The organism is Anatilimnocola aggregata, assembly GCF_007747655.1.
Taxonomy (GTDB): Bacteria; Planctomycetota; Planctomycetia; order Pirellulales; family Pirellulaceae; genus Anatilimnocola; species Anatilimnocola aggregata.
Window position 1 is genome coordinate 8,303,119 of sequence record NZ_CP036274.1, and the last position, 57,671, is coordinate 8,360,789.

50 protein-coding genes and 1 pseudogene (2 of these 51 only partly in view) are annotated in these 57,671 nt (G+C 56.9%); 35 read left to right on the forward strand and 16 right to left on the reverse strand.

Annotation, left to right across the window (positions count from 1 at the left end; translation table 11 throughout):
- The 6 genes from hrpA to hemW form a co-directional block, all read left to right on the forward strand.
- A protein-coding gene (hrpA, locus tag ETAA8_RS31585; protein ID WP_145098560.1) for an ATP-dependent RNA helicase HrpA crosses the window boundary here: on the forward strand, positions 1–171 show its 3' end. Its footprint begins 3,801 nt before the window's first position; 171 of the gene's 3,972 nt are visible here — the last part of the coding sequence; its start codon lies beyond the left edge, outside the window; its stop codon occupies positions 169–171.
- A 106-nt stretch (positions 172–277) separates the two neighbouring features.
- On the forward strand, positions 278–859 hold the full coding sequence (locus tag ETAA8_RS31590) for an OmpH family outer membrane protein (protein ID WP_145098563.1): 582 nt from the start codon (positions 278–280) through the stop codon (positions 857–859).
- A gap of 35 nt (positions 860–894) precedes the next feature.
- Positions 895–1,533, forward strand: a complete 639-nt coding sequence (locus ETAA8_RS31595) for an OmpH family outer membrane protein (RefSeq protein ID WP_145098566.1) — start codon at positions 895–897, stop codon at positions 1,531–1,533.
- Between the two features lie 51 nt (positions 1,534–1,584).
- Complete coding sequence (locus ETAA8_RS31600) at positions 1,585–2,817, forward strand: FG-GAP repeat domain-containing protein (protein ID WP_145098569.1); 1,233 nt, start codon at positions 1,585–1,587, stop codon at positions 2,815–2,817.
- 144 nt (positions 2,818–2,961) lie between these two features.
- Positions 2,962–3,801, forward strand: a complete 840-nt coding sequence (locus ETAA8_RS31605) for an MBL fold metallo-hydrolase (protein WP_145098572.1) — start codon at positions 2,962–2,964, stop codon at positions 3,799–3,801.
- Positions 3,798–4,940, forward strand: coding sequence for a radical SAM family heme chaperone HemW (gene hemW, locus ETAA8_RS31610; RefSeq protein ID WP_145098574.1), 1,143 nt, complete (start codon positions 3,798–3,800; stop codon positions 4,938–4,940). The genes ETAA8_RS31605 and hemW overlap by 4 nt, the downstream gene beginning before the upstream one ends.
- 486 nt (positions 4,941–5,426) lie before the next feature.
- Here hemW and ETAA8_RS31615 read toward each other — a convergent pair whose 3' ends face one another.
- From ETAA8_RS31615 to ETAA8_RS31655, 9 genes are all read right to left on the reverse strand, one after another.
- Positions 5,427–6,188 (reverse strand): alpha/beta hydrolase family protein, encoded by a 762-nt coding sequence (locus tag ETAA8_RS31615; protein ID WP_145098577.1) that lies wholly within the window; start codon positions 6,186–6,188, stop codon positions 5,427–5,429.
- Positions 6,189–6,302: 114 nt separating this feature from the next.
- Positions 6,303–6,569: a hemin uptake protein HemP gene (gene hemP / locus ETAA8_RS31620; protein WP_202921390.1), complete on the reverse strand. Its 267-nt coding sequence runs from the start codon at positions 6,567–6,569 to the stop codon at positions 6,303–6,305.
- Positions 6,566–7,900, reverse strand: coding sequence for an outer membrane protein assembly factor BamB family protein (locus ETAA8_RS31625; protein ID WP_145098580.1), 1,335 nt, complete (start codon positions 7,898–7,900; stop codon positions 6,566–6,568). The genes hemP and ETAA8_RS31625 overlap by 4 nt, the downstream gene beginning before the upstream one ends.
- Positions 7,901–8,029: 129 nt before the next feature.
- A complete protein-coding gene (locus ETAA8_RS31630; RefSeq protein WP_145098583.1) occupies positions 8,030–9,682 on the reverse strand; it encodes a DUF3386 family protein in 1,653 nt (550 codons plus the stop codon).
- Positions 9,683–9,927: 245 nt separating this feature from the next.
- Positions 9,928–10,353 carry a hypothetical protein gene (locus ETAA8_RS31635; protein WP_238397625.1) on the reverse strand — a complete coding sequence of 142 codons (426 nt, stop codon included), beginning with the start codon at positions 10,351–10,353 and terminating at the stop codon, positions 9,928–9,930.
- Positions 10,354–10,389: 36 nt separating this feature from the next.
- Complete coding sequence (locus ETAA8_RS31640) at positions 10,390–11,688, reverse strand: hypothetical protein (protein ID WP_238397626.1); 1,299 nt, start codon at positions 11,686–11,688, stop codon at positions 10,390–10,392.
- A 101-nt stretch (positions 11,689–11,789) separates the two neighbouring features.
- Positions 11,790–13,721 carry a serine/threonine-protein kinase gene (locus tag ETAA8_RS31645; protein ID WP_145098589.1) on the reverse strand — a complete coding sequence of 644 codons (1,932 nt, stop codon included), beginning with the start codon at positions 13,719–13,721 and terminating at the stop codon, positions 11,790–11,792.
- Positions 13,722–13,862: 141 nt separating this feature from the next.
- Entirely contained in the window at positions 13,863–15,575 is a 1,713-nt protein-coding gene (locus tag ETAA8_RS31650; RefSeq protein WP_238397627.1) for an alpha-keto acid decarboxylase family protein, read from the reverse strand.
- 111 nt (positions 15,576–15,686) lie between these two features.
- Positions 15,687–17,324: a CTP synthase gene (locus tag ETAA8_RS31655; protein ID WP_145098592.1), complete on the reverse strand. Its 1,638-nt coding sequence runs from the start codon at positions 17,322–17,324 to the stop codon at positions 15,687–15,689.
- Between the two features lie 257 nt (positions 17,325–17,581).
- Between ETAA8_RS31655 and ETAA8_RS31660 the strand changes: the two genes are divergently transcribed.
- The 7 genes from ETAA8_RS31660 (at position 17,582) to ETAA8_RS31690 (ending at position 29,501) form a co-directional block, all read left to right on the forward strand.
- On the forward strand, positions 17,582–18,193 hold the full coding sequence (locus ETAA8_RS31660; protein WP_145098595.1) for a hypothetical protein: 612 nt from the start codon (positions 17,582–17,584) through the stop codon (positions 18,191–18,193).
- Between the two features lie 108 nt (positions 18,194–18,301).
- Positions 18,302–19,363 (forward strand): OB-fold protein, encoded by a 1,062-nt coding sequence (locus ETAA8_RS31665; protein WP_145098598.1) that lies wholly within the window; start codon positions 18,302–18,304, stop codon positions 19,361–19,363.
- 189 nt (positions 19,364–19,552) lie between these two features.
- Positions 19,553–21,862 (forward strand): G8 domain-containing protein, encoded by a 2,310-nt coding sequence (locus ETAA8_RS31670; RefSeq protein ID WP_145098601.1) that lies wholly within the window; start codon positions 19,553–19,555, stop codon positions 21,860–21,862.
- A gap of 194 nt (positions 21,863–22,056) precedes the next feature.
- Positions 22,057–22,509, forward strand: coding sequence for an IS200/IS605 family transposase (tnpA, locus tag ETAA8_RS31675; protein ID WP_145098604.1), 453 nt, complete (start codon positions 22,057–22,059; stop codon positions 22,507–22,509).
- A 358-nt stretch (positions 22,510–22,867) separates the two neighbouring features.
- On the forward strand, positions 22,868–23,602 hold the full coding sequence (locus ETAA8_RS31680) for a peptidylprolyl isomerase (protein ID WP_145098607.1): 735 nt from the start codon (positions 22,868–22,870) through the stop codon (positions 23,600–23,602).
- A 420-nt stretch (positions 23,603–24,022) separates the two neighbouring features.
- Positions 24,023–26,305: an APC family permease gene (locus tag ETAA8_RS31685; protein WP_145098610.1), complete on the forward strand. Its 2,283-nt coding sequence runs from the start codon at positions 24,023–24,025 to the stop codon at positions 26,303–26,305.
- A 127-nt stretch (positions 26,306–26,432) separates the two neighbouring features.
- Positions 26,433–29,501, forward strand: coding sequence for a C-type lectin domain-containing protein (locus tag ETAA8_RS31690; protein WP_145098613.1), 3,069 nt, complete (start codon positions 26,433–26,435; stop codon positions 29,499–29,501).
- A gap of 49 nt (positions 29,502–29,550) precedes the next feature.
- Here ETAA8_RS31690 and ETAA8_RS31695 read toward each other — a convergent pair whose 3' ends face one another.
- Complete coding sequence (locus tag ETAA8_RS31695) at positions 29,551–29,961, reverse strand: hypothetical protein (RefSeq protein ID WP_145098616.1); 411 nt, start codon at positions 29,959–29,961, stop codon at positions 29,551–29,553.
- A gap of 147 nt (positions 29,962–30,108) precedes the next feature.
- On the opposite strand from ETAA8_RS31695, the gene ETAA8_RS31700 reads away from it, so the two are divergent.
- From ETAA8_RS31700 to ETAA8_RS31725, 6 genes are all read left to right on the forward strand, one after another.
- Positions 30,109–30,708 carry a peroxiredoxin gene (locus ETAA8_RS31700; RefSeq protein ID WP_145098619.1) on the forward strand — a complete coding sequence of 200 codons (600 nt, stop codon included), beginning with the start codon at positions 30,109–30,111 and terminating at the stop codon, positions 30,706–30,708.
- Between the two features lie 263 nt (positions 30,709–30,971).
- Positions 30,972–31,286 carry a hypothetical protein gene (locus ETAA8_RS31705; protein WP_145098622.1) on the forward strand — a complete coding sequence of 105 codons (315 nt, stop codon included), beginning with the start codon at positions 30,972–30,974 and terminating at the stop codon, positions 31,284–31,286.
- Between the two features lie 88 nt (positions 31,287–31,374).
- Complete coding sequence (locus ETAA8_RS31710; protein ID WP_145098625.1) at positions 31,375–31,617, forward strand: hypothetical protein; 243 nt, start codon at positions 31,375–31,377, stop codon at positions 31,615–31,617.
- A gap of 18 nt (positions 31,618–31,635) precedes the next feature.
- A complete protein-coding gene (locus ETAA8_RS31715) occupies positions 31,636–32,301 on the forward strand; it encodes a hypothetical protein (protein WP_145098628.1) in 666 nt (221 codons plus the stop codon).
- A gap of 248 nt (positions 32,302–32,549) precedes the next feature.
- Complete coding sequence (locus tag ETAA8_RS31720; protein WP_145098631.1) at positions 32,550–33,752, forward strand: recombinase family protein; 1,203 nt, start codon at positions 32,550–32,552, stop codon at positions 33,750–33,752.
- Between the two features lie 284 nt (positions 33,753–34,036).
- On the forward strand, positions 34,037–34,936 hold the full coding sequence (locus ETAA8_RS31725) for an STM4504/CBY_0614 family protein (RefSeq protein ID WP_145098634.1): 900 nt from the start codon (positions 34,037–34,039) through the stop codon (positions 34,934–34,936).
- Here the strand turns inward: ETAA8_RS31725 and ETAA8_RS31730 are convergent, their stop codons facing one another.
- From ETAA8_RS31730 to ETAA8_RS36020, 4 genes and pseudogenes are all read right to left on the reverse strand, one after another.
- Positions 34,937–35,893: a nucleotide-binding protein gene (locus ETAA8_RS31730; protein ID WP_202921391.1), complete on the reverse strand. Its 957-nt coding sequence runs from the start codon at positions 35,891–35,893 to the stop codon at positions 34,937–34,939.
- A gap of 75 nt (positions 35,894–35,968) precedes the next feature.
- Entirely contained in the window at positions 35,969–36,211 is a 243-nt protein-coding gene (locus ETAA8_RS31735; RefSeq protein WP_145098640.1) for a hypothetical protein, read from the reverse strand.
- 551 nt (positions 36,212–36,762) lie between these two features.
- A complete protein-coding gene (locus tag ETAA8_RS31740; protein WP_261343586.1) occupies positions 36,763–37,254 on the reverse strand; it encodes a transposase in 492 nt (163 codons plus the stop codon).
- A 56-nt stretch (positions 37,255–37,310) separates the two neighbouring features.
- Positions 37,311–37,592 (reverse strand): annotated as a pseudogene (locus ETAA8_RS36020) (transposase); the annotation flags it as partial.
- A gap of 1,316 nt (positions 37,593–38,908) precedes the next feature.
- Between ETAA8_RS36020 and ETAA8_RS31750 the strand changes: the two are divergent.
- From ETAA8_RS31750 to ETAA8_RS31800, 11 genes are all read left to right on the forward strand, one after another.
- On the forward strand, positions 38,909–39,121 hold the full coding sequence (locus tag ETAA8_RS31750; protein WP_145098643.1) for a hypothetical protein: 213 nt from the start codon (positions 38,909–38,911) through the stop codon (positions 39,119–39,121).
- 314 nt (positions 39,122–39,435) lie between these two features.
- Positions 39,436–39,933 (forward strand): GNAT family N-acetyltransferase, encoded by a 498-nt coding sequence (locus ETAA8_RS31755; protein ID WP_202921392.1) that lies wholly within the window; start codon positions 39,436–39,438, stop codon positions 39,931–39,933.
- On the forward strand, positions 39,926–40,171 hold the full coding sequence (locus ETAA8_RS31760) for a hypothetical protein (RefSeq protein WP_145098649.1): 246 nt from the start codon (positions 39,926–39,928) through the stop codon (positions 40,169–40,171). Before ETAA8_RS31755 ends, ETAA8_RS31760 begins: the two co-directional genes overlap by 8 nt.
- Before the next feature lie 466 nt (positions 40,172–40,637).
- Positions 40,638–41,840: a recombinase family protein gene (locus ETAA8_RS31765; protein ID WP_145098631.1), complete on the forward strand. Its 1,203-nt coding sequence runs from the start codon at positions 40,638–40,640 to the stop codon at positions 41,838–41,840.
- A gap of 250 nt (positions 41,841–42,090) precedes the next feature.
- Positions 42,091–44,901, forward strand: coding sequence for an alanine--tRNA ligase (gene alaS / locus ETAA8_RS31770; RefSeq protein WP_145098652.1), 2,811 nt, complete (start codon positions 42,091–42,093; stop codon positions 44,899–44,901).
- Positions 44,902–45,811: 910 nt separating this feature from the next.
- Entirely contained in the window at positions 45,812–46,309 is a 498-nt protein-coding gene (locus tag ETAA8_RS31775) for a UvrB/UvrC motif-containing protein (protein WP_145098656.1), read from the forward strand.
- Between the two features lie 106 nt (positions 46,310–46,415).
- On the forward strand, positions 46,416–47,495 hold the full coding sequence (locus ETAA8_RS31780; protein ID WP_145098659.1) for a protein arginine kinase: 1,080 nt from the start codon (positions 46,416–46,418) through the stop codon (positions 47,493–47,495).
- A 99-nt stretch (positions 47,496–47,594) separates the two neighbouring features.
- The gene (ispF, locus tag ETAA8_RS31785) at positions 47,595–48,071 is read left to right on the forward strand and encodes a 2-C-methyl-D-erythritol 2,4-cyclodiphosphate synthase (RefSeq protein WP_145098662.1); all 477 of its coding nucleotides are present in this window, start codon (positions 47,595–47,597) and stop codon (positions 48,069–48,071) included.
- 178 nt (positions 48,072–48,249) lie between these two features.
- Positions 48,250–49,815 carry a cysteine--tRNA ligase gene (gene cysS / locus ETAA8_RS31790; RefSeq protein ID WP_145098665.1) on the forward strand — a complete coding sequence of 522 codons (1,566 nt, stop codon included), beginning with the start codon at positions 48,250–48,252 and terminating at the stop codon, positions 49,813–49,815.
- The gene (gene ruvC, locus ETAA8_RS31795; RefSeq protein ID WP_145098668.1) at positions 49,812–50,354 is read left to right on the forward strand and encodes a crossover junction endodeoxyribonuclease RuvC; all 543 of its coding nucleotides are present in this window, start codon (positions 49,812–49,814) and stop codon (positions 50,352–50,354) included. The genes cysS and ruvC overlap by 4 nt, the downstream gene beginning before the upstream one ends.
- 81 nt (positions 50,355–50,435) lie before the next feature.
- Positions 50,436–51,431: a GTPase gene (locus ETAA8_RS31800; RefSeq protein WP_145098671.1), complete on the forward strand. Its 996-nt coding sequence runs from the start codon at positions 50,436–50,438 to the stop codon at positions 51,429–51,431.
- Between the two features lie 4 nt (positions 51,432–51,435).
- Here ETAA8_RS31800 and ETAA8_RS31805 read toward each other — a convergent pair whose 3' ends face one another.
- A complete protein-coding gene (locus tag ETAA8_RS31805) occupies positions 51,436–52,086 on the reverse strand; it encodes a bifunctional 4-hydroxy-2-oxoglutarate aldolase/2-dehydro-3-deoxy-phosphogluconate aldolase (protein ID WP_145098674.1) in 651 nt (216 codons plus the stop codon).
- A 63-nt stretch (positions 52,087–52,149) separates the two neighbouring features.
- Positions 52,150–52,845: a DUF433 domain-containing protein gene (locus tag ETAA8_RS31810; RefSeq protein WP_202921393.1), complete on the reverse strand. Its 696-nt coding sequence runs from the start codon at positions 52,843–52,845 to the stop codon at positions 52,150–52,152.
- A 547-nt stretch (positions 52,846–53,392) separates the two neighbouring features.
- Here ETAA8_RS31810 and ETAA8_RS31815 point away from each other — a divergent pair.
- The 5 genes from ETAA8_RS31815 to ETAA8_RS31835 form a co-directional block, all read left to right on the forward strand.
- Positions 53,393–53,656, forward strand: coding sequence for a hypothetical protein (locus tag ETAA8_RS31815; RefSeq protein WP_145098680.1), 264 nt, complete (start codon positions 53,393–53,395; stop codon positions 53,654–53,656).
- 295 nt (positions 53,657–53,951) lie between these two features.
- Entirely contained in the window at positions 53,952–55,238 is a 1,287-nt protein-coding gene (clpX, locus tag ETAA8_RS31820; protein ID WP_145098683.1) for an ATP-dependent Clp protease ATP-binding subunit ClpX, read from the forward strand.
- An 86-nt stretch (positions 55,239–55,324) separates the two neighbouring features.
- Positions 55,325–56,137, forward strand: a complete 813-nt coding sequence (locus tag ETAA8_RS31825; RefSeq protein WP_145098686.1) for an SIR2 family NAD-dependent protein deacylase — start codon at positions 55,325–55,327, stop codon at positions 56,135–56,137.
- 293 nt (positions 56,138–56,430) lie between these two features.
- A complete protein-coding gene (locus tag ETAA8_RS31830; protein ID WP_145098688.1) occupies positions 56,431–57,402 on the forward strand; it encodes a DUF1559 family PulG-like putative transporter in 972 nt (323 codons plus the stop codon).
- A 69-nt stretch (positions 57,403–57,471) separates the two neighbouring features.
- On the forward strand, positions 57,472–57,671 hold the 5' portion of the coding sequence (locus tag ETAA8_RS31835) for a hypothetical protein (protein WP_145098690.1). It continues 196 nt past the right edge of the window; 200 of the gene's 396 nt are visible here — the first part of the coding sequence; the start codon lies at positions 57,472–57,474; its stop codon lies beyond the right edge, outside the window.

Genomic DNA, 57,671 nt, shown 5'->3' on the forward strand with positions numbered 1-57,671 from the left:
GAGCGCCGCGAAGTCCATCGCAAGCATCACGTCCTTGATGCCGAACTCGATACCTTCCGTTGGCAGTTGGAAGAGTTCCGCATCTCACTCTTCGCGCAGGAGCTTGGGACCAGCCAGGCCATTAGTGCCCCGCGCCTCGACAAGCAGTGGGAGAAGGTCCGGCTGATGTAGTGCCAGCATTGGGCAGAGCGAGGCTACTCACTTACTTTGCTGGTAATCCAGTGCTAAAACAACACGCAGTACGCCGCTCCGAACCTCACCCGCCGGAAACCCATCCATGACTTACACATCCACTCGCCTGCTCCTCGGCGTGCTTGCCGTGGCCTGTGCGGTGCCGTCGCCCCTGACCGCGCAAGACAAGCCCGCAGAACTGCCGATCGCAGTCCTCAACCTCGACAAGGTCTTTGCTGGCTACACAAAACACTCCGATCGCCTGCAACCACTCCGCGACAGTGCCAAAGAACTGGACGAAACGGTTCAGATTCGGCAAGTCGAGTTGGAGACAGCTGCCAACCAAATGCGCAAGTCCCCTCCCGGTTCGCCCGACCAGCAGCGGGCGCAAGGACAACTCATCAAACTGCAAAACGACCTGCGGCAGTTCGTCGAACAAGAACGCCAAAAACTGCAAAAGCGCGAAGTCGTCATTCTGATCACCACCCAGCGCGACATTGACGAACAGCTGAAAAAGATTTGCCAGGCCCGCGGGCTGAAACTCGTTCTGCGGCAGAACAGTCCGCCCGACGAAAACCAACCCTTGCAAGAACTGGTGAAGAACCTGGGTCGCGATGTGATCTATCAGGACGGGCTCGATATTACTGACGACGTACTCAAGGCGTTGAATGAAACGGAATCGAAGTAGTCGAAATCTCTCCCCTGCAATTCACGGAGGTTGAAATGGCCGGTAACTCTGCCTTTTCCCGTTACGGCTGGGCACTCACTCTGCTGGCAATCTTCGCGCTTTGGCTGCGCGTCGAAGGGATGCAATGGCCTGCCACGGCCAATGCAGCGCCGGAGGCAAGTAAGACGAACGGTGGAGCCGCGGTGGCAACTGTCGGAGTCGTTGACGTGTGGCAAGCCTTCGAAGGGCACAAAAAGTATATTGACTATGAAGTTGCAGGACGGAAGCGAGCGGAGGAATTTGCCCGCAATCGGGAAGGGATCTTTGCCGAATATGAAAGACTTCATAGATCGTACAAAGAGCTGAGCGAGGACAGTGACGAGGCAGTCCGCCTCAAAAGACAACTTGAACGAATGTACGTTGACATGACTGATTCAGACGAAAAACTCAAGCGAGAAGAATCACGGAACTGGAACAGACTCAAGGCCGATTGCTACGAAGACCTCCTGAGAGCGGTGGATCTCGTCAAGAAGGAGAAGCAACTCACATTAGTCCTAAGTGCCTTCGAATATAACTTCGATCCCAACAAGTCAAGTGATGTCTTCTATCGACAATACCGCGCTGTCGTTCGTTACGACGAGTCTCTCGATATCACCAAAGACGTCATTGCCTATCTCAACAAAGAAACGCTCTGACCGGATCTTGATTCCATCGCACTTTCCCACACCCTCCCGTGATTTACTGCTATGAAAACCTGTCACGTCTTTGCGGTCCTTGTCACCTGTGTGCTTGGCAGTCTCCAAGCTGCCGAGATTCCCTTCAAGGCTGAAGAACTGCCCACCAAACTCGGCGTGGGCTATGCCGTGCGGCTGATTGATATGAACAACGATCAGAAGCTCGATATCTGCATCGTCGATCAGACGCGCATTCTCTGGCTCGAGAATCCGACGTGGAAAGAACACACGCTCATCGACAAGCAAACTCGGCCCGATAATGTTTGCTTTGCCCCAGCTGATATCGATGGAGATGGGAAGATCGACTTCGCCGTCGGTGCGGATTGGAAGCCGTTCAACACCGAGAGTGGCGGCACCGTGCAGTGGATTCGCCGGAACCCCAACGAACACAAAAAAGACGTCAAAGCTCCGCTGCTGTGGGAAGTTCACCCCATCAGCGAAGTCCCCACGGTCCATCGCATCAACTTTGCCGATCTCGATGGGGACAAGAAGCCGGAACTGATCGTCTCGCCCCTCATGGGTCGTGGCACGACCAAGCCCAATTGGCAAGAGGCGACGTGCCAATTGCTCTCGTACAAGATTCCCGCCGATCCCGTGAAAGGCCCGTGGGAGCCGACCGTCATCGACGACAAGTTACACGTGACTCACAATTTTCAGGTGACCGACTTCGATCACGATGGCCAGCCCGACATTTTATACGTCGGCTTCGAAGGGGTTTCACTCCTCACCAAAGATGCCAGCGGCAAGTGGCAGAACAAGCGGATTGGCGAGGGGAACCAAAAGACGTCGCCCAATCGCGGTGCCAGCGAGATCAAGCACGGAATGTTGGGAAAATCGGGCGATTACATCGCCACCATCGAACCTTGGCACGGCCATCAGGTCGTTGTCTATACCAAGCCGACGACTGAACGCCCCTCGGCGGGCGAAGGCCTGTGGAATCGCCAGGTCGTCGACGAAGAACTGAAGTGGGGCCATGCCGTTTGGTGTGCCAACCTGGACGACGACGAAGCTGAGGAGCTCGTCATCGGCATACGTGATGACCTCGGCCCGACTCGCAAAGGAGGCGTGCGCATCTATGATCCGCAAGATGCTGCCGGCCAGAAGTGGGAACGGCAATTTGTCGATCAAGGTGGTGTAGCAGTCGAAGATCTCGCCGTGGGCGATTTGAACGGGGACGGCAAGGCGGAGATCGTGGCCGTCGGCCGTGCGACGCACAACGTCAAGATTTATTGGAACGGTAAGTAGGTTTAAGAGCGTTGCCGGGGTCGGGAGTCTTTGGCTAAGTACGACTTTCCACCTAGCTGAGTCGCTTCTCGCCAAAGACTCCCGACCCCCGTCGCGTCAGATCGCAGTCTCTTGCCAACCACTGAAAGGTTGATAGTCCGCTTCATGCTCGATAACGCTCCGGTACGTAGTAAGAAGTTTCAGGATTTAACGATCGAGGGCTACTCGCGCGCGGCGGTGCAGACGTACTGGCGAATTCCCGAGCTGAAGATCGGCTTCGACCTGGGCGCGCACCCTTGGGACTTCATGGGGACGCAGACCTGGCTCCTCTCGCACTTGCATCTCGATCACATGGCGGCAGTTCCTGTCTATGTCGCCCGGCGCCGGATGATGAAGATGGAACCCCCTACCATCTATCTGCCCGAGCATGCGGTCGAACTTGTCGATCATCTGCTGCGGGTTGTTTCGCGCCTCGATCGAGGGCGCTTGCCGTGCGAGCTGATTGCTGTGAAGCCCGGCGATGAGTTTGAACTGTCGCGCGAGCATGTCGTAACTGTCTCGGCGACAAAACACACGGTTCCTTCGGTCGGTTACGTGGTGTGGGAGCGGCGCAAAAAGCTGAAGAGCGAGTATCAAGGGCTGACGGGAGATCAGATTCGCGACCTGCGTATGAGCGGCAAAGACGTGACCGAGGAGAAGCGGATTCCGCTGGTCGCCTATACGGGCGATACTTCACCGCCGGGACTTGATGCCTGTCCTGCCATGTACGAAGCGAAGATTCTGATTGCCGAGATGACGTTTGTCGCCCCGAGCCATCGGAAAGAGAAGATTCACAAGCACGGGCATATGCACCTGGACGATTGGATCGAGCGCCGCGACCGCTTTCGCAACGAATTGATCATTGCCGGACATCTCAGCACGCGTTATCACGACAAGCAAGTAAAGCACTACGTGCAAAAAGCCTTCCCCGACATGCTCGGCGGCCGGCTCCACCTGTGGTTATGAGTTCGCAAATCGCAGAGCCGCGGGCCGCGTATGTGCATGTCCCGTTTTGCCGGCATCGTTGCGGCTATTGCAATTTCACGCTCATTGCCGGCCGCGATGATTTGATCGAACGGTACTTAGCTGCACTCGAACTGGAACTGCAGCTGCTCGGTTCGCCGCGAACGGTTGATACGCTCTTTTTTGGCGGTGGCACCCCGACCCATCTGCCTCCCGCGCAGTTGACGCGATTGTTGCAACTGGCCCGCAGCTGGTTCGTGCTCGCAAGTGGTGGTGAGTTCAGCGCCGAAGCGAATCCGCTTGATCTGACTCCCGAGCGGATGGGGGTGCTGCACGAAGCCGGCATCACGCGGATCAGCATCGGCGCTCAATCCTTTAGCCCGCGCAAGTTGAAGCTCCTCGAGCGGGATCATCAGCCGGCAGATATCGCCAGCGCGTTTCACGCAGCTGCTCAAGTCGCTTCGTCGGTATCGCTCGATTTGATCTTCGGCGTACCAGAGGAAACACCGGCCGAGTGGGAAGCCGATCTGCAGCAAGCGATCGCTCTGCAACCGCAGCATATTTCGACCTATGGCCTGACGATCGAAAAGGGAACGTCGTTCTTCCCGCGTGTGCAGCGGGGCGAACTGCAGCCGGCCAGCGACGATGCGTCGGCGGGTATGTATGAGCGAGCCATCGACCTGCTGACAGCTGCCGGTTACGAACACTATGAAGTCTCGAACTTTGCGTTGCCGAGCCACCGCTGCCGACACAACGAAACCTATTGGCTCGGTCGCGGCTACTTTGCCGCTGGTCCGGGTGCTGCCCGTTATGTGCAGGGCGTGCGCGAAATGAACCACCGCAGTACGACCACCTGGCTCCAGCGTTTGGAGCATCACGAGTCGCCGGTCGCGGAGCGAGAAGAGATCGCTGCGGAAGAGCGCGCGCGCGAACGACTCGTGTTTGGTTTGCGGCGACTGCAAGGAATCTCGCTGGACGATTTTCAAGCGGAGACCGGCTTTGCCGCTGAGTCGCTGGGGGGAGCAGCGCTGCAGCAGTTCATCGTCCAAGGTTTGCTGCAGGTGGAAGGGAACACGCTTCGCCTCACGCGCCGCGGCTTGTTGATTAGCGATAGCCTCTGGCCGTACTTTTTGCGCGACTAGCTTCTGACGTCGGATCTCTTCGGCTGCGATCGGAAAGATGGTGGGGAGAAATACGGTGAACGACGTTATCGGTTGCCCATGCGCCGTTTTCGCTGGGATCGCTGAGGCCAAACCAGCAAGAAAATCTCACAATCATGTTATTGACAAACATTCACTAAGTCGACATAAATAAATCAGCTGTTTGGCAACCTGGTGATCGGATCGCGCCTGCGCGGAGGGAAGATTTCGCGCTGCGGCGAAGAACCGTTTTTGTGGCTTGAGGAAATTCACGACGCGTGGCGAACTGGGCCGCGGGGACTCCTCAGATGGATTCAGCAGCGGAGTTTATCAACAAACAGGATGATTTTGGATTCGGCAATTTCGACGCAATTCGTTGCCGCGAAATGGCTTAACTGCGATGAACGCAAAAGGGGGGTGTTGATAAACCTTGCTCCCGCGAACGCCACGCGAAGCGGGCTTGAGCGGGCACCGCCAAGAGGAGCGATTTTAGCGGGGCGTCTTCGCTTGTTTTTTGACAAACTCGATCAGTTCGGTGCACTCGAAGAACGACGGGGTGGCTTGATGACCTTCGCCGGCGATGACTTTCACCGTGATGGGCCCCCCTGCTGCTTCGTAACGCTGCTTGAGAAGGCCCGTGTTGTCTGGGTAAGTGACCGCAGCATCGGCATCGCCATGCACGATGAACATGGGAACCTTCTGAGCGGCCAACTCTTTGAGGTTGTCGACGGGGTTGAGTTCCGCCAGCTTCGACCGAAAGTCAGCTTCGGTCATTTGATAGTCGGCCAGGGTGAGCTCTTTGTTCTTCAGCGGCCACTGGGTCAGGTTGCAGACGGGATAGATTCCCACAAACGCCTGCACGTGCTCGGGGTTTCGCATTGCCCAGGCGAGCATCATCAGACCGCCACGACTTTGGCCGAGCAGAATTGGCTTCTTCGACCAGCCGCGTTTGACCATCTCGTCGTAGAACTGCGAGAACCTGGCCGAACTTGCGGGGCCGCCCCGCACTTCGCCCAGATCGTAGCCGGCGATGCTGATTCCCTCGCGCAGAAAACCCTCGTAGTACGCTTTGCGCCCCACCAACGACAGTCCCTTAATCGTCGGTGCGTACCAAACCCAGGGCTTGCCTGCCGCGGGCTGCGGCGCGGCGTAGACGAATGCCTTGTGTCCCGCGACTTCGAATGTCTCTGGTGTTCTGGGGAGTGGTTCTTCCGCCAGAGCAAGTGTGGAAAGTCCCCAAAGGATCAGCATTGCGGCGGTAGATAACTTGACTCTCTCGACACCAAAACCGCCGCCCAATTGATGACGGCCTGAGGACCATGAATGAACCACTTGGATTTACCTCGCGCCCAGAGTGACTGTTCTTTACTTGTAAAGAATCAGCTTACCTTGCTTGGTGCAGCGGAGGCGATAGGTTTGGCCGCGGTGCATGATGAGGGCTTCGGCATCTTCGCCGAGCAGGTCGACCGACTGCCAGATGCGGCGGTGCTCTTCGGACGGTGATGGCGCGGAGGTGGCCTGCGGTTGAGTGAGCTCTGCGGCAGGGGCTTCTTCGTCGGTCGACATGAGTGTGTCTCGTACTACGGTCTCTCGCACCAGGCGACGCATCGTGAGCGGTGGAGCGGGGATCATGGGTTGGTTCGCAAGCAGTAGAGTTTGTCGCCGGTTCGAATGAGCAGGCTGCCACTGACAGCTGCCACGCCATACTGCGTGGGGCCGGAGAACATGGCGGCAGCTTCGCGTTTTTCTTCGGTGTCTTCAGCAGCCCCCTTGGCAGGGTCAACCTTGAGCTGGGCAGGATCCCAGAGTTGATTCTCGGCGAGGAGTTCGAACTTTGGCCCGGTTCGCAGGACGCTAGTGACGCCATCTTTGCCGAAGAAATAGAGGCGATCGCCCACGCCCAGCGGAGTGGCCCAGCACGACTGTTTCAAGCGTTCGGTGTAGCGAGCTTCACCGGTGGTGGCATCGAGGCAGAAGACCACACCCTGCGTGTTCACCCAGTAGGCATGCCCCGCATAAACGACGGGCGAGTTGAACGTTGGCGTAGCCTGTTCGGTGCGCCAGAGGACTTTGGGCTGCGGCTTGCCGTCGACCAGTTCGATGGTCATGGCGAAGTTGCTCTTCTTGGGATCGGTGCCGGGAGTGGCCTTGGCTTCACGACTGGCCGAAGCACCTACCAGGAACGAACCGGGAGCATACGGGCGCGGCGTCGATTTGTTGTTGCCGCCGACTTCGTCGTAACTCCACAGCAGTTTGCCCGTCGCGGCCTCGTAACCATCGACGGTTCCTGACGAACTGCAGACAACATGCTGAGCGCCCGCGACTTCGACCAGCGAGGGGGAACTCCAACTGGTGCGGCTGGTGCGATCGGTCTTCCACTTTGTTTTGCCATCGGTCTTGCTGAGCGCGATCAGATACGACGGGCCTTCGTCATCGACCAGGATGACGATCGAGTCGTCGGTCATGACGGGCGAAGCGGCCAACCCGAACTTGTTTTGAAACTTACCGAACTCGGACGAGAGGCTCTTGCGCCACTTCTCGGTGCCGGTGTGAGTGACGGCGACCACATCGCCACTTTCGAAAAACGCAAAGACATGCTTGTCGTCGGTGACCGGCGTGGGTGCCGCGCGGCTGACATACAAACTGTTCTTCACTTTGTCGGACGAGTCGAAGGAGTGTTTCCATTGCACCTTCCCATCGCTCAGATTGAGAGCCAGGAGATGGCAGATGTCTTTATCGGGCCCCTCAACAGCAGTGACGAAGACGCGCTCGCCATAGATGACGGGACTCGATTGACCGAAACCAGCGAGGTCGGTTTGCCAGGCGATGTTCGCAGCGGGCGACCAGGTGACCGGCAGCGAGTCGGGCTTAACTTCCGAAGCACCCTGACCCAGGAAGGCTGGCCAGGCGGGCTGACTTTCAGCAGTGCAGAGCGACAGAAGTACGCACAGTGTGGGGAGCATGGTGAGCCAGGAGTCAGAGGTCGGGAATTGGGGTTCAGAAGCAGTGGAGCAGGCTCCTCACCCCAACCCTTTCCCTGGCGCGGAGTACCAGGGAGAGGGCGGAGGAGAACTACATCTACGAACTTCAGCCTATTTAGTACCGGCGGCGAGCGGGCGGATGGTCTCGGTTTCGAGAACCTTGCCGCTGCGAGCGGTTCCGGCAACAGCAACCAGCGCGCCGTCGTCGGCAATGACCAAACGATGAAAGAACCGCGGATGTTTCAGTTCACCCGCTTTGACCCAGGATTTTCCATCGTCGGCCAGGCGATGCACGGTGCCGTTGCCAGTGGTGGCGAACAGGCCGTTCTCATCGCCGGACGCCGAAGGTCCAAACGTTTCCATTCCCTTGCCAGGGAGTGCAGGACCGTCCGACCAGGTCTTGGTTTCAGGATCGTAGACCGAGACTGCGCCGGTCATTTCATTGCCATCGGTCATGCCGCCGAGGATGTACAACTTGCCGCGATAGCCAGCCACCGCGAGCGCACGCCGCATGAACGGCGGCTTGGCGATTTCGGTCCACTCGGGTTCCGATTTCGACAAGTCGCAGACGAGGGCCGTGTTATGCCAATCGCCGTCTCCTTCGCCATTGAGCTCCCAACCGCCAGCAACGTAGAGGAGGTTGCCGATAACGGCTGCATCGTGGCTCGAACGACCGCGGGGCATTGGGGCCAGGTCGGTCCACTTGCCACTCTTGGGGTCGAAGCGGGCGAAGTCTTTGCTGGAGTAGAGAAGCCACTTATCGCCGTTGGCATTCTTCGATTCCCAGCCGCCGACGCGATAGATCTGATTGCGATAGCCAACGAGCGCCAGGCCGGTGCGCTTGGGTCCACCGGCGACTTCTTCCCACTCGGTGGGCTTGGACAGGTACACGCGCAGGAACTTGCTCGATTGTTGATCGGCCGAATAATCGTGCGGAGCCCCCATGTGGCCGCCATAGAGATACAGGTGGCCATCGGCGACGGCAGCACCTGCGCTGGTCACGCCGACCTTGAGAGGTGGCAGTTTGTCGCTGGTGGCAGTGGTGGTCGACACCGGAACTTCTCCTAGCAGCCGATGGTTGCTGAAGGTGATTTCTTCGACGGTGCGGCTGCCGTCATTTTTGTTGATGGCGGCGAGGATGCGGACCGGAAGGTCGACGCCTTGAATCCGCTGCCACTCTTGTTGTACTTGACGGGCGGTGACGATCGCGTTGGTCTTGGTGTTCCAAGTGGTCACGCTGAAGCTGCGGGGCAAGTGTTTGCCCTCGGCAGTGCGAGCGACGTCGCCCACGCTGATGACCATGTGGTTATCGCCATGAAAGCGATGCACTTCGGTCAGCACATCACCGTGCACGCGCCACAGGCTTTTTTCGCTGGCGTCTTGCGACTTGAGCAAACGACCGAAAGGGTGCTGGGTATCTTCATCGGCGAACTCGACGTTGGTGGCTCCTTGGTCGTCGGCCAGACGATGGCCGATGATCGAGTTGAGCGACCGCTGAGCCCAATCGAGACCGGCAGGGCTCTTCAATTGGAGATCGATCTTGCCGTCAGCCGAAACCGCCAGCGTGCCGGTCGAAGCGTGACCGGCCGACGAGACGGTGACGTCAGCGGTGAAGCCGGGAAACTTCTGCCAGGTTGCACGGCCGTGATGCGCGCGGTCCATCAATGCTTGGGCGGATTCAGCAGCGTCTGCAATCGGCAACACTGACCAGGCCAAGACCAGGCCGAGTAACGCGTGTAAGGGGAGTCGATAAGGGGCAAGCATGAACCACGTCTCCAAGAGTTAGCGAGCGAACTTTCGAATCAGCAGAAGACTGAATTAGCCAAGAACCCGGTTCGCGGTAGCGGAAAGGTGTTAAAACACCAAAAGGCGAGCGAGGTAAGCGGTTACGTGCGGGGCGACGCTGGCTGCCGAAGGCTTGAGTAGCTGGCGTAAACTAGTTGAGAGTGAGTCTCAGTAGCGTCTGAGTTTAAGCATTCCCGCCGCTATGTCAAGCTGTTGCCGGAGATTTATGCGTTTTCGTCATTGCGCGGCAGGTGCCCACCAGCTCGTTGAATTTCCGCGAGGGCGGTCCGCTCAAGTTGCTGCTGGATTTCGGGGAGCGGGTATTCGAGCAAAGAAAGTCCGTCGAGTTGTTGTCCCAGTTCACACAAGCGCAGCCAGCCGCGCGTGACAAGGTCCTCGCGCTGGCGGACGAAATTGGGATCAAGCAGGCGCTTGTCGAAGTCACCCTCAACGACGATTGGGGCGAACGCTTCGTGCACGATGAACTGGGCCAGTACCGGAGTGCAGCGAATGTGGCGCTCGGGCGTGGTATGCAAGGTCTCGGGGTCGAGTTGGCCGATGACGTAACGCAGATAGAGCTCGCTCTGCCAGATGTCGCCGACATCTTCACCACAGACATCGCACAGGTAGCCTTGTTCGCAGCGCGCCATCTTTATCAGGAATCCTTTCGACCGACTTGCGAGAATTTAATACGAGAGCGCTGCTTCATCGGCAGCTTTGACCTGGCGAAGGACCTTGTGCCACCGCGCACTAAGGCGTCCTGCGAAGAACGCGAGACATGCATAGGTGGCAGCCATGCAAACACACCAGGGGGGAGCTTTGCCGCTGGAGTACTGATAGTCGAGTTGCAAGGCGCCGATCAGCGGACTATCGCCGCTGGTGATGATCGTCAGACCTAAGACGGCCGCATAGATGGCCGCGAGTGCCAGAGACTGAATCGTAACAATCCACACGCTGCTCCAATCGGGAATTTGCATGAGAAGCGCGACGCAACCGATTTGAATCACACCCAGCATCAGCAGCAGGAACGCCCAGCGCGCCACCGATTGGCCGCCGTCGCTCTGCAGGTAGTCGCTGATCTCCCACACCGCGGGCCCCATGCTGAACAGTGCCGCAGCAATGAACACCGCACCCAGTTGCCAGGCCGTAGAGCGCTGGGCAGGCGTCGGTCGCACGCCGATCATCACGGCGATCGGTGGCGGCGCGGGTGCCGGTTCATGTGCCGATTCGTGTGCCTGAGGATGTGGTGCCGCAATTGGTGGTTCTACCACTTCGGCAATTGTTTCAGCAGTGAATGTTTCAGCGATGAACAGCGGCTCTGGCGGTGACGGCTCCGTAACCGGGAGCAGAGGTGGCTTGACTTCTTTGGGCGGAGCAAGAACTGTTCCGGTCAAGGTCGTTCGCGCCCGATTGGAAGTGCTTGGCTTGGCCGGTTCCGACTTGATTCGTTCGGACTTCGTCGGCTCGACAGGCTTCTGCTTCTTGACCGGCGGAGGCGGGACATCAACGGTCTCGATGAGTGCTGCGTCGACAGCCGCTGGTGCAATCTCCGGCTTCACTTCCGGCATAGGGGGTGCTGCGAAGACCGGCGCTGCCACCAGATCGATAACGGCCTCTGGCGCGGCTTCCGTCGGAGCTGGGGCGGCAATCTCTTCACTGGCGAAGACGACCGGTTCTTCAGTCGACTTGGCTGGAGCAGGCGCCTGCTTGGGACGTGACTTCGGAGGCGGTTTCATGCCGCCGGCGGGCAGACTGGTCGCAACTTTGCCAATCGTCGAATGCCCAGCCACTTGGGGCGACTGCCGCGCCGCTGGACCACCACTGACCCGTGTAACCAACTTGTTGATTGCCGGCGCTGCGGCATTTCCCGCGGCAGGTGGCACGTCCACATTGATGCCACAGTTCGGACAGCGCAGAACGGTTCCCGCCCGATGGTCCGGAACCATCATCAAGTGGCCAGCAGAACAGGCGACCCGCAGCGGCATGGGCGGGCAATCTCCAACGCAAAATGCAGCAGTTACTTCGCGAACCTTGAGTCTGGTTGGCTGGTCCCAGTTGGTCAAGTCAGCAACCAACGGAGCTGGGCTCATTTGTTGGAACTGGGGGGCGAGTTGTCCGAGGGCTTGCGCAGTTCCAAGACAAAAAAATCGGAAAACCAAGCGCTACCATCTTCGGTAATCAGCCGGAACTCGTGCTCGTCGCGACCTTCGCGGGCGAACGCAAAACCCACAATTTTATCGTCGACAAATGCGTACCAGCCATGCGTATGCCGCTCCAAGCTGAGCTCATGTTTGTTGTTGCGGGTCTTGTTCAGCTTCACCAGCGGGCTCAGGGGGTGCCAGCCTTGCTGGTCGCCGGTTTTCGTGCCGAGTTGTGAACCTTCGCGACTAACCCGCAGAACCACCCGACGATTCTCCTTCGACGCAGGTCGTCCCGAATCATCTTTGGGAGGAAAATCGAAATGCACTTCGATGGCCGAAGCATCATGCAATTCCACGACCATTTCCAAGCGATAATTCTGCAGCCCGCCGGGAGTCGCTTTAGCCAGATCTGAAAAATTGCGGACGACGGTCCCGTCACCCTCCAGCACTTCTTCGCCATCTTTGTTGCGCGCAGGAACCCAGAGACTCCCGAAGGGGCGCTTCCATTCTTGATAGCTGGAACCCTCAAACGATAACTCGCTGAACATGCCACCGGGAACCAGGTCTGGAGCACCAGGCAAGTTGAAATATCGTATTGCAGCAGCTCCGCTGGCTGCGAGCATAACAACGACAGCGATGGCCGCGTACCACCAGCGCCGGCTGAAGCGCGGGTGTGCGGCGGGAATCTCGAGCGTGGGGGAGTCGTGATCGACGGGCCGCACCGATTGCCGCGTGGTCCGGTTGGGATCGGGCTTGGAGGTGATGGGCACCGTCGAGATCTGCGTGCTCGCGAGGATGCGGCGCGAGCCCGTCAAACTTTGCTGGCCAATCAGTTCGTCGATCTCGTCGATCAGCGTGCCATAGTCCTGCGGCCGCTTTTTGGGATCGTATGCCATCAATCGATCGACGAGTTCGGCCGAAGTGGGCGAAATGTCGGGCCGCGTGGTGCGGAGCGATTCGGACTTGCCTTGCAACTTGAGCGAGAGGAGCCGCGTGAGTTCGATTCCCGAGAGCGGGGGCAGGCCAGAAAGCAAATGAAAGGCAGTGGCTCCGAGCGAATAAATATCCGCGCGAAAATCGACGGCTTCGCCGCTCAGTTGCTCGGGCGCCATGTAATGCGGGCTGCCGAGCGTGACATTCGTCGAGGTGAGTCGCGTCCGTTCATCGGCGGCTGTCGTTAACCAGGCCAAGCCGAAGTCTCCCAGCTTGGCCATGGGCACACCCGCGGGGAGCGGATAGCCGGCCGGCGGTTTGAGCAGCAAAATATTGGCGGGCTTCACATCGCGATGAACCACGCCCGCCTGCTGGGCATGCGACAACCCGGAAGCCGCTTGTCTCAAGATGTGCCACGCCGTCGATTCATCGAAGCAGCCGTTGCGCCGGATAAAGTGATCGGCATCTTCTCCTTCGACAACTTCCATCACGAAGTAGAGCCGACCTTCGTGCTTGCCAAAGTCGAACGCCGTGACGATGTGCGGATGAGCAAGCCGCGCGAGGACTTGGGCTTCGACTTCAAAGCGCTTCACCGCCACATCGCCGGACAATTGATGCAAGGGAACGAGTTTGATGGCCACATCGCGATCGAGGCTTAGTTGCCGAGCACGAAACACAACTCCCATCCCACCTTGGCCGATCACGCCGCGCACTTCGTAGCCCGGGACGATCTCGAACGGGCGGCACATCGTCTCGATAATATCCAGTTGCGTGGGCGTGATGAGAGCTTTTTGCAGCGCCAATTGAATCGGCGGAATGCCTTGTGAAGCCGATTGATCGCGGAGCATCGCGATGGTCGGCGCATTCAAAACAGAGAGTTCCTCGGCAACAGTGAGAAACTCACGCCGCTTCGGAATCGCGCTGCTCGAAGTGCCACTACTCATGCATTCATTCACGGGCTAACGAATTGTTTTTCGTTAGCGGCAGGCAACATGCGCAGGGCTACTAACTGCCACTCACCACGCATTTCCCAGAACTTAGCACACTGGCCCGCGAAAATGTAGACTCGAGCAGCGACCTGCTGCCTACTTCCCTTTCACTCGCTCGCTAAGCTTCACTGCCAACCGCACGAGCGCGTCACTTCCTTCGTTGCGGGGAATGTGGGCATGAATGAGGGTCATGGCGCTCCGATCTTCCCAGGCCTTGATGAGCGCTGCTTCGAACTCGCCTTCGGTGCGCACTTCGTACCCCGTGCCACCGCCCAGCAAGTTGGGGAGTTGGCTGTACTTCCAGGGATGAACGTTGTTGTATTCCCATTCCCCCTCGTGCAAAAACCGTTCGGTGCCATAGCCTTCATTATCGAGCACGATAATCAGCGGGCTAAGATGCCGGCGAACGATGGTCGAGAGTTCCATTCCCGTCATTTGAAAGGCACCGTCGCCAACGATGACGACGACTCGACTCTCGGGCCGCGCGGTCAGCGCGCCGAGTGCTGCGGGAACCGAGAACCCCATCGAGGTGTAATAGGCTGGGCTGATGAACTCGGTCTTGGCGTGAATGGTCAGTTCGGTCGCCGCGAAGAGCGAGTTCCCAATGTCGGCAATGACGATCGACTTGTCGTCGAGTTGTTCATCCAGGCGGCTAATCAATCGGCGCGTGGTCAGCGGCGCTTGAGGATCGAGCACAAAGGGTTTGCGCTCGGCGCGAATGTCGGCGGGAATTGCCCGCACGGGAGGCTCTGGTTTGCGCGCGGCGAGGCGATCGAGGAATTCCTTTAAACCGACGCCATGATAGTGATGATGGCGAATCCGCAGTGTTTCGCTCGTCGCATAAATGCACTTGGCCGGATCGAGATTGGCCGTGAAGATTCCCAGGTTCAAGTCGGTCATAAACGCGCCAAGCAGCAGCACGCAGTCGCTCTCTTCGACGAGCTTGGTAACTTCGGCTCGCCCCATCGCCCCTTCATACAAGCCGATGTAGAGCGGGTGCTTTTCGGGAATCACACTCTTGCCCAGCAGCGTGGCCGCCATGGGGACTTTCATTTGCTCGGCCAAGGCAACCACTTCGTCCTGCAAATTGAAGCGATGGATCTCGACCCCGGCGATCAAGACCGGCCGTTGCGCTTTGGTGAGCAGATTCGCCGCTTCTTCCGCAGCCTCGTCCGCAGCCTGCGGATCTTGATCGGAGCGGGCCCGATGATAGGCGTGCGAAATGTGCGGCACGACATCGACCATGTCGCGGGGAATCTCGATGTAGCCCGGGCGTTTGTAACGGGCCATGGCATCGAGCACGCGGTCGATTTCGCGAAACGCGACCACCGGGTCGGTTAATTCTGCGCAGGCGACACATAGTTTTTCGAATACTTCAATCTGGGTTCGGAAGTCGCGCACCTTGTGATGCAGCAGTGGATTATTCACCCGTTCTGCGAGGCCGGGGGAACCGCTGATGACAAGCACCGGCGACTTTTCGGCATAGGCCCCGGCAATGGAATTGCAAACGCTCAAGCCGCCCACACAGTAGGTAACGCAGACTGCTCCCATGCCATGCACGCGGGCATAAGCGTCGGCCGCAAATCCGGCACAGTCCTCGCGAGTGCAGCCCACAATATTAATGGGGCTTTTTTCGAGCATGCCGTAGAAGGTCAGGATGTAATCGCCGGGAATGCCGAAGACATCGTCGATTTTATACTGCCGCATGCGGGCAATTAGGTACTCGCCAATCGACATCCCGCGCGGGGGCGGGTCGTGTTGGCTGGAACCGTGTTGTCCTCCTGGCGGCGTCGCGTGCAGTTGCGTCATGGTGCGTATTCTCCTCGCCTGGCTTTCGAGTGATCCATCGCCAGTGCATTATACGCGCGCAGTGAACCCGGGGCGCGGGTCAGATAGGTCGTGACCGTGGCAGGTGCGAAGTTACGACGCACTCACTTCGGCCATTCGTTCGGCCCGTTGCGAACGGCGCTGGATGGCGGCGTTCACAAAACCCGCGAAGAGCGGATGAGCCTGAATCGGCTTCGATTTGAACTCGGGATGGAACTGCACGGCCAGGAACCATGGGTGGTCGGGAATCTCGACGATTTCGACCAGTTTGCCGTCGGGACTGGTGCCGGTGACATTCAGGCCGTGCGCCGCGAACTGCTGCCGGTAGGCGTTGTTGAATTCGTACCGGTGACGATGGCGTTCCTGCACCTGCTCGCTGCCGTAGCACTCGCGGGCATGACTGCCGTCGGTAAGTGCGGCCGGATGAGTGCCCAACCGCATTGTGCCACCCATGTCGACGATATTCTTCTGGTCGTCGAGCAGGCAGATGACCGGATGATGCGTGTCTTTGCTGAACTCGGTCGAGTGAGCGCCGTCGAGCTTGGCCACGTGCCGGGCGAACTCAATCACCGCGCATTGCATGCCGAGGCAGATGCCAAAGAACGGAATGCCCCGCTCGCGAGCAAACTTGATCGCTTCGATCTTCCCTTCAATGCCACGCTCGCCGAAGCCACCGGGAACGAGAATGCCGTCGTAACCTTGCAGCAGGGCAGCTGCTCCTTCGCGCTCGATGTCTTCGCTTTGAATGCGACCGACGCGAATCTGCGCGTGATGGCTCATCCCGGCGTGATCGATCGATTCGTAGATCGACTTGTAAGCGTCCTTGTGCTCGGCATATTTGCCCACCACAGCAATACTGATTTCGTGCTTGGGATTCCGCAGCACGTGCAACAAGTTGCGCCAGTCGTCGAGCACCAGGTTGCCCGCGGGCAGATGCAGCCGCTTAACAATGAACTTATCGAGACCGTTTTCGACCAGGCTCAGCGGCACTTCGTAGATCGAAAAATCCTTGTCCTTCTCTTCGATGACCGCTTCGATCGGCACATTGCAGAACAGGGCGATCTTTTCGCGGTCTTCCCGCTCAATCGTCCGCTCAGTGCGGCAAATGAGAATATCGGGCTGAATACCAATCTGCCGCAGCAGACCCACCGAATATTGCGTCGGCTTGGTTTTCAGTTCGCCAGCTGCCTTCAAGTAGGGGACCAGCGTCAGGTGAATGTAGAGGCAGTTCTCTTTGCCCACTTCGAGGGCGAACTGGCGAATCGCCTCCATGAAGGGCTGGCTTTCGATATCGCCGACCGTGCCACCGATTTCGGTAATCACGACGTCGACATCGGGCGTAGCCAGCTTCGAAATGCAGCTCTTGATTTCGTTGGTAATGTGCGGAATCACCTGGACGGTCTTGCCCAGAAACTCGCCGCGTCGTTCCTTGTTGATCACCGAGAGGTAAATCTGGCCGGTCGTATAATTCGAATCGCGCGTGAGCGGGCCGTTGGTGAACCGCTCGTAGTGCCCCAGGTCGAGATCGGTCTCGCTGCCGTCATCTAGCACGTAAACTTCGCCGTGCTGATAGGGGCTCATGGTTCCGGGATCGACGTTGATATAGGGATCGAGCTTTTGCATCCGCACGCGCAGGCCGCGACGTTCGAGCAGCATGCCGATCGATGCACTGGTCAGCCCTTTTCCCAAAGAACTCACCACGCCGCCGGTCACAAAAATATGCTTGGTCATTTGCAGCGAATTCCCTGCCGAAAGATACCGCCCACGAACCGTTTCTGAAGTCACCCACGCCTGGCCGCCTGCCAAGCTTGCATCTTACCAAATTCCCCCCGCCGACTTACAGGTGGCAGCTGGCCGCTCAGCGCGAGAACTCCCGCACCGAAACTTTCTTGACGCTGCGAGGATGCCTCTCCACAATCGGAACTCTCCTCCGCGATAAATTTCGACTTACGTTGCTCGCAAGTACGATCAACAACAAGGATCAACCAGTGTCTCTGACCTGTAACGTGCATCGACGGTCCGTCAAATGCCACTTGAGGGCGACTCTGACGCTGGTCGCTCTCCTGGTCGCGGTCGGCTGCGGCAAAACTCCTGCGCCCGTTGCATCAAAGCCGAATGTGACTCCGCCAGCGCCGACTACGATGCCCGCTCCTCCACCACCGGCCGTGACGAACGCACCCGCAACACCTTCGCCGACATTCATGCCCCCTAACGTGCCGGCGGCGCCCCAGCCAATCGCCAGCACGCCGGTTAATAAGCCGCCGTATACCATCGAGCCCATCGTCGTGGGCGAAGCGGTCTCCGCGGACGAAGCGTTTCAAAAGTTTGTCGCCCACTATGGCCAGAACCGCGTGATTCGGCTCGTGTTGCAATTCGCCGATGGCGACGCGCCGCCACAAACGGGCGATTGGCTGAAGGCCAGCTTAAGGCAACTCACGCCGCCGGGCATTCCGCAATCGGTACACGTCAGCCGGCAAGGTGCAAGAGCGACGGCCATTGTTGGGCCGGCTCGTCCACTTGCTTCGCTGCATGGCTCGTTCAAGTGGAATGCGAATGCGGTGCTCGATTATCCCAGCCGAACCGTAACGGTTCCGATGTAGGTCGCCGATATTCCGCCGCCTGCAGGAAGCGCCGAAGAATCGCAGCAAATCGCGGCCCTCGTCGAAACGTTGCAAACGTCGACCGACTATGCTGCTCGGCAAAAGACGATGGACCAGCTGAGCCAGTTTCGCAGTCCAGCGGGTGCCGCGGCCTACTTCGAACTGGGGCGCAACGCCCTGGACGAAGGCAAAACTACCGGCGGACTGATGGACTACGATTCCCGATTCAAACGTCACGGCCCGGCTGCGGAGCAAACGTTTCTCACCTGGCTCGCCACCGCGCCCGAAGACAACAAAGCGGGCGATCTGAAGGCAGCCATGATCGGCATGCAATTGAAAGAAATCGGCGGCGAAGCGGCTCTCGTCGAACTCGCTAAGCTGACATCGTCGGCCCATCCCAACGTGGCGAAAACGGCCCAAGAAATCAGCGACGAGATTCAACGGAAGATCGATCAAGAGAAAAAGAACGAAGCTCAGGCCCGCGCCGATGACGAAACGACGCCCACGCCCATTTCGCCCGACGTCAAGCTGGCCGTGATGGCCCGCACACTCGACGATGAATTTCGCCATGATCCGGAAGGGACGCGCAAAAAGTACAACGGCCAACTAATCGAGGTCGTGGGCGACCTCTCCTCAATTCGCTACACATTTCAAGGCAAGACCAGCTACACCTTGATGACCAATGCGGGTCCGATGAGCATGAGTTTTCTTTGCTATGGTACGCAGGCCCTTCACTCCAAGCAGTTCGTTCCTGGTCAGCGCGTCGTGATCAAGGGCCGCGCCGATCTCGAAGGAATGTTGTCTCTTAAAGAAGCGCAGATCATCGACGCCAAAGGCCCCGAGCCAATTGAAGTCACCAGCGAAGCACTCGTGCAAGAATTCGCCGACCCCGAGAAGATCGCAGCTGCTTCCAAAAAGTACGCTGGCCGCTGGTTGCTCGTCACCGGCAAGATCAAAGAACTGCAAGGGAACAACAATCACGCGTCGCTCGTTACCGGCGTCGACAGGGAAGTGCAGCTTTCCCTAATCGAAATTCCCGAGGCCCAACAAAAAGCACTTCAAGTGGGTCAGACCATCGTCTTCCTCGGCCGCTTCGACAAGTACGATCCCTATCAAGTCGAAGTCGAACTCGACAATTGCGTGCTCGTCGCCAGACCGGCAGGACCGTAAACACTCGACCTTTGCCATTCGTGGGAATGACAAATGGTTTGGTAATTCTGCTCGGGGAGAATTTTCTGGGCAGTGAAGAGTCGCTTCCACTACAATCGCGGCGACCTTCCTGTCTGCCCGCTCGGCTGGCAATCATCGGCCCGCCTAGTGTCCCCACCTTTCCCCGGATGACTCAGTAGGGAGCAATCCATGTTGCGGTCTGTCTCGCTTGTCAACGCCTGTTTCTTGTGTCTCGCGACACTGCTTACCGCTCACGCGGCGGAAATCCCGGTCATTCAATCGGCCGGTTCCGGCAATTGGTCGGCACCCGCTTCCTGGAAGGGAGGCAAGGTTCCCGGCGGAAACGTGAAGGTGCAAATCCTCCCCGGGCATATCGTCACCTATGACGTCGACGCAGCTGACGACCTGGTGATTCGCTCGGTTCACATTGCGGGCACGCTGCGGTTCGATCCGGCGAAAAAGACGCGGCTTAATGTCGGGCTAATTAAGGTCCAAGATAGCGACGATACCGACGAAGAAGGCTTCGATTGCGAAGGGCACGTCGCCGAACCCGAACCGGGCAAGGCTCGCCCCGCGCTCCTCGTCGGCACTCCCGACGAGCCGATTGCCACCAACGGCCGCGCATTGATTCGCCTGACGATGGTCGATGGGCTGAATAAAGAATCGTGCCCGGCGATTGTCTGCTGCGGCGGTCAGATGGATTTTCATGGTCTGCCGATGAACCGCACCTGGGTCAAACTGGGTGCCACTGCCGCCAAAGGCGACCTGCAAATCACACTCGCCGAGCCCGTCACGGGTTGGCGTGTGGGCGATCAACTCATTCTGACGCCAACGCAGAACGACTACGGCGACGATCCGGTCACCGAGAAGCGAGTCATCACCGCGATCGACGGCAACGTCATTAAGTTCGCTGAGGCACTCGAGCACAAGCACTTGGGCGAAGGGGACAATCGCGGCGAAGTCGGCAACCTCAGTCGCAATGTGGTGGTCGAGTCAGCTGATCCCGCCGGCGAACGTGGCCACACCATGTATCACCGCTACTCGAAGGGAAGCATCAGCTATGCAGAGTTTCGCCACCTGGGCAAAAAGAACGTCTTGGGCCGCTATGCGTTGCACTTCCACCTGATTGGCAACACGATGCGCGGCAGTTCCGTGATTGGTGCTTCGATCTGGGACAGCCACAACCGCTGGCTGACGATTCACGGCACCAACTACCTGGTCGTGCGCGATAACGTCGGTTTCGGCAGCGTTGGGCATGGCTTCTTTTTGGAGGATGGGACCGAAATCTTCAACGTCCTCGACCGCAACCTGGCCGTGGGCGCTGTCGCGGGCAAGCGACTGCCGAAGCAGGTTCTGCAGTTCGACCAAAACGAAGGGGCCGGTTTCTGGTGGGCCAACAGTCTCAATTCGTTCACCCGTAACGTCGCAGCTGGCAACGATCTCTACGGCTATCGTTACGAAGCCACGGCTTCGCGCTCGTCAAAGCTGGATTTGCCTGTAATGCAACCCGATGGGAGCGAGAAGGTCGTCGACATTCGCACCTTGCCGTTCGTTCGATTCGAAGACAACGAAGTCCACAGCAACAGCGGTTTGTACGGTATCAACCTGGGCGAAGGGGTCAACTTTGTCGGGCCCGATGCTCGTCACCCGTTCATTGTGCGCAACACCAAAATCTGGGACGTCCACTATGGCTTCCGCCCGCAAGTGCCGTCGCTGCTGGTCGAGAACATGACGATTCAGTCGCACTACGGCGTCTATCACCCCAACTTCGATCGCCACGTCTATCGCGACCTCACGATTCGCTCGACCAACACCGAGCCGTTCAATCGGGGCCACGATGATGCCAGCCGTCAGCACGGCATTGTGACTGTCGATGGCCTGACGTTCGACAACATGCGTTCGGGGGGCATGCCGCTGATTCAAATCTCTGACCACAACGTGACCGGCAATGCCGTTTCGCACTTTCGCCGAGTCAGCACGACGAACTGGAAAGACAATTCGCGTACGCGGGCACTGGTCAATCTCGGTGGCGGTCCGCGCCCTGTGCCGAGCACCGAAAAGGGGGTGCCGATCTATTTGCACGATCATTACGGCCCCGGTCGCCACGCGATGGTCGTCAGCACTCGTTCGCCCGAGTACAAGGCCGCGCCCGATTCGTTCCGCAAAGAGCCGCCACTCACGGGTGACGAGTCCGCGGTGAAGGAAGTCTCGAACATGGAGTTTCCCAAGGTCCTCGACCCGGTCGATGATCTGCCGCCGGCCACCGTCATTACGCATGTTGCCAGGAAGGACGGCAAGTTGCTCGTCCGCGGCACCTGCAGCGACAACGGCGAAGTGAAGCAGGTTGTGGTTAACGGCCAACAGGCCAAGGCCACGTCGGCCAATTTCGGCGAATGGGAAGTTTCACTCGCTGCTGCGAAGGACACGAAGCTCGCCGCCCACGCCATCGACGCTGCTGGCAATCAAGAAAAACTGACGCACGAAGTGGCCGTGCCGTAGTTTGGCAGTCCTTCGTATATATCAACTCGCACAACGGGCGCTATTGCAGGCTAGCGCTCGTATGTTAGCGTTTGCGTACTTTGTTCTTCGCACCGAAGGTGCTTAACAATTTAGCCCGGCCCACCGGGCCGGGTCAGAGAGTCGTGTGAAACTTACGCCCTGAAAGGGCACCCACACTTGCGATAGGTGAGACGATGCCACAGTCGTTCGTCAAAAACTACATTCACCTCATCTACAGCACCAAGTACCGAGAACGACGAATCAAGCCTCAGTTCGAGTCTCAACTCTGGGCGTACCAAGCCGGAATATTCAAAGCCTGGGATAGTCCGGCAATTGCCGTTGGCGGCGTGGAGGACCACGTGCACGCGCTGTTCATGCTTTCGAAGAATGAAAAGTTGACCAAAGTCATTGAGGAAGTGAAGAAGGCGAGCTCGAAGTGGATGAAATCGGATGGGCCGCGTGATCGCGCGTTTTACTGGCAAACTGGTTATGCCGCATTCTCGGTTAGTCAGTCCAATGTGGACGAAGTGAACCACTACATCGAGACGCAACGTTCACACCACGAGAAGTTGTCGTTTCAGGATGAACTCCGCGCAATCTGTGCCAAACATCACATTGAGTTGGATGAACGGTACGCCTGGGACTAAGCAGTCCCTTGTTGCGCCCTTTCAGGGCTAATCGCCTCATGCCTCTGCCTACCCGGCCCGTTGGGCCGGGCTAGGCTGTGAGGCACCTTCGGTGCAAAAAGCGAGTTAGTTGCTTCAACTGCCACCCTAACGGAGTTGTGCCAATTTCGCATTCTTTATCAAACGCCTTGCGGGCCCGTTAACGCCTGGGGCAACTGGTGCTGGCATTGGCTTCTTGGGTTCGCGGGTTCGCTTACCCCAAAAACCGACATTGCCAAAAATGGGCAGGGCGGAGATGATTGCCGCCACTAGAAAACGCGCGGGTTCGCTGATTGGCGAATCGAGCGCGATGCAAACCGCCGGGCAGGAGGCCGCTAGCATGCAGTCGAATTCTTTGAACCGTTCTCTTTCCGGGCTGCGATTAAGCATAAGTCTGCTCGCTAGCTTGATTTTGGCGCTCGTTTCGACCGGCTGTGGCGGCAGCAAACCGGCAGTCCCTGCGGCCAGCATTGAAGCGGCGCAGACCGCGGCCGTGCCAACGACCGAAGTTTCGAACACCAGCGCTTTCCCCGAGAAAGCACCCGTGCAGAAGCTGCCCGTGGCCGACCCGATTGTGCTCATTCACACGTCGCTGGGCGATATCAAGCTGCAACTGTTCATTCAGAAAGCTCCGCAGACAGTAGATAACTTCCTGCGTAACTATGTGAATCGCAACTTCTACGACCAGACGATTTTCCACCACGTCGACAAAGGCTCGCTGCTGGCAGCGGGTGGCTATTCGCCAGATTTGCAACCGAAACCGACGCGGGCTCCGGTTTTTAATGAAGCCGCCAACGGCCTGAAGAACAAGCGCGGCACGATTTCGCTCGCCCGCGACCCGGGTGTTGCCCACAGCGGCACGTCGCAGTTCTTCGTGAACGTGGCCGACAACGAAGGGCTCGATTACGTGGGCGATACCAGCGATGCCGACTTCGGCTACTGCGTGTTTGGTCAGGTGATCGAAGGACAAGACGTGATCGACAAGATCGCGCAAACGCCAGTCGCCGCGCAAGGCGATTTTCCTGCCATGCCCCAGCAAGCAGTTGTCATTCAAAGCATTCACCAGCTGAAATAGATCTGGCAAGCCATCACTTAAAAACAATCCGGGCAATGACTTAAGGCTTGGCCAGCTGCCAGTCCTTGCGATGCCGGCCGGCGATGTATAATAGCTGGCAACGAATTCTCCCTAACTTTGCCCGCAGTTGGCAGCGGTCTCGTGACCAATCTTAACTGCGGGAACTCGGTGATTACCTGTCGCGCCGCACGCGCGGGTTAATAACTGCGGGTTGACTATCGCACCAGGCTGAACGACACAAGTCCCTCCTTCGTCGTCAGCAATTCTTAACTGCCTCACCGCCCGGAAGTGATTCGCCGTGAGCTTGTGCTCCGGCCTCTACTCGCACCTTCCCCGCTGAAGTGTGAGCCGCCATTTTTGGGAGCGGCACCCAGCGATCCGCAGCGAGTTCCTACCGCCCTAAACTGGCATCCGCCAACCATGACAACCGACCCCGATCCGAATAAACCTGCTTCGCAACTAGAACTTGCCAACCTAGGCGCGGCGGCCAATCTCAATCCCGACGAGCCGGTGCAGGAAGTCGACGCCGACAAGGCCATCGAACCGCTCGATGAGCCGGGCATGACTCAAGCGGTCAAAACGCTGCTCGTCGGCAAGCCGCTCGACCTGGCCGACCACTCCATCCATCAGCACATTTCGCTGATCGCGTTCTTGGCCTGGGTGGGTCTCGGTGCCGACGGATTATCGTCCTCGTGTTATGGTCCCAGCGAAGCTTTCGAGCACTTGCGGGGGCACACCTATCTGGCTCTGTTCCTAGCGCTGGCGACGGTCTTTACGGTCGTGATTATCTCGGCCTGCTATAGCTACATCATCGAGGCGTTTCCTAGCGGCGGTGGCGGTTACCTCGTCGCCAGTAAGATGCTGGGGAAAGAGATCGGCGCACTGAGCGGTTGTGCGCTGGTGGTCGACTATATCTTGACTGTAACCGTGTCGATTGCTGCGGCTGGTGACGCCCTGTTTGGTCTCTTCGGCCCGTCGATCTTATCCCTCGTGCGTACGCTGCATCTGCCGTTTCAAGACGAGACCAGCGTCAAGCTGGGGCTGGAGATTGCCGCGATTCTATTTCTGATTGTCCTCAACCTCCGGGGTGTGAAAGAGTCGGTGACGATCCTCGCGCCGATCTTTGTGATCTTCTTAATCACGCACGCGATTCTGATTGTGGGTGTGCTCGGTTCGCACGTGGGCGATATCGGCGGCCTGGCGACCGATGTTTCCAGCCACATCCGCAGCGACGTGAGCAATCCCGCGATTGGCTGGTGGTTCCTGCTGAGCATGTTATTGAAGGCTTATTCGCTGGGTGCGGGTACCTATACGGGTATCGAGGCTGTTTCGAACAGCATGGCGGTGATGCGCGAACCGCGGGTTGCAACTGCCCAGCGGACGATGATCTACATGGGCGCATCACTGGCCATTACAGCAGGCGGCCTGATGCTCGCTTATCTGCTGTTTGAACTCGATTTGAAGAAGTACTACGGCACCGTGGGGAGCCACAACGCCGCGGTCAGCACTGCTGACTCCATCGAAGTTGGCCAGCCCGCACACAAGCAACTCGATAGCCTGGAAGCACTCAAGCACGACCGCAAGCAAACGATGAACGACTTGCTGGTGCAGTGGTATGTCAGCGGGACAGACAAGGTCATCAAGCAAGAGGACATCGGCTGGTTCGCGCGCACGTTTCGGTACATCACCATTCTGTCGGAAGCGGTGCTGCTGCTGGTGGCTGCGCAGGCGGGCTTCATTGGCGGGCCGAAGTGCCTGGCAAACATGGCCTACGATAGTTGGGTACCGCATTGGTTCGGCAGCTTGTCCGAACGATTGTCGTCGCACTACGGCATTGTGCTCATCGGCCTCAGTTCGATGGCCGCGCTCTGGGTGACCGGCGGCAACATTTCGAAACTGGTCATCATGTATTCGATCAACGTGTTCGTCACCTTCACGCTCTCGATGATCGGCATGTGCCTCTACTACTATCCCATGCGAGGCAAGCTGCCGAACTGGAACATGAGGATGACGCTCTTCACCTTCGGCGCGATTCTGTGCGGCAGCATTCTGGTCGTGACCGTGTCGTTCAAATTCCGCGAAGGTGGTTACATTACCGTTGTGGTTACTGGCGCACTGACGATCGTCGCTCTGCTCATTCGCCGCTACTACGTCGGCGTGACAGCCCGGCTCCGCGGGCTGGATGAATCGCTCGGCACCATCGAAGTGCAAGGCAAGCCGAACAAGACGCCGCCGAACCCGGAACATCCCACCGCGGTCATCCTGGTGGGTGGCTACAGCGGGCTGGGTGTCCACACGCTGCTGAACGCGCTCCGTTTTGTGCCGAATCACTTTAAGAACGTGATTTTCATCTCTGTGGGGGTGGTCGACTCCGGTAACTTCAAGGGGATTGAAGCGATGGAAGACTTGCGCAAACACACGGAAGATTCGCTGGAAAAATATGTCGACCTCGCGCGGCGACTCGGCCTGCCGTCGCGGGCCTACATGTCGATTGGCACCGACGTGGTCGACGAACTGGAACAACTGTGCCGCGTGGTTCACCGCGACTTTCCCGGCGCGGTCGTCTTTGCCGGGCAACTCGTTTTCCAGCGCGAAACCTGGTACGGCAAGCTCCTCCACAACCAAACGGCCTACTCACTCCAGCGCCGCTTGCAGTGGGACGGCGTGCCAATGGTGATTCTGCCAACCCGGGTTCGCGGGTAAGAATGGCGTATTTAAGCCCTAGGCGCAGGGGGGTAACCAGGTGATAGAATTGCCGGTTGCCTGAGTGCCGACCAATCGCAATTTCCCACCTTTCAGGTCAACTCGGGCTACTCACGGGAGTGCCCCCATGCCAACCGGTAAACTCGACGCGAGTGCGGGCGGTCAGAATCGATTGTCGACTGCCGAGCAGTTACGGCGCGAGGCGTTGCACGAATTCCTGGGAATCGCCGCGGACGAGGAGGTGACCAGTGCGCGCCTGCTCGGTTTGCGCGAAGACGAGCGGAACGTGACCGTCATTGAACGGGCCGCGGATCGTCAACTGCAGTACGTGCGGGGCTGCGCGACCAATCGCAAGTATGGCCCGATCCTCCAGCAACTGCTGAACGAAATTTCGGCTGCGAAGGATTCGCTCAGCAATGCTCCGCCGGTCTTGGAAAAGCATGTTACGGAGAAGCCGGTCCCCGCGCCAGTCACTGCTGCCCCAGCGCAATTACAAGTCGCCAAGCCGCTTCCGCAGGCACATCCCAAACCGCTCCCCCAGGCGGCGATTCTAACTCCGGAAGTTGTCACGCAGCCGATCGTCATTCAGCGGCATGCTGGTCAGCACGCTGCGCACGACACCAAACAACCAACGTTCCTCCAACAACGCTGGAAGGAACTGGCAGCGGGCGGAATAGTTCTCGGTAGCGGCTTGCTGGCTCTACTGATCGCTCTGTGGATCTCGAATTCAGGTAAACCAGCGACGACTGCCGAGAGAGCGCACACGGGGTCAGAGGCGACCGCTCCCCAGCCAACAGGCAAAAAGGATCGGAGCAAGCCGACCACGCAGATTCCCGCTTCGACTGGTCCCGATTTTCAGTTCAAGCCAATTCAAGAAGATACCAATCCGGCCCCGGCCAATACGTCGCCGCCAATGACGGAAGTTTCGTCGATCAATCAACCTGTGCGGTCCTTTCTGCCGCCGGGCGTTGTGCCGGCCGACCAGCCTCCGGTTGACCAGCCCACCACAGGTAATTCGCTCGTGCCTCAGGGTCCCGGCCCATTGCCAGCTGCGAACGTTCCGACTCTGAGCAAAGAACAAGTCGATGCCAAGCGAACCACGCTGCTCGAGCGAATCGGTCTGGAGAAGACCGCCAAGCCCACGGTGAAGCAGTATGAGCAGATTCGCGAATTCGCTAACGATCCAACGGTCAAGACCGACCCGGTCGCGCATAAGGCGACAATCATCGTGCTGTTTACCGCTGCCACGCAGTTGGACGATGGCGAGAAAATGCTGGATGCCCTGGGGCACATCCGCGGCCAGGCAGCTTTGTTCAACAAGCAAGAGTCGCTCGTCTGCGCGAAGATGACGATGCAAACCCTGGCCAAGTCGGGCAAGCATAACGGCGCTCTGAATCTGCTGCAGGAAATTGAGGCTGCCGACGAAATGCCCAGGGAGGAGGTTCCCGGCTTGCAAGCCAGCATTCTGCGCGCTGCGGTGACGGTCAAAGAAGTACGCACGAACGAAGTCGAACGGGGCCAGGTTGCCCGCAAAATGCTGGACGTAGCCCGCGCTATGGCCAAGGTCGATCCGGCGGCGGCCAGAATTCTCATCACCGATGCTTTGAAGGCTTTCGGCACGGTACAGGATCCTGTCCTGCGCAAGGCGTTTGTCGACCAATCGAAAGAGACTCGGGCCGACGTCGATGCCGCGCAGCGATTTCACGACGCGACTGCCGCCCTCAAAAGCGACCCAAGCAACGAATCGGCTCAGAACATCGTCGCCGAATATGAGTTCGCCAGCGGCGATGTTCGCAAGGGACTTACCTTGCTCGCCGCCCTTCCCGCCAGCTATCCGCTTTCGAGCCTAGCAAAAGAAACCAACGAGGTTCTCGCTCCGGCCGCAGCGAGCAATGGGAACCGTTGTCTTGAGTGCGCAGAAGACTGGTTGAAGATCGCCACGAGCGGCACCAGCGCTCGCAAACTAGCAGCCCAACGAGTTGCTGCCACGTTGTTGCAGCAGGCGGTTGACTCTAAGGAAATTGACGTCATCTCACTGGCGAGTGCCAAGAAGTTGCTGGCCGACTTGGGACCAATCGATTCGCTCCGCAGCCCTCAAATAGCAGAAGCTCCCCAACCGTTACAGCCAAGAACGATCGATGCGTTAGAGGGCCTGGACTTGGCCAAACATGTCGTCGATGGTGAGTGGTCACGAACCGACAAGGGTGATCTGGTCGTTAAGACGATAGAGTCTTCACATCTTGTGCTGCCCGGCTGGCAGGCACCTGCCGGGAGCGACTTCGAGATTCAACTCGATTTTGAAGTGGAGCGATTGCAGGGAAGAGAAGGAATCCACATTATCGTGCCGGTGGGACCGAGAACTTCAGTCACCCTCGGCGGTTGGCCCGATACGGGTTATTACTCTGGCATCGGCAATTTGGACGGCCAAAAACCAAACAACAACAGCTCGTCAGTGAAGGGAAACGTGCTCCCAGCGGGGAAGCATCACGTCACTGCGCAGGTTGCCCAACGAGGCGCGACAGCATCGATCGTCATCTTCGTCGACAGCAAGGAATGGATCCGCTGGAGTGGCGACTTACAGCGATTAACATCGTCATCGTCAAAGGGCCTGGCATTGGAACCCGGGCGTTTTTATCTGGGCTCTTACAAGAGCGAGTTTGCTTTCCGCTCGATCGTTTTTCATGCCAACGCATCGAGCGCTGGCCCTTCATCCGCCAGCCAATTACCGGTCGGGTCTTCGCCTCCGCTTGCAGTCCAGGAGGATCTAACGCAGGAGCCAACTCGTCCCAACTATGTTCCCAAAGAAGCTGTCTGGAACGCCGAGTTTGGCAGTTGGTACCAGATGCTGGACAAATCGATGAATTTTAACGAGGCGATCAAGGTCGCCGCAGCGCAGTCTGCGACTCCGGTAATTGTCGACTCGCTCGAAGAGAACAACTTCGTCTATCGCTTGTTGCCGAAGCAGCAAGATATCTGGCTGGGGCTAGTCAAGGGAGCCGACGGCAAACTGTATCGGCTTGATGGCCAGTTGGCTGCGTTCGAGAATTGGAATCCGGGAGAAGGAACTTTCAAGGGAGAGAAGCACGTCTTTATGATGTGGGGCGGCAAGCATGCCGATTCGTACCCGGACAATAAGCAAGCGCGGGTTTGTCTCGAATGGAAATATCAGCCCAGGACCGCTCCGCGCAAAAACTAAGACGCAAGTGTTGCTTCACGCCCCTACGCCGCGGTGGCGGAAAAGCATGTCAGCCCGTCTTCTCGTACGCTTCGCGTTCGAAGGGATTGTCCCAATAAGGGTGCTTGCCGCGGAGCCACAGCCAAAGGGACGAGAGCAGATAGGCCGGGATGAAGAAGAGCCCCCAGCGTTCGTACTGCTGCACGTGAATGAACTCGTGAGCGCGCGTGCGGTCGAGATCCGACTGTCCGCACGCGATGACGGTGTGCCCCAGCGTCATCGCTGCTGCGCCGCCGATGACCGGTGCCCGGTTAAGGAGCCAGGCGAGGAATCGCCCTTCGAATTCGAGGACTCGCCCCCGCAAGCGGCACGATCCGCCACTCGCCAGGCTGAGCAAGCCGAGCGACACTCCCACCAACGACCAGGGAGCTGCCCAGACAATGGCCAGGGCAATCAGAATTCGCCAACCGAGTTGCTTCATGGTTGAATTGAGGATCGTCAGGTGGGCGGTGGCCCCTTGCCATTGCCGTCATCCAAGGGGTAACGTGGTTGGTTCGACAGCTGTGCAAAACGGCTTGTCGAACATCTGATTTACTCCCACCTTACCCAATATACAGAGGATGACTTTATGGGCGTTCTGGTTCAACAAGCGGCTCCCGACTTCAAGGCTCAGGCCGCAATGCCCGACGGCTCGTTCAAGACCGTCGGCCTGTCCGATTACCAAGGCAAGTACGTATTGCTGTTCTTCTGGCCACTCGATTTTACCTTCGTCTGCCCCACCGAGATCATCGCCTTCTCGGATCGGAACGAAGATTTCGAAAAGTTGAACGTGCAAATCCTCGGCGTCTCGGTCGATAGCCACTTCACCCACCTGGCGTGGAAGAACACAGCCCGCACCGATGGCGGCCTCGGCCAGATCAACTATCCGCTCGTCGCCGACCTGAACAAAGAAATCTCGCGGGCCTACGACGTGCTGATCCCCAGCGGCATCGCCCTGCGTGGCTTGTTCCTGATCGACAAGGAAGGGAAGGTCCGTCACCAGGTCGTCAACGACCTGCCCCTCGGCCGCAGCGTCGACGAAGCCCTCCGCATGGTGCAAGCCCTGCAGTACTTCGAAAAGAATGGCGAAGTCTGCCCCGCCAACTGGAAGGAAGGGGCTCGCACCATCAAGCCCACCGTCGGCGACAGCAAGAAGTTCTTCGCCGCCGAATACACCAGCAAGGGATAATGCCCCGTAGCGCGTTTTCGTAGCGTGGGCTTTAGCCCACGATTTGATTGCCAGCAAAACAACGCTCAAAGGGGCGCGTGAATCACGTGCCCCTTGTTCGTTGGTGCGCAAATCTGATAGAGGACTAGTTTAAGTAACTAGTAAAGGTGACTCACCACTTGTGGGACTTCGATGAGTTTTACGAGACGGTGCTTCAGTACTGCTAGTCGGACTAGGGCCGGTCGCTCTGGCAGTTTTTCTTCCTGCGGTGGTAGAATTGGAGCATGGAGAAGTACTCCCTCAATAAGTCGCTTCGCGTTTACTGGCTAAATCTTTTGGCAATTCTTCTCGCACCAGCGGCAACGGTGGCCGCGCTGGTTTTCTTCAAGCCCCTTTTTCCGATCGTGTTCTTCTCGCTCGGGATTTTCGCCACTGTAGTGCCCTATCACATGGGGAAAGCACCGGTTTCCTACCTAATAGCTTGCCAACTTTTGTTCGTCCTCGGCGCCTTTTTCGTGCCTCTTGTTTTTTGCATGCTTTGGGCTGCGGGTGTCCCGGAAGAAATGCTCAACAAGTGGTGGACTGAGACCTGGAGCTAGACCGTGAGGAGACGACTCCCTCAAGTTAGCCCACTACCGTTAATCTGAGGCGTTTGTTTGCTCTCACGTTTCTCGATATCATAGAAGTGTGAGTACCTCGCTCTTCGAGCAGATTATCGAACCTTTTGCTGAATGCCTGACACCCGAGGCAGCGCAAAAAATAGTGGCGATTCGCGCGGATGCGGCGACGCAGGCTCGCATTGATGAACTGGCCGATAAAGCAAATCATGGCCTGCTGACAGAAGCGGAAAAGGCCGACTACGACCGCTACTTGGCGACGTCTCATTTTGTCAGCCTGCTACAGGCACGCGCACGAAAGATTGTAACCTAGCTCTATGAGCCATCTGCCATGCTCAAACGCTTGCTTGCATACCTATTCTCTCCACCAGATGACCCGGGGATTGTGCGGGCGACGCCGGCAGAGATTGCCAATGATCGGATCTTGCGAGGCGACATTCCCAAACTAACGACGCAGGAACTGACTCGAGTTTGCGAGGAGTATTGGGCGCAGTTTCCCGACCCGACGATTGAAGTAGACACTGCTGCGAAACCTCCTCTCCCCGTTTCGTCCGGCAGGTATTGGTCAGCAGTTGCAGAACTGCGTGGCCGCGGCCCCGAGATTATCAATTGGGTTTGCAGCTCGCTGAGTCACAGCAACTACGATGCTCGGGAACTCGCGGCGACCTTTATCGGCGACTTCGCCGAACGGAACGAATTGGGACCTGCCCGGCAAGAGGCAGAAGATGCCTTAGTGGCCTGCGCGATTCGAGTGCCGCAGTACGATGGCAAAGAAGCTCAGGCGAACGACGTCGCCCTTCGGGCGTTAAAATCCGTCGGGGGCAAGGCGATTTTTGGGGTGATTCGCTACATCTTAACCGCCGACGAATGGAAAGAAGATGATCTGCGCTGGTCGGCGGTCGAGGTACTTGGAGACTTGACCAGCCAACCGTTCCTGGAGGAACCGGAGCCTGAACTCGCAGCCCAACAGTGGCTGGCAGCTCATCCCGAAGGCTGATTTTTTCGCAGCGCGCTTTCGTATCAGGTTCCCAGGGCGTTGTCCTGGGCTGCCTAGTTCTGCGATGACATTTCCGCAGGAATGAGCAGGGAAGGTTAGGGTTGGACTTGACCACGCGGGCAAAATCTCAGGTTGAATCACGTCGATTCGACTGACTGGCTCTCTTGCCGGTCAAAAAAGACGGGGCCGCAACTGTTAGAGCAGCGGCGACCCCTGACACTCCAAGTCCTGAATTAGAGGAACTTGAAATGCTGGGTTCATTGTCTGTCGGTACGTCCGTTGGGTCTATCTGTGGTGGTGAAAAAGAAAGTTGGATTGAGGGCCGTCTTCTTAAAATGGCCGATGTTTGCCGCCTGACAAACTGTCATCCGAACACCATCCGTAGAAATAGTGAAGGTGAAAACCCCAAGTTGGTTTGTCTTAGGCTTCCTTCAGGAGCCAGAAGATTCACAATAGAATCTGTAAGGAGGTTCTTAGGAGAAACTAAAGAGACTGTCATTACGGACGAAGTACAGCAGGGGAAATCATCAGGGACGATTCCAGTTGCTGCAATAATTAGGGTCTCTTCTGCAAAACAAAATACCGCTAGAGGCGACTCAGACAAATCGAGTCTTGAGCATCAGGAGGAACGAGTTGCCACGTTCATTAAAGTGAAGTGGGGCAACCGGGCAGACGTGACGTGGTACAAGAGCGTTGGTGGCGGAATGGACTTCAATCGGCCTGCTCTAGTTCGCCTCATTGGCGACATCATTGCCGGGAAGTTCAGGGGTGGGTTCTTAGTCGCTCAGGACTTCACCAGAATCTGTAGGTTCGGGGTGAAGCTAATCGAACACTTGGCGAAAATCGGTGGCTGCAACCTCGTCTACACGATGGACGAGAGCGATGCTGAGGCGAAGGGCTTTGCGGAGGGCCTGCAATCTGAACTTCTCAGCATAATTACCCACTTTACGGCTCGCGAATCGGGCCGCAAGGCGAAGGCCATCTTAACTGTACGGGTATCGCCCGACGTAGTTCAGGAGATATGGCGGATGGGGCAAGCTGGCTACTCTCATCGGTTCATCGCCAAGGCACTTGCAGACGCAGGAAAGGGACGAGGGGAATGCGGGAGAGAGATAACCAAGCGCATCGTGGAGCGAATTCTAAAAGAGCACGGCGACGGATTGCGGGTGCTCGAATCGACTACGAACACTAACTCCCTTGCTGTTCAGAACTCGTTCCTAGAGTTCTTCCAAGCGAAGGTTCGGTTGACCGGCATCGACAACTGCCGCTGTCGTCGGACGGCACTTCTGGCCCACTATCGCGAGTGGTGCAAGGCTCAGGGAAAAACCCCGATGGGCGAAGTGAGCATCAGCCGCACGATGAAAAAACACTATCCCCAACTGTCCAGCAAATTAACCGACGACTCCTGCGTTCAGTACGTCGGCATGACCTTCGTCACATCGCAAACCTAGTGGGAGAAATGGTTAACTTCCACAAGGCTACCTCGCTCACCCCCCCAGGTCGATTGAAGCTGCGACGAATCGCAAACCTTGACCGACTTGGTACTTAAGGAGACACGCTGTAGCAGCAAACCTTGCCTGATGACCGCGTTCGACCCCTGTCAGTGAAAAATCACTAACGCTCTGCTGAGCTATTCAGCGGAGCGTATTTTGCTTTCTTGACTCCTGGGGAAACTATGGTTTAATCAGTGAACAAAAGTCGAGTTCTCAACAACCAGTCACCCATAGGCACCGCCATGCCATTCGATGTGTTCTCAAAACGAGGAAAGCCACTTCCGGATGTCTTTGTCTACGATGAGTTGCCCCTCAAGCTCCGGCAACAACTGGCGTACCTCTACGACGACACTCTAGGGAAATTGTCGTGCAATCATGGAATGGACCGCCCAATTGGTTTTTTCGACCAAATTCGTCATGTGGTGGTTCGCGAAAATGGCGTGCCGCATCTGCCACCAGCAGAATGTAATGACCCATTTGTCGAAATCAGGTACTGCCTTTTACAAGGAGGCGACGTTCCGCTGGTTCTTGATTTAGTTGAGAAGATTTTTCAAACAGTTTTACTACTTTCGCCGGGCGAGCATACACCATGCGATTTTGAGCTTGAGAACGCTGGACTAGAAGCACAAGAAGCTGTCAAAGAACTAAACCATCGTTTTCGTGAAAACGGAGTCGGCTATCAGTTTGATGTAAATTCGAAGACGCTCGTTCGCGTCGATAGCTTATTAGTTTACGCCACGGTCATTCAGCCCGTGTTGCTGCTCCTTTCTCAGGCTGAATACAAAGTGCCGAATGATGAATTTCTTTCTGCATTAGATGACTACAAAAAGGCAAAGTACTCCGAAGCAATCACAAAAGCCGGGTCCGCTTACGAAAGCGTGATGAAGGTCATTCTGGCCAAGAAGCAGTGGCCGCATGACCCGACAAGGCCCGCAAGTCATCTGGTGAAAGCCATCGTAGACAATGCCCCGCTCGACGGCGGATACAATCAAGTGCTGATGTCGGTGGCTAACGTCCGCAACCTTGCTAGTTCAGCCCACGGTGGCGGAACGACTGCCAGAGTAGCAGAGGAACATCACTGCCAACTCACGCTGAATCTTGCAGCTTCTGCGATGCTCTATCTGGTTGAGGAATTTGGCTAATTAAGCATGCATGTCAATTAACGCCAGGCGATGCTTGTCAAAAATAGCCCGAACATCTGAGGGGATTATTTCCATTCCGGTTTCGAAATGCGAAAAGTGCCTGATAAGCTTAATAAGTCCGTATCCTAGCTCCTCGCTTCTATATAGCACTGTGTAACTATCCTTTAGAAGGATATCGAAGCAGAACTCGGACATCTCGCTTTCGCTCAAATTGGTCCCGTCCTCGTTTGTTACCATTGCTTTTATATCAGGCGTAAAACTAGTCCGCGATTCCTCGTCAATTAAGGGAAGTTCGTACGCTCTAAACTGTGTCGGCAGCATCGGCTCATTCTCCTTTGAGGGCTTGAATGGAAAATGGTTCTTGGTTCCTCGCTTGAGCCGAATTCTATGGGGCGGTAGAGCATTAGAACTGCGATTCTCTATCACCATCATTATTGACACTTTGTTACCGCCGATAACAAACGGCGAGATAATAAAATTGAGGTCGGAGTGGCCGCTTTTGCAACCCAATCGTTTGACTTCCCGCTCAATGTCGGTACAGGCTGGTCCAAGTGCCGTTAGCCAATTGCCTTTTTGCGGCTTAGTGAACTTCGCAGGAGTGATTCCGGCAAGGTCGCTTGGCATTTTTGCATCAGCGTCGCGGTCAATGACCAAATACACTCGTTCTCGGCCCAGCTTTCCCATGAACAAGCCAAGTTCCAGAATGACGTTATCGCGTGGGGCTTTCTTCTCCTGCCCACGGCTGATGGTCAAATCGTCCGGTGTGAGGCAAAGTACTGCAAAGTCGAAAGAATCGAGATTATTAACCAGCGTCTCCAGCGTTCCGCCACTCAGGCCGAACAGACCCTGATGCCAGATATGCGACTCGCAGCAATACTGCAAGTTAGATTGAATCGCTTTGGCTGCGTCCAATCCTTCAACTGATGAACCGATGAAAACGTACGGGATTGTCGTCATAGAGCCAATGCTCGAAATTAGCAGGAGTGAGGCATTGTCCCTCATTCTAGCGGACGTGATAGCAGCGTGGCAAAGCTACGATGCTTTCAGGCTCGCCAAAATCGCCAGAACGCTATCCTTGCCCCCGTTAGCATCGATTAGCTGGCCGATGGGATTGGGTTCATAGTTTTTCACTGCCTCAATCGCAGAATCCACGCTACCGCCGTACTGGTTGATAACCATTTTGGCTAAAGCGAGTGCCTTTGATTCCTCGCTGACCTCGTTTGGGCTGGCCTTGGCTGCGGGAATAATCTGCGGTGCTGCTTGCTTCTTAGCCATCGAACTAGACCTCACTTCAGGGGTGGCGTAAAACCGTTTAGGGTAGTTTGCTTGGGGCTGAAGTCAATGGTTAACCTTCCCTGCTATCCAGTGCAACCGACTGGCATTGGCCAAGAGTAAAGCAAGGGAGAATCGTTCATCAGATTTCACACAGAACAAACCTTGCTCAGAAGTGGCGAGCTAATCCCACTGCGGTTAGATTGTTAATTGAACTGGGCGGGTTACTTTACAGAATAAGAAGTTGTGTGGTGCTATGGTTGGAGACGTGTTCATCCATGACGCCTACTTCGCAATTGGCTGGTCTGAGGTGTGCTCGTCTATAGCTGTTCTAATGGTTGCCGTTCTGCTTTATCTAGCATTCAGGCCGAGAAGTAAGAATTGAGTGGGCCAGGGGCTAATCTATAGAATAAGCACCTTGGAAAGAAATCTGGTCAAGCTCTTGAAGAAGTGGCTTTTGCTGCCAGAATATCAATAGAGGCACTCGAAGCAGAATGGATTTTAACGAATCCGGCAATTCTGTTTTTACCTCTTAGCTGAGACTAGAAGCGGTTTCAAAACCGTCTGAGGACTATCATCATACAGGCCAGCTTGGCGAAGCTATGGAAGAGGAACGAGTAGTACTCGTAGCGTGTGACCAGTCGGCGAAAGGAATGAAGCCAACTGATGGTGCGTTCGATGATCCAGCGGCGGCGATAGCGACGCAGTGCGCGGCCGTCTTGAGTTGGTGGCCGCACTCGGCCACGGCGATGGGGGCAGATCAATTCCACGCCGCGATCTGCCAGGTGTTCGCGCAAAGGATCGCTGTCGGCTGCGCGATCATAAATCAGGCGATCAGGAACGTAGTCGGTGACGGCTTCTTCGAGCAGCGGCTCGATCAGGCCGACTTCCGCAGGACTGGCACTGTTGACGTCGACTCCCAGTGGCAAGCCGTTGCCATCGACCAGCAACATGAGCTTGGTTCCCTTGCCGCGTTTGGTGGGGCCGACAAGATCGCCCCCTTTTTTGCCGAGGCAAACGTGCCATCGGCAAAGCCTTCTTCCCACTCAATGTCGCCGCGTTGATCGAGCGCGAGCACCAGTCGTCGCCAGGCCGCTTCCCAGATTCCGTCGACCGACCAGGCGGCAAAGCGTCGCCAGCACGTCGCGTATGACGGGAAGCAAGACGGCAGATCTTTCCAGCGTGAGCCGCTCTTCAAGACCCACAAAATGCCTTCGAGGCAATGCCGAGCAGCGGCCCGCGGTCGACCACCACGTGGGTCCGGATCCGGCTCGACAAAAAAATCGGCAATCAACGCCCATTGCTCATCATTCAGCTGCGGACGATACCCCAACTCCGTCGGTTCCATCCTGGATCCCGCCAATTCGCGAGACCTTGAGCACATTGACGAACTCCTTTCGTGAATCTTACGATCACCAACACACAACGGTTCAGCTAGCGAGACGCGGTTTTGCAACCGGCTCTAGGTAAAATGTAGTTAGCAAGCGATAGGACTGGTATGTCCTGTTTGTCTTGGCTTATTCTGGTGAATGAACGATGAAATATAGAACTGGCAGAAAGTGGTTACGCGTTACCGTGCCTCCACTTAAATAAAGGTTTAACACGGGCGAGAAGATTCCGCTTGGGATGGTCTCGCGAAAGTAAGCTTAGTCTATAGATTAACCGCTCAAGCCTGATTCCCGGCAATAGTCGGGGATGAGCTTAGAGAGTGCTGGCCACTGGCCGGTGCTCGACAAGGGGCAATCTCACAAATTGTAATGTTTACCTCACGCCGCAAAACCTGCACTGACTCAGATTGTCAACAGGTACTTGGAGCCGAGCAATCGGAAAAGGCGAACGGGAGTAAACAGGCTATTCAGTCCAACACAGCTGAGTAGGCAAGTAACTAGATAAAGCAAACCATCACCTTCCTTCGAGTATCCTTACTCCAAGGGAAGAATCGTGATTTAGATAGATAGCCCGTTATTTACCAGAATAACGAAACCACGCTAAACCCCTGAGATATCCTCGCAGGGGTTTTGTCGTATCTATAGTTGGATGGTCGTGTTTTCATTTCTACATAATTAGAGCAGGGAAACACCTCATTCGCTTTCATTCACTAGCTCTCTACTATCCACACAAAAAGACAATCACTCCACAGGAACAGACAGAGAGAGTGCTGCCTTAATCGTAGAAGTATGATTCTGGGGCACGAAACAACTGGCATTCTTCCCTGCTATTCCGGCAATGGAACGTCGAAATAGAGCCTCCCCGAAGCACAGGGGAATTAAAGAATGCAGTTAGCCAGTCAGATAGGCCACTGGTTAAAATCGCCAATTTGGCATTTCCAATCAATTGATTTGCAATTAAATCGCATTTCAATTCGACCAGTACACCTCGTTAAGCTGAACCGTCATTCGACTTACGGTTGCAAAAGCACTAGAAAACTTCCAACGCTCTCGAAGTCTCGCTTATTGCGTGGTGAACTGGCTAAAGTAGTTTGCTGTAGCGGGCACGTTATCGCCAGGCAGGATAATTTTGTGAAATATTTCGGCTATCCGCTCACTACCTTGCCGAATTCTTTCTGTTTGGTGTATTACTTAATGGCAAGAGAAATTGACATCTTGTATCACTCCCTAGTCCTGTATTCGCCTGTTCTGTATCTGTCAGCTATTGCGGGCGAATATGGGCAAGGGTGCTTTCAAAACAAGAGGAACATAAATGGATAAGAGAAAACTGCCTGTAAGGGCAACGGCAAGAGAGGTTAGGCGCTTTCGTTTGGCGATAATGAAGCAGTTCTTTAATCCTTCGGCTGGTTACGATTTGCGATTCTTTCAAAATGTATGGGGCCTTTCTGACCGCATGGTTAGATACGACTGGCATCAGGCTAAGCAAGAAATGACTGAGGTTAAAGTGAATGAGAATAACGGCTAAAGAGCTTTCAAGCTCGATTACATTGGCGAAGCAAGGCGAAGACGTTTTATTAACGGGGCGTTCAGAAGCTCACAAGTGAATCAGAGCCTTGGATTTGCGAGATAGAGGGAGAAGCGAGGACGAGATTTTAAGCACACTATTTGCTTTGCCTTCAGATTTAGAAATAGCTCTCCTGAGAAAAAGAGAAATAGCCAATCAGCCGCCTGCGGCTTTTAGCGTAGCAAACGCTTCACCGGCTCAAGTGTTGGAACTTAAGAGGCTTTCCGCGAAGAGATGGCTCAGAAAGGTATTTGGTGAAAATGGAGATAAAGCACATGGCAGATAATCTATTGGATAAGCTTTCAGAACATTTCAAAGAGAGAAGCGTGGTTATCCATAGAGAAAGTCACGTAGGGACACCGTGGGAAAGCTTGGCTTTATTGCTAGATGAAATTCCAGGTGGTGACGGTGCCTATACTTCGCTATTGTCGGTCAAGCGAATATCTAGTGTCGCTGATAGCTTGCTGATTAGCATGCTGGCCGTTAACGAGAGCCATAGAAAGCGTGGATTGGGCAAACAGCTCCTTCGCGAGGTCTGCGATTGGGCGGATAAAGAACGGGTTATTCTGTGTGCGGTTGCTCAGCTGTGCTCGCTCGACTTTAACTTCACGCCACTAGCCTATAAGAAGCTGACAAGGAATCAGACAATCGGCGAGCCATTGGCAAATTTTCACAAAAATTGGGTTTGGAATTCGCATCTCGTCTCAAGATATGGGTTCACTCGCGTTGGGAATGATGGCGAGATAGTTAGGGAGCCAAAACCACATGGATAAGGCACTATTTTTTCAATCGCTAGAATCGGTCATCGAGCAAACTGGCGAAACGTCATTTGCGGCCCACATGCAGGACAAGACAAGCAGCCGAAAGGCTGCACAGATTAGCCAAGCACTAAAAGAGTGTGACGAATGGAGCTGTCATCTTAAGAAAGTGGCGGGTGGCATCGTCGAACCGTTCAACGGCGAAGTTGACAAAGAATTCACTGATTTCTTACTCGCCAACAAAGACAAATAAGAGCTGACGATTCCTCCGATACTGTTCGTCAGTTCTGGCCGGGGCCGGTGCCTTACTTCACCTGCTCCGGTTTTTTTGTTTACTCGATTGGCTCACTATGGTGGATTAGCAGCGACCCGGTGAGTGGTGCCGCTGCTGATTTTTCTCGCTGACCCACTAAGCATGACCCCGCGGTTCTGAGGGGGGTGGGACCCCCCCGGTTTGGCAATGAATAAACCCGCCAAGCACTTCGCATTTATGGGGTTTTCTCAGCCTTTGAAATCCAACCTGCCTAGTTCTGCGATGACATTTCCGCAGGAATGAGCAGGGAAGGTTAGGGTTGGACTTGACCACGCGGGCAAAATCTCAGGTTGAATCACGTCGATTCGACTGACTGGCTCTCTTGCCGGTCAAAAAAGACAGGGCCGCAACTGTTAGAGCAGCGGCGACCCCTGACACTCCAAGTCCTGAATTAGAGGAACTTGAAATGCTGGGTTCATTGTCTGTCGGTACGTCCGTTGGGTCTATCTGTGGTGGTGAAAAAGAAAGTTGGATTGAGGGCCGTCTTCTTAAAATGGCCGATGTTTGCCGCCTGACAAACTGTCATCCGAACACCATCCGTAGAAATAGTGAAGGTGAAAACCCCAAGTTGGTTTGTCTTAGGCTTCCTTCAGGAGCCAGAAGATTCACAATAGAATCTGTAAGGAGGTTCTTAGGAGAAACTAAAGAGACTGTCATTACGGACGAAGTACAGCAGGGGAAATCATCAGGGACGATTCCAGTTGCTGCAATAATTAGGGTCTCTTCTGCAAAACAAAATACCGCTAGAGGCGACTCAGACAAATCGAGTCTTGAGCATCAGGAGGAACGAGTTGCCACGTTCATTAAAGTGAAGTGGGGCAACCGGGCAGACGTGACGTGGTACAAGAGCGTTGGTGGCGGAATGGACTTCAATCGGCCTGCTCTAGTTCGCCTCATTGGCGACATCATTGCCGGGAAGTTCAGGGGTGGGTTCTTAGTCGCTCAGGACTTCACCAGAATCTGTAGGTTCGGGGTGAAGCTAATCGAACACTTGGCGAAAATCGGTGGCTGCAACCTCGTCTACACGATGGACGAGAGCGATGCTGAGGCGAAGGGCTTTGCGGAGGGCCTGCAATCTGAACTTCTCAGCATAATTACCCACTTTACGGCTCGCGAATCGGGCCGCAAGGCGAAGGCCATCTTAACTGTACGGGTATCGCCCGACGTAGTTCAGGAGATATGGCGGATGGGGCAAGCTGGCTACTCTCATCGGTTCATCGCCAAGGCACTTGCAGACGCAGGAAAGGGACGAGGGGAATGCGGGAGAGAGATAACCAAGCGCATCGTGGAGCGAATTCTAAAAGAGCACGGCGACGGATTGCGGGTGCTCGAATCGACTACGAACACTAACTCCCTTGCTGTTCAGAACTCGTTCCTAGAGTTCTTCCAAGCGAAGGTTCGGTTGACCGGCATCGACAACTGCCGCTGTCGTCGGACGGCACTTCTGGCCCACTATCGCGAGTGGTGCAAGGCTCAGGGAAAAACCCCGATGGGCGAAGTGAGCATCAGCCGCACGATGAAAAAACACTATCCCCAACTGTCCAGCAAATTAACCGACGACTCCTGCGTTCAGTACGTCGGCATGACCTTCGTCACATCGCAAACCTAGTGGGAGAAATGGTTAACTTCCACAAGGCTGGCATGTCGCCGCACCTTCGGTGCTGAGAGCGGGTTACCTCAAAGGCTGCGGCATTCGCCCCGCAGCTTCATCTGGTCCAAATTGTCGTAATCCGCTACGATGAGCGGTTTTAGGGCATGTTGCGCACTGAGCCAGGGCGGGCTTCGCTTGGCACTGGGCGTTCGATCGTTCCTAAATTAATCGTTCCCACAGCAAGCAACGACGACCAACGGATCTGGCCATGAAGACTGACGAACTGCGCGAAAAGTATCTGGAGTTCTTCGAGAGCAAGGGGCACACCCGCCAGGCCAGCGATGTGCTGGTGCCACGCTGGGATCCTTCGGTGCTATTCACGCCGGCCGGCATGAATCCGTTCAAAGATCACTTTCTGGGCCGCGTGAAGCTCGAATTCACCCGCGCCACCACCTGCCAGAAGTGCCTCCGCACCGGCGATATCGATAACGTCGGCCGCACCGCCTATCACCATACGTTCTTCGAGATGCTGGGCAACTTCAGCTTCGGCGACTACTTCAAGAAGGAAGCGATTCACTGGGCCTGGGAGTTTCTCACCGATAAGAAATGGCTCGGCATCGAAAAAGACCGGCTGACGGTCACTGTCTACCTCGACGATGACGAAGCGGCCGGCATTTGGCACAACGAAATCGGCCTCCCCGTCAATCGCATCGAGCGGATGGGCGAAGACGACAACTTCTGGCCCGCGAGCGCTCCGAGCAAAGGCCCCGACGGTGTCTGCGGGCCGTGCAGCGAAATCTATTATCACGCGCCGGGTGCGACGAAGAGCGTCGAGATCTGGAACCTGGTGTTTACGCAGTTTAACCGTGTCGGCAATCCGCCGAACAACCTCCGGCCGTTGCCGAGCAAGAACATCGACACGGGCATGGGGCTCGAGCGGATCGCCAGCGTGCTGCAAGGGGTCGATACGAACTATCACATCGATATCCTACGCCCACTCGTCGAAGCAGCTGGCGAAGTGTGTGGCTTTAAGTACGACCCGAAGGAAGATCGCGGTCGCCGCTTGCGCCGGATTGCCGACCATGTGCGCGCGTGTACGTTCGCCATTCACGAAAACGTCCTCCCGGGCCCCAACAAGCAAAACTACGTCATTCGCCGCTTGATGCGCCGCGCGATTCTCGACGGCCATCAACTGGGCCTGCGCGAACCGTTCATGTACAAGCTGGTCGGCAAGGTCGCCGAACTGATGAAGGCTTCGTATCCCGAGATTTCGGATACGACCAGCCGCGTCGAGAAGGCCATGCAAGGTGAAGAGAGTGCGTTCCTCGGCACGCTCGATGCCGGCCTCGCGCGGATCGACAAGACCTTCAGCGACATGAAGAGCCACGGCCGCGTGACGGTCCCTGGTCAAGAAGCGTTCGACCTGTATCAGACGTACGGCATTCCGCCCGAGCTTGTCGAAAACATGGCAGCCGAGTTGAACTTTACGTTCGACTGGCCCGGCTTCAAAGACTCGATGGAATTGCACGGCGAAAAGTCGGGCAAGATCGCCCAAGACACGGGTATGGATGTCAACAATCCCATCGGTGCCTTGAAGAAGTCCCTCAAGAGTACCGAGTTCCTCGCCTACGACGGCATTGAAGCGACTGCCGAGATTAAGGGAATCGTGGCCCAGGATCACCTGTGCGATGAGTTGACCGAAGTGGGCCACAAGAGCCCGGTGACGGTGGTGCTCGATCGGAGCCCGTTCTACGGCGAGTCGGGTGGCCAGGTTGGCGACAAAGGTGAACTGACCGGCGCGGGCTTCACGTTCCAAGTGATCGATACGCAGAAAGACGGCGATCTGCTGCTGCATATTGGTCACCTGACGCAGGGCAAAATGACAGCTGGCGCGAAGGTGACCGCGAAGGTCGATACGGCTCGCCGGCAAGGAATTCGCCGCGCTCACTCGGCGACGCACATCATGCACTACGCCCTGCAGAAGTCGCTGGGCAAAGACGCGCACCAGATGGGTTCGAAGGTCGAAGAGGATTGGTTGCGATTCGACTTCGGCAATCCGGAACCCGTGAGCGCCGAGAAGTTGCAGGCCATCGAGCGCGACGTTGCCGAGCAAGTGGCGGCAGCACAAACGATCACCGCCAAGTTTGTTCCGCTCAGCGAAGCCCGCACAGCTGGCGCCATGATGCTGTTCGGCGAGAAATATCCCGACCCAGCGCGGATGGTGACGATGGGCGAGTTCAGCCGCGAATTGTGCGGCGGTACGCACCTCGATAATACGCAAGACGTTGGTTCGTTCGAGATTCTGGCCGAAGAAGGGGTCGCTGCTGGCGTGCGCCGCATCACCGCCCTGACTGGTGAAAAAGCCAAGGCCCACGAAGCACAAACCGATAGTTCGTTGCAAGCCATCGCGCACGCGCTCGGAACGGGAATCGGCGAAGTGAATCACGCGGTGCGACACCTGGTCCAGCAAGTGCGCGACCTCCGCAAGCAACTCACCACTGGTGCGAAACCAGCGACCGGCACCGAGCCTATCAGCCTGGCGAAGATTCCTTCGCCCACGACTGCCGAAAAGAAATCGCTGTTGCGCGACACGGCCCGCTTGCTGAATGTCGCCCTGTTTGATGCCCCCGCTCGCGTGCAAGCGTTGCTCGCAGAATCGACGGAACTCAAACAGCAGATTGCCTCGCGCAACGAAGCTGGCTCGATCTCGGCCGAAACATTGCTGGCGGGATCTGAACAGGTTGGCGGTGCGACCGTCGTCGTGGCCGAAGCGCCCGGTGCGAACTCGAACTTGATGCGGCAACTGATCGACCAGATTCGCCAGAAGATCAGCCCGAGCGCGATCTTCCTCGCCACTGCCGAAGGGGAAGGGAAAGTCGTGCTCGTCGCCGGAGTTTCGAAAGATCTGGTGACCAAGGGGGTCAGCGCCGGCAACTGGGTGCGCGATGTCGCTCCTGTCGTTGGTGGCGGTGGCGGCGGCAAGCCCGACCTGGCCCAGGCCGGCGGCAAGCAGCCCGAGAAGCTGGCCGAGGCGCTGGTGAAGGCGCGCGAGGTCGCCAAGCTGATGCTGAAGGCGTAGGGCCGGGCAACAGAAAGCCGTGTTACCGTTCACGCCAGTACCCGGTAGGTTCTGGCCGCTGGCCGGAACCTGAAGCGGCGAGACACCGAATTTGTAGTTTGCCGGTCGGATGCCGACCAGGATCACATCCGGCGGATGTGACCTACATGCTGGCGTGAACGGTCACAAAACCGTCCGCGCGGTGACCAGACTAGTCCGGGGAGGAGTGTCTAATTTCGGCGGCACGCTCTCTGAAAATTTGGTAGTAAGTATGTGTAAATTTGGACCGATGTCGCGACATATTGCGCATTAATCCGCAACACATTCTTCTGTTCTTGCGGAACATATTATTCCCTAGTTGGCAGCGGCGGCGTTTACCCGCGGGCTGCCCAAGACTGGGAATTCGCGCGAAATTCGTTCAAATCGGGAGTAAAATTCCGGAAATCGATTTTGGAAATTTCGGGGGCTTTTTCAGGGCTCCTCGCGCTGTAAGTGCCGTCTGGATCGTTCCTTGCGGCCGCTGGAGAAACTGATGAAAAACGCGAATTCCGGAAATTTCCGGGTGGCATTTGGAGGGTGAGAGCGCGTCGTTGGGACGGAGAGTCGCAAATGAGTAAGGGAGGTTTGTTTGCCGGTGGCGATTGCAAGGGAAAGCGGGTTCTCAGCGCACCCCTCTCCCCGGAGTACCGAGGAGAGGGAGTAAGAATTTGAATCTCAAGTTCCTAGTTCCCAGCTCCTAGCTCCCAGCTCCCATCCGCTAACTCACGCGCCGTTGCCTTGACACTCCAGGGCCCACTCCTAGAATCCACGAGGGGAGGCGGGAGATTGCCCTCCTTGGGAATCGCCGCCCTATGTTATGATGCGCAGGTTGCGTCGGCGGCGATGTGGGCTGCTGACAGTTTTGTGAGGGCGATTTGTTGGTCGTGACGTTATGAAGTGTCAACAGTGCGAAAAGCCGGCGACGTTTCATATCACGGAACTAACCGGTCCCGAGCCCCAAGAGCATCATTTGTGCGAGACGTGCGCCAAGACGTACCTCAGCCAAAACGATGCCGGTGCGCCACCCCCACCCACGTTGGCAGCGGTTTTGGCCAAGCAACTGAAGATTGGCCAGGCTGCCGACGAGTTGGCCAAGCTCGATCAGCGGAAGTGCCCGGTCTGCGGCATTACGTTCTTTGAGTTCCGCAGCCAGGGACGCCTGGGCTGCTCGCACGATTACGTCTTCTTCGAAAAAGAACTGACGCCACTCTTGCTCAATATTCATGGCGAAACGCGGCACACCGGCAAGCGCCCCGCGCACGCCGTGCAGGGGACCGATGCCAAGACGGAACTGATTCGGCTGCGGCGAGAAATGAAAGAAGCCGTCGAAAAAGAGAATTACGAGCTAGCAGCCAAATTGCGAAACCAGATTCGCGATTTAGAAAAGTAATCCTCGCCCCACGATTCAGATATTGCCCGTCCTGAGTTCAGCGGAATTCAGTTACAATGCGATTCGCATCCTTCCTTCTATTTCAATCACCTCTGCGGACTTTGACGTGAAATTCGACGAGTTCGCTGAGCGCTGTGGTGAATGGTTGCGTGGTTCCGGCCCGCAGTCCGATATTGTCATTAGCAGCCGCATTCGCCTGGCTCGCAACCTGGCTGAGTTTCCCTTCATCCGCCGCTGCAACGAGCAGGACCGGAAGGGAATCGAGCAGACCTTTCGTGCGGCCATTCAAAGCGTGACCGACTGGAAGGAACTGATCAACGTCGATGTGGCCGGCCTGCCGAGCATCGACCGGCAGTTCCTCGTCGAGCGGCAACTCATTAGCCGCGAATTGGCCGATGCCAGCGGTGCTCGCTGCGTCTTCATCGACGCGAACGAGACCTACAGCTTGATGATTAACGAGGAAGACCACTTGCGGATGCAGGTGATGCATAGCGGCCTCGATCTGGAATCGGCCTGGGAGCAGGCGAACAAGATCGACACCGAACTCGATAAGCGGGTGGCGTTCGCCTTTCACGAAAAGCTGGGTTACCTGACGGCGTGTCCCACGAATGTCGGCACTGGCTTGCGCGTGAGTGTGATGTTGCACTTGCCGGCACTCGTCATCACGCAGCAGATCGAAAAAGTCTTCCGCAGCTTGCAGAAGATGGGGCTGGCGGTCCGCGGCCTGTACGGCGAAGGCTCGCAGGCGATGGGTGACTTCTACCAGATCAGCAACCAGGTCACGCTCGGCAAGAGCGAGGAAGAACTGGTCAAGCAGGTCGGCGAAGTGATTCCGGTGATTATCGATTACGAACGTCAGGCCCGCGCCTTCCTGGTGAAAGAGAGCCGAAAAGATCTGCACGACCGCGTGAGCCGGGCGTATGGCATTCTCTGCACGGCCCAGCAAATCAGCAGCGAAGAAACCCTGCATCTGCTCAGCAGCGTGCGGATGGGAATCAACCTCGGGTTGATTCAAGACCTAGAAATCCCGACGATCAACAAGCTGTTCATTCACACCCAGCCTGCTCACTTGCAGAAGCTGCGTGGGCTAGAGCTTGAGACGCAGGACCGCAACGTCGAGCGGGCTCTTTACCTGCAGACTCACCTGCGCAAGCGCCCCGGCGAAGACCCGGCCGAGCATAATTAGCTTCGCATTGTTCGTTTTCGCCCGTCGCGATATAATCGCCGCACAAACTGTGCAGTTTGCCTGTTTTGAGACAGCACTTCGGAGAAGGATTTCCGCGGCATGCGCGTGGGCATTGGTCACGATACGCATCGACTTGGTCAGGGTGGGCCGCTTCGGCTCGGGGGTATTACCATCCCTCACGACCATCACTTGATCGGCCATAGCGACGCCGATGCGCTGCTGCATGCCATCACCGATGCCATTCTCGGGGCAGCTGCCCTCGGCGATATCGGCGAACTATTTCCCGATACAGCTGTCGAGAACAAAGGCCGCGATTCAGCCGACATGCTCCGCTTGGCTCATGACCGCGTGAAGGCGGCCGGCTATCGCATTGGTAATCTCGACTGCATTGTGTTTGCCCAAAGGCCCAAACTGCTACCGCACAAAACTGTCATGCGCGAAGCGATCAGCCAGATCTTGGAACTCCCCGTCGACCGCATCGGCCTGAAAGCCAAGACCGGCGAGAACGTCGGGCCGATTGGTCGCGAAGAGGCGATTAGTACCGAATGCATTGTGCTGCTGGAGGAGACGAAGTGAAATTGCACATCCGCCCCCGGGCCTGCCCCGGGGGTTTAACGGCCTTTGCGCTAGCACTCGCTCTTCAGGCCCAGCAGCTAGTGCACAAGCCAATGAACCACCGCCGCAGGGGCGGTGGCGTGAATGATTAAGTCAAAACTACGAACTTCAAACTACGAACTCTAAACTCCCCACACCCATGACCATCCGCGTTTACAACACTCTCAGCAAGAACAAAGAAACTTTCGAAACCGTGCAGCCCGGCAAGGTGGGCATCTACCTGTGCGGACCAACGGTCTACAAAGAGAGCCACATCGGCCACATGGTGGGGCCTGTGATTTTCGACACGATCAAGCGGTATCTCACGTACAACGGCTACGACGTGACCTGGGTCGTCAACATCACCGATGTCGACGACAAACTGATTCAGCAGCAGCACGAGCGGGGCATCCCCATGGCCGCGATCGCGGATGAGATGGTCATCGACTATCTCAACAACCTGGCGGGGCTCGGCGTCGATCAAATCGACAAGATGCCCAAAGCCACCGAGCACATGCAGGGGATCATCGATTTCAACGCCTCGCTGATTAAGAAGGGGCACGCGTATGTCTCCGATGGTGACGTGCTGTTCGATGTCGCCAAGGATCCGGCTTACGGCAAACTGAGCAATCGCTCGCCCGAAGATCAACAGGGCGAAGGTGGCGGGCATGCTTCGAAGAAGCGGAACCCGGGCGACTTTGCGCTGTGGAAGGCGGCTAAGCCGGGCGAACCCGCCTGGGACAGCCCGTGGGGCAAGGGGCGACCTGGCTGGCACATCGAGTGCTCGGCCATGTGCAAAGCGATTCTCGGCGAGACATTCGATATCCACGGCGGCGGGCTCGACCTGATGTTCCCGCACCATGAGAACGAACTGGCGCAAAGCCAATGCTGCCACGGCAAGCCGATGGTCAAATATTGGATGCACAACGGCCTGCTCCGCAAAGCAGCCTCGGCCGGCAAGATCGGTGGCAAGGGTGATCGCGAAGCAGCAGCCGATGACGGCGGCAAGGTCAGCCGCTCAAAGGGGGCCGGCGGTTTGGCTGACGATATCGCCCGGCTCGGCGGCGAGCGAATTCGCTTCTTCCTCCTGAGCACGCACTATCGCAGCACCGTGATGTTCGGCGAAGAAGGGCTGGCCGAAACAGCCAAGTCGCTTGACGGCTTCTATCGCTTCTTTGAGCGTTTTCAGAAAATCACCAAGCAGCGGTACTTCAATCTTCCCTTTGCCAAAACGCGCAAAGAGGGTGACGAGATCGATACCAAAGAGCCACTGCTCAAGACTCTGGCCGAGCAGCGCAAGAACTTCCTCGAGAAGATGGACGACGACTTCAATACCGGCGGCGCGATCGCCGAATTGTTCGACATGCTCCGCGAACTCAACAAGTTCGCCGATCAGAAGAATCTCGAGCGCTTCACCACCATGGCGCCGGAACCGGCCGTGTTCTCCGACCCCGATGTGCAAACGCTGGTGAAGGGTGCCCGCGTGCTGCGAGAGTTGACCGCAATTCTCGGCGTCTTCAAAACCGTGCAGCCCAAGCGAGGCGGTGGCGGCGATGGTGTCGTCGATAAGCTGATGCCGCTCTTGATCGAACTGCGAGCCAATGCCCGTGCGAACAAGGACTTCGCCACGGGCGACCTGATTCGCAACAAGCTGATCGAAAGTGGGATCACGCTGGAAGACAAAAAGGGCGGGCCGACGGAGTGGCGGATTGGTAGCAGCTCATGAGCACGCTTCCTACACTGCGCATCGTCGGCATCGACCCCGGCCTGAACATCACCGGCTATGCGGTGATCGAAAGCACCGGCCAACAAGTCAAACTGATCGAGGCGGGCGTGGTGCGCGGCAAGTCAACGGGAAGTCTGGCTGCTCGGCTGCAAGAGATCTTCGAAGGGGTTCGCGACGTCATCGCCAGCCTTTCGCCGGAAGTGATGGCCATCGAGCAGCTCTATTCGCATTACGAGCGGCCAACGACAGCCATCCTGATGGGGCACGCCCGCGGCGTGATCGTGCTCGCCGCCCAACTCGGTGGCATCGAAGTGCAAAGTTACGCCGCCACTAAAGTCAAAAAACTCCTCACCGGCAACGGCCGCGCACCGAAGGCGCAAGTGCAGCAAGCGGTGATTCAACCCTTTCGCCTTAGCAAAGCTCCCGAGCCTCCCGACGTGGCCGATGCGATGGCCATCGCCCTTTGCCATCATTTTCATCGCCGCGAGTCGAGCCCCATCGGCGGCCTGAATAGCAAGCGTGGCCGAGCGGCGAGTTAATTTCACATTTCCCAGTAACGTGGGCTGACGTCCACGCTACATCAATCAAAATCATCCGTTCCTCTCACCGCTATCCTGCTCATGCCTGCCAATCTCACGCCGCAGTATCACAAGGTCGAAGAAGAGTATCGTCGCGCTCAGACGCCAGAGGATGAACTCCGTTGCCTGGAACTGATGCTGCGGGAAATTCCCAAGCACAAGGGAACCGACAAGCTACAGGCCGAACTGAAGGCAAAGATCAGCAAGGCCAAGCAGGAAGTCGAAGTCGCCAAAAAGAGTGCTAAAAAGGGTGGCCCGAGTCTGAAGTTGCCGCGGCAAGGTGCTGGCCGGGTGATCCTGCTCGGCGGTCCGAACGCGGGGAAGAGCTCGCTGCTGAAGGCGGTGACGCGGGCCACTCCCGAAGTGGCTCCCTATCCGTTCACGACGCGCGAGCCCCAACTGGGCATGATGCCTTGGGAAGACATCAACATTCAGCTGATCGATACGCCCCCGATCTCGGCCGACGTCTTCGACCCCAACTTGCTTGGCCTCATTCGGGGCAGCGATCTCGTGCTGCTGATGGTCGATCTTGGTGCCGACGAAGGAACCGAACAACTGCAGGCGGTGCTTGATCAGTTGAAAGGAACCAAGACCAGGCTCGCGAACGAGTCGTATCTGGACGAAGACGACATCGGGGTTTCGTTCACCAAGACATTACTCGTCCTCAACAAGATCGATCTCCCCGAAGCGGCTGACCGTCTGGCCCTGATGCGCGAGTTCATCACCCTCGACTTCGACGAGCACCACATCTCAGCCGAAGCGGGCATGGGGCTCGACGAACTGAAAGCGGCGGTCGTCCAGGCGCTCGATATCGTCCGCGTTTACACCAAGCTGCCCAACAAGAAGGAGGCCGACTTTGATAAGCCCTTTACGTTGCGCCGGGGCGGCACGCTCATGGACGTCGCCGAACTCATTCACAAAGATGTGGCTGCTAGTTTCAAGCACGCCCGCGTCTGGGGGACCAACATCAACCCGGGCAGCACGGTGAAGGGCGACTACGTCGTCAGCGATAAGGACGTAGTCGAAATTCACTCGTAGAGCACTATTTGCTCCGGTATTCCTTCAGCAGTTGCTGGTACTGCCGGGCGAGGTTTTCGATTTTCTTCAAGTCGCCAGCAGCAACCAGCTTGGGATCGACCAGCGAAGTCCCAACGCCAAGCGCACAAGCGCCAGCCTTAAGAAAATCGGTCGCAGTTTCGAGATTCACGCCGCCGGTGGGCATCAGGCGAATGTGCGGCAGCGGCCCGTGCAAAGCTTTAAGGTATTTGGGGCCGGTGAGGTCCGAAGGGAAAATCTTCACGATATCGGCCCCCGCTTGCCAGGCGGTGACGACTTCGGTCGGCGTGAGCGCGCCGGGCATAACGAGCTTACTGTAGCGTTTGCACATCTCGATGACCTGCACGTTCACCGTCGGCGAAACAATGAACTGGGCACCGGCCAGGAACGCGGCGCGGCAGGTCTCGGGATCGAGCACGGTTCCCGCACCCAGCAGCACGCGGTCGCCCAGTTTATCGGCGACCCGTTCCAGCACTTGCACCGCTTTGGGGACCGTGAAGGTGACTTCCATCACATCGACGCCGCCGGCCAGCAGCGCCTCGGCCACATCCACGAGCTTCTCGCCACTTTCCGCGCGAATCACTGCCACAATGCAACTATCGAGAACACGGTCGAGGGGGGAGGGGGTCGTGGACATTAATTCGGCTCCTGGGATGGTTTTGGGTGCATTCTAATTCAGGCAGCGAAGTTACGCAGGCCTTCATTCCAGCCACTCAATTTCGACATCGCGATACAATTCTATGAACCATTCCGAGTCTTCCGGAACGTGTTCCTCGTGGCGTTTGTCGAGCACCTTCCGTACACCATGCAGGTCTGTGTAGTGAGTCCGATAGGGAAGGAGTTGGCCGTTCTCAAAAACCGCCAGGCAGTCAGTGTACGAATTGCAAATTCCTGCCGGTCCGCCGACCTCGTATGTCAATTCGTCGCGACTGATGTAATTTGAAAGCCGGAAAAACCCGTCGTGACTGTGCCATGACAGAGTCATGTACTGGCCGAATACTCGCGAGTCGGGAGAAAGAGGCGACGTCCGGGGTTCAACATAGCAAAAGAAACGGCCATGTCGCATGGTCAGATGATGATTCAGAGGACCGCTTGCGTGCAGTGTTTCGTAAATAAACTCTGCCGGAAAGCCAAAATCCATTGTCTCCCTGAAGCACGGCAAGGCTTGCTGGACTAACTCGCGCAGCGTGATCGATCCTTGATATTCTGCTGCCGCAGGATAGGCTTCCACAGCCAACAGATCGTCGATCCAAAGGTCTCCATAGTGCGCGAGAATCTCCTCGTGTGTATGGCCAGCTCGCAATAGCGAAAGCAACCACTCTACGGAGTAGTGACACACGCTCGGCTTACCATTGCAAATGGCAGGGTCTATCTTGATACATGCGAGTAGGCTCATGAGATCAATTTAATCCAGCCAACTGGATTTGTCAGCGGAATGACTGCCGACTCGAAGCAGCGCCGCGCCCTTGATTTTCCAATTGGCCCCAAATAGCTGCCAATTTTTTCGAACCGCCTAAGTCCAGCCTGCGTATGGTTTCCCGGCGAGGCAACGATTCCTCGCTCTTCTGTCGCCGATGATGGCAAGCAAATATCCAGCGCCCTGGTGAGAACCGAGCTTTTTTGGCGCTGTTACCGACGACTTATCCCAGGAGGAAGTCTGTCCAGAATTGCTGAAAAACGAGTCCCTAGGGGATGACGGTTTCGGTGAATCTGGGCAGATGGCAGGCGGTCGGAGTGTACCGGGAGTTCTCAGAGAATTCGCAGCGATTCTTCTGAGCCCCAGCGCTCGCCGATCGACCTCAGCCGCGGTGCGTGAATGGCCGCTTCCGGTCCCGGAAACTGGACTAGCTTCGCCGCATGTGCATAATACAGGTGGAGTTACCGGACACAGGGACTTTGACGCCGCGACACCTTGTCGCCGCGGAGTTGACGGCAGCAGAACGATGAAGCAGCTCACTCCCGAGACCATCACGAATCTGATTTATGGGCTCGCAGGACTCGTCGGGTTGGTAGTGATTGCGGTGGTCGTACTGGGAAAGTTGCGCGGTAACGCACAGCAGTCCGAAGATACTGCCAGCCAGTTGCTATCGAACTTGCAAGATTTGCGACAGGAGGGTGACATCAGCGACGCCGAATACCGAACTATAAAAGCGGTGCTAGGAGCAAAGCTCCAGCAGCGAGTAAAGGACGATCAGAACAAGGGTTAGATCAGACTTCAGCGGTCGCACCGGGGACAACACCCGGGGAAACTTTGCGGCCCACGAAGACTGTTCGCACCGTGCCAGCTGGTCCTGCTTTATCGCCTGTTCCGGCCTGGGAGGTCGGCAGCATCTGCAAGAGTTTTCCCCGAAGTTACCCGATACGCTCGAACTTTAAGCGGACAAGGATGCCCCCTACCCGGTTTGTGCGACCAGAGCACTGCCATCGAGCTTGCACCTGAGATTCTGTTGGCCTGGTTGACCCACCGCCAACTTAATTCCGCTGAAAGGAGTGTTGTTTTCTATGCCGACAGGTAAGGACATGAGTGGAGGGCGGCGAAGCGCCAGTACCACAAAGAAGAACGCCTTCTGCTCGTTTTGTCGCAAAAGCTATCGCGACGTCGGACCGCTCGTCGAAGGGCCCGGCGATGTGTACATCTGCGGCGAGTGTATCGAACTCTGCCAATCGATCCTCGATCAAGAACAACGCCGCCGCGGCGCGACTAAGCCTCTGTTCAATCGAATTCCGACGCCGCGTGAATTGGTTAGTTCTCTCGACCAGTACGTCGTCGGCCAGACCTTCCCTAAGAAGGTTCTGTCGGTCGCCGTTCACAACCATTACAAGCGGTTGCAACTGGGCTTCGAAGGTTCAGAAGTCGAAGTCGAGAAATCGAACATCCTGCTGCTGGGCCCCACCGGCTCGGGCAAGACGCTGCTCGCTCGCACTTTGGCTCGCGTGCTCAATGTCCCCTTCGCCATCGGCGATGCCACCACGCTGACCGAAGCGGGTTATGTGGGTGAAGACGTCGAGAACCTGCTTTTGAAGCTGCTGCACGCTGCCGACTTCGACCTGGAAGCCGCCCAGCGTGGCGTGCTCTACATCGACGAAATCGACAAGATCGGCAAGACGAGCCAGAACGTCTCGATCACTCGCGACGTCTCGGGCGAAGGGGTGCAACAGGCGTTGCTAAAAATGCTCGAAGGGACCGTCGCCAATGTTCCGCCGCAAGGGGGCCGCAAGCATCCCGAGCAGCAGTACATTCAGATGGACACGACCAACATTCTGTTCATCTGCGGCGGGACGTTTGTTGGCATCGAAGACATCGTTCGCAAGCGGCTCGGCAAGAAGTCACTCGGCTTCAGCCAGTCGACCACCAGCCATACGAACGAGATGGACACCGCCGAAGTGCTGTCGTTGGTGCAGACCGAAGACATCCTTGAGTTCGGCATGATTCCAGAACTCATCGGCCGCTTGCCAGTGATTGCCTCGCTCGCTCCGCTCGATCACTCGGGCCTGGTGAAAGTCCTTACCGAACCCAAGAACGCTTTGCTCCGTCAGTACCAAACCTTGTTCCAGATGGAAGACTGCCAGCTGGAGTTCAGCGACTCGGCTCTCAACGCCATCGCTCACAAGGCTGTGGTGAAGGGAACCGGAGCCCGCGGCCTGCGTTCGATTGTTGAACAAACCATGCTCGACGTGATGTTCGAACTCCCCGATCAACCGAAGGGAAGCAAGTTCATCATCGACGACGACATCGTCATGGGACGTCGCAAGATGTTCCCCGTCGAAGTGAAAGCCAAGAGCGCCTAAGCTCGCGGCGAACGACTTGCACAAATGGATCCAAACCTGGCCACGAGTTTCGTGGCCAGTGTTGTTTCTTGCGAGATACGTTGACCATGCTCGACACCGCACTCGATCTCGCTGCTGCAGCTATTCGCCAGGCTGATGCGCTGCTAATTGGTGCGGGCGCGGGTATGGGTGTCGATTCGGGACTGCCCGACTTTCGCGGCAGTGAAGGCTTTTGGAAGGCCTACCCGCCATTTCACGGCCGATCGTTTGCCGCGTTATCGACGCCTCACTGGTTCCGCACCGATTCGCAATTGGCCTGGGGCTTCTTTGGTCATCGCTATCAGCTGTATCGCGACACGCGGCCTCATGCGGGCTTCGAGATTCTGCGCCAGTGGTGCGAACGGCGGGAGCATCGCTACTTCGTGTTCACCAGCAATGTCGATGGCCACTTTCAGCGTGCAGGCTTTCCCGAAGAGCGAGTGCTTGAGCGGCATGGTTCGATTCAACACTTGCAATGCACCCAGCCCTGCGCGTCGGTCATCTGGCCGGCCGGCGACGCGCTGCATTTCGAGATCGACCCGGCCACCATTCGCACCGGTTCTGAACTGCCACGCTGCCCGCATTGCCACGAACTGGCCCGCCCCAACATTCTGATGTTCGACGACTACGACTGGCTTCCCGCGCGGTGCGAAGCACAATATCAGCGCTATGCTACTTGGCTGGAGCAAGTGGCCGGCCAACAACTGGTCGCGATCGAGTTCGGCGCGGGGCTCGCCATTCCAACGGTTCGGCGCGAGTGTGAGCGCTGGTGTACCACACTCATCCGCGTGAACCCGCGCGAAGCAGAAGTTCCGACAGGTGGAATCTCATTGCCGCTGGGCGCACTCGAGGCGATTCACGAGATTGATAGACGCCTTTAATGGGCGCTCACTGTTCATCTTGACCATGCGACGCGAGCGAGTGTCGACCTCGCTCATGCTCAGGTTCGCCAGGCGGCCTGCCGCAAGCACCCCTCGATGTTGGGTGACATCCAGTCACCCCCTCCCCACGTATGGGTCGGTTAGCATTTTTTGCGCGAATTACTGCGCACATTTCGCATAACAATTCGAACGGTTCGTCTATCAATATATATATCGCGACGCTTCTCTCTCCCGTGATCCGACCGTGGACCACAAGCAGTTGCGATGAGGTGATTTGATGCGGATGTGCCCTGATGAAAAATCCACGCTGGTGGAACTGCGGTGTTGTTGGTGCCGGGCGAATTCAAGCAGGACGCGCACGAGCGTTTACGCTGGTTGAACTCTTGGTGGTGATTGCCATTATTGGCGTGCTCGTAGCGCTGCTGCTCCCCGCAGTGCAAGCCGCTCGCGAAGCGGCCCGCCGCATGAGTTGCTCGAACAATCTCAAGCAGTACGGCCTTGCACTGCAAAACTATCACGACACGATGCTCGCGTTTCCCTACGGCGGTACCAACGGTATTTCGAAGAACCGCGACCTGTCGTGGCAACTCCGGATTCTGCCGTTCATGGAACAGAACAACATTTACACCCAAGTGGACTGGAACTCGAGCTACAACAGTGCGGCCAACTACTTGGTTGGTCACATGTTCGTGAAGGGAAGTGTTTGCCCGAGCCAAACGGCGTTGCGCTCCGGTTCATCGGGCGAAAAGAGTGCAACGGAGACCTTGCCTGGCTTCACCACGCATTACTACGGCATTAATGGACCGCAAGGGACGAATGTCAAGACGGGGCAGACCTACACGGACCATGCGCTCTCAACGGCTGGCCATGGTGACATTGCGGCGGATGGCGTTCTCAATCCGTACGAGTCGATTTCGATGGCCGCTGTCACGGATGGCACGTCGAACACGTTCCTCGTGGGCGAAATCTCGTTTCAGAAGGCTCTTCAACCGACTGGTTCGCACAGCTTGCGAATTTGGACCCGTGGCGGTGGTGCCGGCAACACGACCAGCAGCACCAAGAACATTGAATTTCCAATTAACTCCACGGTCTACACGAGCGCCACCCCAAACTTCAACGACATCAGCTTCGGCAGCAACCATCCGGGCGGAGCCCAGTTCGGCCTCACCGATGGTTCAGTTCGGCTGATCACCGCGAATATCGATATGTCGATCTACAAAGCCATGGCCAGTCGCAGCGGTGGTGAAGCACTCTATGCCGACTAGTGAATGCAAGGACTTTGAGAAGTGGTCTTGAGGATCAGACAACGTTAATTTGGAACGGAGTGAGTTGCAATGGATCGAGTGTTTCGCGCGTGGTTAGCTGTTGCTAGTCTAACCACGCTCTTTGGCTTCGCGGGTTGCTCTGGTGGTGGCGACGGCCCCGCGCGGTTTCGTTCGTCTGGCAGTGTGACGATCGACGGCCAGCCGGTCTCGCAAGGAATGGTCTACTTCATGCCGGCTGCCGGCAATGAAGGGCCGCAAGGTTACGCGAC

Excerpts from the sequence above, each read along its gene's own strand:
- ETAA8_RS31590 (WP_145098563.1), top strand. The coding sequence starts at position 278 with ATGACTTACACATCCACTCGCCTGCTCCTCGGCGTGCTTGCCGTGGCC.
- ETAA8_RS31595 (WP_145098566.1), top strand. The coding sequence starts at position 895 with ATGGCCGGTAACTCTGCCTTTTCCCGTTACGGCTGGGCACTCACTCTG.
- ETAA8_RS31600 (WP_145098569.1), top strand. The coding sequence starts at position 1,585 with ATGAAAACCTGTCACGTCTTTGCGGTCCTTGTCACCTGTGTGCTTGGC.
- ETAA8_RS31605 (WP_145098572.1), top strand. The coding sequence starts at position 2,962 with ATGCTCGATAACGCTCCGGTACGTAGTAAGAAGTTTCAGGATTTAACG.
- hemW (WP_145098574.1), top strand. The coding sequence starts at position 3,798 with ATGAGTTCGCAAATCGCAGAGCCGCGGGCCGCGTATGTGCATGTCCCG.
- ETAA8_RS31615 (WP_145098577.1), bottom strand. The coding sequence starts at position 6,188 with ATGCTGATCCTTTGGGGACTTTCCACACTTGCTCTGGCGGAAGAACCA.
- hemP (WP_202921390.1), bottom strand. The coding sequence starts at position 6,569 with ATGATCCCCGCTCCACCGCTCACGATGCGTCGCCTGGTGCGAGAGACC.
- ETAA8_RS31625 (WP_145098580.1), bottom strand. The coding sequence starts at position 7,900 with ATGCTCCCCACACTGTGCGTACTTCTGTCGCTCTGCACTGCTGAAAGT.
- ETAA8_RS31630 (WP_145098583.1), bottom strand. The coding sequence starts at position 9,682 with ATGCTTGCCCCTTATCGACTCCCCTTACACGCGTTACTCGGCCTGGTC.
- ETAA8_RS31635 (WP_238397625.1), bottom strand. The coding sequence starts at position 10,353 with ATGGCGCGCTGCGAACAAGGCTACCTGTGCGATGTCTGTGGTGAAGAT.
- ETAA8_RS31640 (WP_238397626.1), bottom strand. The coding sequence starts at position 11,688 with ATGCCGCTGCGGGTCGCCTGTTCTGCTGGCCACTTGATGATGGTTCCG.
- ETAA8_RS31645 (WP_145098589.1), bottom strand. The coding sequence starts at position 13,721 with ATGAGTAGTGGCACTTCGAGCAGCGCGATTCCGAAGCGGCGTGAGTTT.
- ETAA8_RS31650 (WP_238397627.1), bottom strand. The coding sequence starts at position 15,575 with ATGACGCAACTGCACGCGACGCCGCCAGGAGGACAACACGGTTCCAGC.
- ETAA8_RS31655 (WP_145098592.1), bottom strand. The coding sequence starts at position 17,324 with ATGACCAAGCATATTTTTGTGACCGGCGGCGTGGTGAGTTCTTTGGGA.
- ETAA8_RS31665 (WP_145098598.1), top strand. The coding sequence starts at position 18,302 with ATGGACCAGCTGAGCCAGTTTCGCAGTCCAGCGGGTGCCGCGGCCTAC.
- ETAA8_RS31670 (WP_145098601.1), top strand. The coding sequence starts at position 19,553 with ATGTTGCGGTCTGTCTCGCTTGTCAACGCCTGTTTCTTGTGTCTCGCG.
- tnpA (WP_145098604.1), top strand. The coding sequence starts at position 22,057 with ATGCCACAGTCGTTCGTCAAAAACTACATTCACCTCATCTACAGCACC.
- ETAA8_RS31680 (WP_145098607.1), top strand. The coding sequence starts at position 22,868 with ATGCAGTCGAATTCTTTGAACCGTTCTCTTTCCGGGCTGCGATTAAGC.
- ETAA8_RS31685 (WP_145098610.1), top strand. The coding sequence starts at position 24,023 with ATGACAACCGACCCCGATCCGAATAAACCTGCTTCGCAACTAGAACTT.
- ETAA8_RS31690 (WP_145098613.1), top strand. The coding sequence starts at position 26,433 with ATGCCAACCGGTAAACTCGACGCGAGTGCGGGCGGTCAGAATCGATTG.
- ETAA8_RS31695 (WP_145098616.1), bottom strand. The coding sequence starts at position 29,961 with ATGAAGCAACTCGGTTGGCGAATTCTGATTGCCCTGGCCATTGTCTGG.
- ETAA8_RS31700 (WP_145098619.1), top strand. The coding sequence starts at position 30,109 with ATGGGCGTTCTGGTTCAACAAGCGGCTCCCGACTTCAAGGCTCAGGCC.
- ETAA8_RS31705 (WP_145098622.1), top strand. The coding sequence starts at position 30,972 with ATGGAGAAGTACTCCCTCAATAAGTCGCTTCGCGTTTACTGGCTAAAT.
- ETAA8_RS31715 (WP_145098628.1), top strand. The coding sequence starts at position 31,636 with ATGCTCAAACGCTTGCTTGCATACCTATTCTCTCCACCAGATGACCCG.
- ETAA8_RS31720 (WP_145098631.1), top strand. The coding sequence starts at position 32,550 with ATGCTGGGTTCATTGTCTGTCGGTACGTCCGTTGGGTCTATCTGTGGT.
- ETAA8_RS31725 (WP_145098634.1), top strand. The coding sequence starts at position 34,037 with ATGCCATTCGATGTGTTCTCAAAACGAGGAAAGCCACTTCCGGATGTC.
- ETAA8_RS31730 (WP_202921391.1), bottom strand. The coding sequence starts at position 35,893 with ATGACGACAATCCCGTACGTTTTCATCGGTTCATCAGTTGAAGGATTG.
- ETAA8_RS31735 (WP_145098640.1), bottom strand. The coding sequence starts at position 36,211 with ATGGCTAAGAAGCAAGCAGCACCGCAGATTATTCCCGCAGCCAAGGCC.
- ETAA8_RS31750 (WP_145098643.1), top strand. The coding sequence starts at position 38,909 with ATGGATAAGAGAAAACTGCCTGTAAGGGCAACGGCAAGAGAGGTTAGG.
- ETAA8_RS31755 (WP_202921392.1), top strand. The coding sequence starts at position 39,436 with ATGGCAGATAATCTATTGGATAAGCTTTCAGAACATTTCAAAGAGAGA.
- ETAA8_RS31760 (WP_145098649.1), top strand. The coding sequence starts at position 39,926 with ATGGATAAGGCACTATTTTTTCAATCGCTAGAATCGGTCATCGAGCAA.
- ETAA8_RS31765 (WP_145098631.1), top strand. The coding sequence starts at position 40,638 with ATGCTGGGTTCATTGTCTGTCGGTACGTCCGTTGGGTCTATCTGTGGT.
- alaS (WP_145098652.1), top strand. The coding sequence starts at position 42,091 with ATGAAGACTGACGAACTGCGCGAAAAGTATCTGGAGTTCTTCGAGAGC.
- ETAA8_RS31775 (WP_145098656.1), top strand. The coding sequence starts at position 45,812 with ATGAAGTGTCAACAGTGCGAAAAGCCGGCGACGTTTCATATCACGGAA.
- ispF (WP_145098662.1), top strand. The coding sequence starts at position 47,595 with ATGCGCGTGGGCATTGGTCACGATACGCATCGACTTGGTCAGGGTGGG.
- cysS (WP_145098665.1), top strand. The coding sequence starts at position 48,250 with ATGACCATCCGCGTTTACAACACTCTCAGCAAGAACAAAGAAACTTTC.
- ruvC (WP_145098668.1), top strand. The coding sequence starts at position 49,812 with ATGAGCACGCTTCCTACACTGCGCATCGTCGGCATCGACCCCGGCCTG.
- ETAA8_RS31800 (WP_145098671.1), top strand. The coding sequence starts at position 50,436 with ATGCCTGCCAATCTCACGCCGCAGTATCACAAGGTCGAAGAAGAGTAT.
- ETAA8_RS31805 (WP_145098674.1), bottom strand. The coding sequence starts at position 52,086 with ATGTCCACGACCCCCTCCCCCCTCGACCGTGTTCTCGATAGTTGCATT.
- ETAA8_RS31810 (WP_202921393.1), bottom strand. The coding sequence starts at position 52,845 with ATGAGCCTACTCGCATGTATCAAGATAGACCCTGCCATTTGCAATGGT.
- ETAA8_RS31815 (WP_145098680.1), top strand. The coding sequence starts at position 53,393 with ATGAAGCAGCTCACTCCCGAGACCATCACGAATCTGATTTATGGGCTC.
- clpX (WP_145098683.1), top strand. The coding sequence starts at position 53,952 with ATGCCGACAGGTAAGGACATGAGTGGAGGGCGGCGAAGCGCCAGTACC.
- ETAA8_RS31825 (WP_145098686.1), top strand. The coding sequence starts at position 55,325 with ATGCTCGACACCGCACTCGATCTCGCTGCTGCAGCTATTCGCCAGGCT.
- ETAA8_RS31830 (WP_145098688.1), top strand. The coding sequence starts at position 56,431 with ATGAAAAATCCACGCTGGTGGAACTGCGGTGTTGTTGGTGCCGGGCGA.